The organism is Streptomyces sp. NPDC051105, from assembly GCF_040682795.1.
Classification (GTDB): Bacteria; Actinomycetota; Actinomycetes; order Streptomycetales; family Streptomycetaceae; genus Streptomyces.
On the sequence record NZ_JBFBBR010000002.1, the window covers coordinates 738,433 to 780,041 of the forward strand.

At 71.6% G+C, this 41,609-nt stretch carries 38 protein-coding genes and 3 pseudogenes (1 of these 41 running past the window's edge); 17 read left to right on the forward strand and 24 right to left on the reverse strand.

The annotated features are described in order from the left end of the window. The 4 genes from AB0N16_RS07250 to AB0N16_RS07265 form a co-directional block, all read left to right on the forward strand. Nucleotides 1-517 carry the final stretch of a lipase family protein gene (locus AB0N16_RS07250; protein WP_365793935.1) on the forward strand. It extends 800 nt beyond the left edge of the window, so the window shows 517 of its 1,317 coding nt (coding positions 801-1,317); its start codon lies beyond the left edge, outside the window; its stop codon occupies nt 515-517. A gap of 52 nt (nt 518-569) precedes the next feature. After that, on the forward strand, nt 570-1,028 hold the full coding sequence (locus AB0N16_RS07255) for an NAD(P)H-dependent oxidoreductase (RefSeq protein WP_365793937.1): 459 nt from the start codon (nt 570-572) through the stop codon (nt 1,026-1,028). A gap of 149 nt (nt 1,029-1,177) precedes the next feature. Next, complete coding sequence (locus AB0N16_RS07260; RefSeq protein WP_365793939.1) at nt 1,178-3,325, forward strand: hypothetical protein; 2,148 nt, start codon at nt 1,178-1,180, stop codon at nt 3,323-3,325. Between the two features lie 21 nt (nt 3,326-3,346). Next, a complete protein-coding gene (locus AB0N16_RS07265; RefSeq protein ID WP_365793941.1) occupies nt 3,347-3,598 on the forward strand; it encodes a hypothetical protein in 252 nt (83 codons plus the stop codon). Nucleotides 3,599-3,641: 43 nt separating this feature from the next. On the opposite strand, the gene AB0N16_RS07270 is transcribed toward AB0N16_RS07265, so the two are convergent. Further along, the gene (locus AB0N16_RS07270) at nt 3,642-4,373 is read right to left on the reverse strand and encodes a DUF6454 family protein (RefSeq protein ID WP_365793943.1); all 732 of its coding nucleotides are present in this window, start codon (nt 4,371-4,373) and stop codon (nt 3,642-3,644) included. A 294-nt stretch (nt 4,374-4,667) separates the two neighbouring features. Then, the gene (locus AB0N16_RS07275; protein ID WP_365793945.1) at nt 4,668-5,276 is read right to left on the reverse strand and encodes an ATP-binding protein; all 609 of its coding nucleotides are present in this window, start codon (nt 5,274-5,276) and stop codon (nt 4,668-4,670) included. 330 nt (nt 5,277-5,606) lie between these two features. On the opposite strand from AB0N16_RS07275, the gene AB0N16_RS07280 reads away from it, so the two are divergent. The 4 genes from AB0N16_RS07280 to AB0N16_RS07295 all read left to right on the forward strand — a co-directional run bounded on the left by AB0N16_RS07280 (nt 5,607) and on the right by AB0N16_RS07295 (nt 8,188). Continuing rightward, nucleotides 5,607-6,482 (forward strand): helix-turn-helix transcriptional regulator, encoded by an 876-nt coding sequence (locus tag AB0N16_RS07280; RefSeq protein WP_365793947.1) that lies wholly within the window; start codon nt 5,607-5,609, stop codon nt 6,480-6,482. Between the two features lies 1 nt (nt 6,483). Continuing rightward, on the forward strand, nt 6,484-6,720 hold the full coding sequence (locus AB0N16_RS07285) for a DUF397 domain-containing protein (protein WP_365793949.1): 237 nt from the start codon (nt 6,484-6,486) through the stop codon (nt 6,718-6,720). 117 nt (nt 6,721-6,837) lie between these two features. Next, nucleotides 6,838-7,653 carry an SAM-dependent methyltransferase gene (locus AB0N16_RS07290; protein ID WP_365793951.1) on the forward strand — a complete coding sequence of 272 codons (816 nt, stop codon included), beginning with the start codon at nt 6,838-6,840 and terminating at the stop codon, nt 7,651-7,653. Nucleotides 7,654-7,726: 73 nt separating this feature from the next. Beyond that, the gene (locus tag AB0N16_RS07295) at nt 7,727-8,188 is read left to right on the forward strand and encodes an SRPBCC domain-containing protein (protein ID WP_365793953.1); all 462 of its coding nucleotides are present in this window, start codon (nt 7,727-7,729) and stop codon (nt 8,186-8,188) included. Between the two features lies 1 nt (nt 8,189). On the opposite strand, the gene AB0N16_RS07300 is transcribed toward AB0N16_RS07295, so the two are convergent. Then, a complete protein-coding gene (locus AB0N16_RS07300; protein WP_365793955.1) occupies nt 8,190-8,975 on the reverse strand; it encodes an NPP1 family protein in 786 nt (261 codons plus the stop codon). A gap of 231 nt (nt 8,976-9,206) precedes the next feature. On the opposite strand from AB0N16_RS07300, the gene AB0N16_RS07305 reads away from it, so the two are divergent. Continuing rightward, entirely contained in the window at nt 9,207-10,862 is a 1,656-nt protein-coding gene (locus tag AB0N16_RS07305; protein ID WP_365793957.1) for a carboxylesterase family protein, read from the forward strand. Nucleotides 10,863-10,868: 6 nt separating this feature from the next. Here the strand turns inward: AB0N16_RS07305 and AB0N16_RS07310 are convergent, their stop codons facing one another. Together AB0N16_RS07310 and AB0N16_RS07315 are read right to left on the reverse strand one after the other, a co-directional pair. Continuing rightward, nucleotides 10,869-12,029 (reverse strand): PP2C family protein-serine/threonine phosphatase, encoded by a 1,161-nt coding sequence (locus tag AB0N16_RS07310; protein ID WP_365793959.1) that lies wholly within the window; start codon nt 12,027-12,029, stop codon nt 10,869-10,871. Between the two features lie 49 nt (nt 12,030-12,078). Continuing rightward, nucleotides 12,079-13,068, reverse strand: coding sequence for an aldo/keto reductase (locus AB0N16_RS07315; RefSeq protein WP_365793961.1), 990 nt, complete (start codon nt 13,066-13,068; stop codon nt 12,079-12,081). Between the two features lie 282 nt (nt 13,069-13,350). On the opposite strand from AB0N16_RS07315, the pseudogene AB0N16_RS07320 reads away from it, so the two are divergent. Together AB0N16_RS07320 and AB0N16_RS07325 are read left to right on the forward strand one after the other, a co-directional pair. Continuing rightward, nucleotides 13,351-13,428: pseudogene (locus AB0N16_RS07320) on the forward strand (hypothetical protein); the annotation flags it as partial. Between the two features lie 55 nt (nt 13,429-13,483). Continuing rightward, nucleotides 13,484-13,864: pseudogene (locus tag AB0N16_RS07325) on the forward strand (NAD(P)-dependent oxidoreductase); the annotation flags it as partial. On the opposite strand, the gene AB0N16_RS07330 reads toward AB0N16_RS07325, so the two are convergent. The 7 genes from AB0N16_RS07330 to bla all read right to left on the reverse strand — a co-directional run bounded on the left by AB0N16_RS07330 (nt 13,861) and on the right by bla (nt 20,342). Next, nucleotides 13,861-15,087, reverse strand: a complete 1,227-nt coding sequence (locus AB0N16_RS07330; RefSeq protein WP_365793963.1) for a cytochrome P450 — start codon at nt 15,085-15,087, stop codon at nt 13,861-13,863. The pseudogene AB0N16_RS07325 and the gene AB0N16_RS07330 overlap by 4 nt on opposite strands. A gap of 71 nt (nt 15,088-15,158) precedes the next feature. After that, nucleotides 15,159-16,367: a cytochrome P450 gene (locus AB0N16_RS07335; RefSeq protein WP_365793965.1), complete on the reverse strand. Its 1,209-nt coding sequence runs from the start codon at nt 16,365-16,367 to the stop codon at nt 15,159-15,161. Next, nucleotides 16,364-16,957 (reverse strand): ATP/GTP-binding protein, encoded by a 594-nt coding sequence (locus AB0N16_RS07340; RefSeq protein ID WP_365794071.1) that lies wholly within the window; start codon nt 16,955-16,957, stop codon nt 16,364-16,366. Before AB0N16_RS07340 ends, AB0N16_RS07335 begins: the two co-directional genes overlap by 4 nt. A 13-nt stretch (nt 16,958-16,970) precedes the next feature. Next, on the reverse strand, nt 16,971-17,318 hold the full coding sequence (locus tag AB0N16_RS07345) for a DUF742 domain-containing protein (protein WP_365793967.1): 348 nt from the start codon (nt 17,316-17,318) through the stop codon (nt 16,971-16,973). After that, on the reverse strand, nt 17,315-17,722 hold the full coding sequence (locus AB0N16_RS07350) for a roadblock/LC7 domain-containing protein (RefSeq protein ID WP_181807431.1): 408 nt from the start codon (nt 17,720-17,722) through the stop codon (nt 17,315-17,317). Before AB0N16_RS07350 ends, AB0N16_RS07345 begins: the two co-directional genes overlap by 4 nt. After that, nucleotides 17,719-19,287, reverse strand: a complete 1,569-nt coding sequence (locus AB0N16_RS07355; RefSeq protein ID WP_365793970.1) for an ATP-binding protein — start codon at nt 19,285-19,287, stop codon at nt 17,719-17,721. The genes AB0N16_RS07350 and AB0N16_RS07355 overlap by 4 nt, the downstream gene beginning before the upstream one ends. A gap of 179 nt (nt 19,288-19,466) precedes the next feature. Beyond that, a complete protein-coding gene (bla, locus tag AB0N16_RS07360) occupies nt 19,467-20,342 on the reverse strand; it encodes a class A beta-lactamase (RefSeq protein ID WP_365793972.1) in 876 nt (291 codons plus the stop codon). Between the two features lie 263 nt (nt 20,343-20,605). Here bla and AB0N16_RS07365 point away from each other — a divergent pair, with 263 nt between their 5' ends. Then, complete coding sequence (locus AB0N16_RS07365; protein ID WP_365793973.1) at nt 20,606-21,427, forward strand: hypothetical protein; 822 nt, start codon at nt 20,606-20,608, stop codon at nt 21,425-21,427. Between the two features lie 190 nt (nt 21,428-21,617). Beyond that, the gene (locus AB0N16_RS07370; protein ID WP_365793975.1) at nt 21,618-24,992 is read left to right on the forward strand and encodes a pyruvate carboxylase; all 3,375 of its coding nucleotides are present in this window, start codon (nt 21,618-21,620) and stop codon (nt 24,990-24,992) included. Between the two features lie 57 nt (nt 24,993-25,049). Here AB0N16_RS07370 and AB0N16_RS07375 read toward each other — a convergent pair whose 3' ends face one another. The 6 genes and pseudogenes from AB0N16_RS07375 to AB0N16_RS07400 form a co-directional block, all read right to left on the reverse strand. Continuing rightward, nucleotides 25,050-26,030: a hypothetical protein gene (locus AB0N16_RS07375; RefSeq protein ID WP_365793977.1), complete on the reverse strand. Its 981-nt coding sequence runs from the start codon at nt 26,028-26,030 to the stop codon at nt 25,050-25,052. A gap of 154 nt (nt 26,031-26,184) precedes the next feature. Further along, nucleotides 26,185-26,637, reverse strand: a complete 453-nt coding sequence (locus AB0N16_RS07380) for a hypothetical protein (protein ID WP_365793979.1) — start codon at nt 26,635-26,637, stop codon at nt 26,185-26,187. 87 nt (nt 26,638-26,724) lie between these two features. After that, nucleotides 26,725-27,020, reverse strand: a pseudogene (locus AB0N16_RS07385) (DUF4389 domain-containing protein); the annotation flags it as partial. 53 nt (nt 27,021-27,073) lie between these two features. Further along, nucleotides 27,074-27,850, reverse strand: coding sequence for a polysaccharide lyase family 7 protein (locus AB0N16_RS07390; protein ID WP_365793981.1), 777 nt, complete (start codon nt 27,848-27,850; stop codon nt 27,074-27,076). Between the two features lie 129 nt (nt 27,851-27,979). Further along, nucleotides 27,980-29,194: a carbohydrate-binding protein gene (locus AB0N16_RS07395; protein WP_365793983.1), complete on the reverse strand. Its 1,215-nt coding sequence runs from the start codon at nt 29,192-29,194 to the stop codon at nt 27,980-27,982. A 120-nt stretch (nt 29,195-29,314) separates the two neighbouring features. Further along, nucleotides 29,315-30,049: a DUF2071 domain-containing protein gene (locus tag AB0N16_RS07400; RefSeq protein ID WP_365793985.1), complete on the reverse strand. Its 735-nt coding sequence runs from the start codon at nt 30,047-30,049 to the stop codon at nt 29,315-29,317. 156 nt (nt 30,050-30,205) lie between these two features. On the opposite strand from AB0N16_RS07400, the gene AB0N16_RS07405 reads away from it, so the two are divergent. Next, a complete protein-coding gene (locus AB0N16_RS07405) occupies nt 30,206-30,976 on the forward strand; it encodes a GntR family transcriptional regulator (protein ID WP_365793987.1) in 771 nt (256 codons plus the stop codon). 18 nt (nt 30,977-30,994) lie between these two features. Here AB0N16_RS07405 and AB0N16_RS07410 read toward each other — a convergent pair whose 3' ends face one another. From AB0N16_RS07410 to AB0N16_RS07430, 5 genes are read right to left on the reverse strand one after another with little or no spacing between them, the layout of a single operon-like run. Next, nucleotides 30,995-32,542 (reverse strand): sugar ABC transporter ATP-binding protein, encoded by a 1,548-nt coding sequence (locus tag AB0N16_RS07410; protein ID WP_365793989.1) that lies wholly within the window; start codon nt 32,540-32,542, stop codon nt 30,995-30,997. Next, nucleotides 32,539-33,558, reverse strand: a complete 1,020-nt coding sequence (locus tag AB0N16_RS07415; RefSeq protein WP_365793991.1) for an ABC transporter permease — start codon at nt 33,556-33,558, stop codon at nt 32,539-32,541. The genes AB0N16_RS07410 and AB0N16_RS07415 overlap by 4 nt, the downstream gene beginning before the upstream one ends. Then, complete coding sequence (locus AB0N16_RS07420) at nt 33,555-34,619, reverse strand: ABC transporter permease (RefSeq protein ID WP_365793993.1); 1,065 nt, start codon at nt 34,617-34,619, stop codon at nt 33,555-33,557. The genes AB0N16_RS07415 and AB0N16_RS07420 overlap by 4 nt, the downstream gene beginning before the upstream one ends. Then, nucleotides 34,616-35,704 (reverse strand): mandelate racemase/muconate lactonizing enzyme family protein, encoded by a 1,089-nt coding sequence (locus tag AB0N16_RS07425; protein WP_365793995.1) that lies wholly within the window; start codon nt 35,702-35,704, stop codon nt 34,616-34,618. Before AB0N16_RS07425 ends, AB0N16_RS07420 begins: the two co-directional genes overlap by 4 nt. Nucleotides 35,705-35,729: 25 nt before the next feature. Continuing rightward, on the reverse strand, nt 35,730-36,821 hold the full coding sequence (locus AB0N16_RS07430; RefSeq protein WP_365793997.1) for a substrate-binding domain-containing protein: 1,092 nt from the start codon (nt 36,819-36,821) through the stop codon (nt 35,730-35,732). 695 nt (nt 36,822-37,516) lie between these two features. Here AB0N16_RS07430 and AB0N16_RS07435 point away from each other — a divergent pair. The 3 genes from AB0N16_RS07435 to AB0N16_RS07445 all read left to right on the forward strand — a co-directional run bounded on the left by AB0N16_RS07435 (nt 37,517) and on the right by AB0N16_RS07445 (nt 40,844). Next, nucleotides 37,517-38,620 (forward strand): GNAT family N-acetyltransferase, encoded by a 1,104-nt coding sequence (locus AB0N16_RS07435; RefSeq protein ID WP_365793999.1) that lies wholly within the window; start codon nt 37,517-37,519, stop codon nt 38,618-38,620. Nucleotides 38,621-38,800: 180 nt separating this feature from the next. Next, nucleotides 38,801-39,628 carry a PP2C family protein-serine/threonine phosphatase gene (locus tag AB0N16_RS07440; RefSeq protein ID WP_365794001.1) on the forward strand — a complete coding sequence of 276 codons (828 nt, stop codon included), beginning with the start codon at nt 38,801-38,803 and terminating at the stop codon, nt 39,626-39,628. 202 nt (nt 39,629-39,830) lie between these two features. Further along, entirely contained in the window at nt 39,831-40,844 is a 1,014-nt protein-coding gene (locus AB0N16_RS07445) for an MASE1 domain-containing protein (protein ID WP_365794003.1), read from the forward strand. A 43-nt stretch (nt 40,845-40,887) separates the two neighbouring features. On the opposite strand, the gene AB0N16_RS07450 is transcribed toward AB0N16_RS07445, so the two are convergent. Further along, nucleotides 40,888-41,379 carry a peptidylprolyl isomerase gene (locus AB0N16_RS07450; RefSeq protein WP_365794005.1) on the reverse strand — a complete coding sequence of 164 codons (492 nt, stop codon included), beginning with the start codon at nt 41,377-41,379 and terminating at the stop codon, nt 40,888-40,890. Nucleotides 41,380-41,609: the final 230 nt, after the last annotated feature.

Here is a 41,609-nt window from a genome sequence, read left to right on the forward strand (position 1 = left end):
CCTCGGCTGGGCGGTGAACGGTTTCGTCCAGTCCGACCCGGCGCTGAAGCCGATCGTCGACGCCCACCTCGGCGCCGCGGGCCGGGCCGCCCTCGCCGACCTGTCGACGATGTGCGTCGGCGACGCGCTCCTCGCCTACGGCTCCCAGCAGAGCACGGCCTGGACCACCGACGGCAGCTCCATCTCCGACATCATCGGCGAGGAGGCCGTCCTCCAGGCCTTCCTGGACGACCAGCGCATCGGCAGGACGGCACCGGCGAGCCCGGTCCGGCTGGCGACCGGCGTCAGCGACGACCTCGTCCCGCACGCCCAGGCCCGGCGGCTCGCCGTCGACTGGTGCGACGAAGGCGCGGACGTCACCTATGTGCCGGTCATGCTGCCGGACGCGGGCCGCGCCCTGCTGAACCACTTCGGGCCCCTGCTGACCGACCAGGGCGACGCCATCGCCTGGCTCACGGCCCGGCTGTCCGGCCTGCCGGCCGTCTCCAACTGCTGGACCATGCCCGTACAGCCCTGACCGGCGGCCCCGCCGTTTGCCGTCGGCGGGCCGCGCACGGCAGGGTGCCGGTGTGCCTACCTTGCTGATCGTCCACCACACCCCCTCGCCGCACTGCCAGGCCATGTTCGAGGCCGTGGTCTCCGGGGCGACAACCCCGGAGATCGAGGGCGTCCGGGTCGTGCGGCGGGCGGCGCTGTCCGCCACGGCCTCCGACGTGCTGGCGGCCGACGGCTACCTCCTCGGGACCCCGGCCAACCTCGGTTATGTCTCCGGCGCCCTCAAACACTTCTTCGACCAGATCTACTACCCGTGCCTGGACGAGACACAGGGCCGCCCCTTCGGCGCCTACGTGCACGGCGGCAACGACGTCACCGGGGCCCTGCGCGCCCTCGACTCCATCACCACCGGCCTCGGCTGGCGCCGGGCGGCCCAGCCGGTCACCGTGACGGGCGAGCCCGGCAAGGCCGACATCGAGGCGTGCTGGGAACTCGGCGCGACCGTCGCCGCCGGCCTCGCCGACGACGCCTGACGTGCCGCAGGGACGAAGGTGCGCGCGGTCCAGGGCACCTGACGTGCTCTGCGCGGCGCCCTCCGTCACCCGCACGGACGAAGGTGCGCGCGCCGGGTCCAGGGCACACGATGGGACCAGGCCATGTCGTCGATCCGAGGGAGCGTCGGATGGCAGCGCATCGGCATGCCTCCGGGCCGCCCACGGAGGAACTGCTGCGGGAGTGCGCCCGTGACGTCGTGGACGTCGCCGAGGGCATCCGCGAGGTGTGCGCACGGACCAGCTCCGTCCTGTTCGCCCCCGCGCTGACGGCGTCCGCGCGCCGCCGCCCGCGCACCGGCTGCGCCGCCCGCTGGGCGCTGCTGCGGGCGCTCACCAACAGGCAGGGGCTCGGCGGTTCGGCGATCGTGGCACCGGACGGCATGGGCCGGCTGCTCGGCGCGGCGGGGGAGGCGCTGGGCCGGGAGAGCCTGGCCGCGCTGGTGGCGGTCACCTCCCTGCGGCTGAGGATCGCCGCCGTCCTGCTCGACCACCCCGAGTTCGGGCGCGACCCGGGCATGCGCCGGCTGACGGCCGCGGTCACCGCCGACCGGGACCTGGAGGCCGTCCGCGCGCTGCGGTCCCTCTTCAAGGACCGGGACGCCCAGCGGGCGCTGTCCGGCCTGGCCCCTATCCTTGCCGAACTGCTTGCCATCCGCGGCCTGTTGGGCGAAGACCCGGTCAACGACGAGACGGCCTGGGCGCTCGCCGCCGGCCGTGAGCTGACCGCCGACCCGGTGCGGGGTATCAGCGCCGCCCACCCCTCCGCCGCGGACCGGGACGAAGGCACCGTCCAGGCCGTCGAACCGTCCGCCCGGGAGACCCAGGGCATCGCCACCGAGGGCTCCCTCCTCGCCTTCCTGCGCAACCTGGATGTTCTCGACGTCGGGGGCCGCGTCCTCGTCCAGGAGGTGCGCGGCCCCGACGGTGTGCTCCGGTACGTCGTCCAGGCACCCGGCACGGCCACCGGCCGCCCCCGCGACGACTCCCCGCAGGACTTCGCCGACGCCTGGCGCAACCTGTTCATGACCGACTCGCCCTACACCCGCTCGATCCTGCTGGCGATCCGGGACCACGGCGTCCCGCGCGGCGCCGACCTCGCGCTCGTCGGGCACGGCGAGGGCGGGATCGCGCTGCTGAACCTCGCCCAGGACGAGGAGTTCTGCCGTGCCTACCGGGTCACCCACGTGGTCACCGTCGGCTCCCCGATCGGCGGCAGGAGGCCCGCCGACCCGCGCACCTGGGTCGCCGGCATCACCAACCACCACGACATCGTCCCTGCCCTCGACGGCCGCGACGCGGACTCCTCCTTCGACCCGCACCCCCACGGGTACCGGGCGGACTACACCGGCCCCGACCACGAGTTCCCGCACTGCCACCTGCTCCGCGTCTACATGGACCACCTGGAGACGGTGATCCCTCAGGTCACCCAGGACGTCGACCAGGCCCTCACCCCCTACCGGGGCCCGGTGGAACGCACCCGCGTCTACCGGTTCGAGGACCGCGCCCGCCCGCCCGAGGGCTACCCCCTGCTGACCGTCCCCACCACCAGCGTCCCCACCTCGGCGGGCCTGGTCGACGTGCCGGTCCGCTACTACGACTCCTCCGTCGCCCACCTGTGCTACCCCGTCGACACCGGCGTCGCCCGCAGCCTGCTGCCGGACGTCACCTCGATGGTCCCCGCCCGCTTCGGCCGCCGCGCCCTGGCCGTGCTCTCCCTCTACGAGCACCGCTGCACCACCATCGGCCCCTACACCGAACTCGGCCTGTCCGTCCTGGTCGACGACCTGTGGCGGCCGAACGCGTACGGCCTCGCCAGGGACCTGCTGCGCCGCGTCGACCTGCGCCGCACCGGGCGGTACGTCGTCTCGCTCGCCGTCGGCACCGAGGAGGCGCGGACGGTGGCCGAGGAGGTCTGGGCCCAGCCGGCCGTGCAGGGAGCCGCCGAGGTCGCCCTGCAAGGACGCGCGCTCCGGGTCGAGGCAGCGGAGCTGGGCCTGAGCGTCGAGGTCGGTCCCGGCCCCGGTGTGCGCTGTCCGGAGGCGGACTGGGTGCTCTACGGCCGCCGGGGCGACAGCACCGTACGCACCCTGGTCCGGGCCGACGGCCGACCGCGCGTCCACGCCCGTCCCCGGGTACGGCTGCGGCTCGACGGCGGGCACGGGCCGCTCGCCCGCCACCTCCAGATCCTCGAACTCGACACCGTCCGGCCCGGGTTCGTGCTGACCAGCCCACGATTCGTGGCCCACAGAAGCGCCGGCGCGCCGCTGCCGCGCTGAGCCCGAGAACAGGTGCGCCCCATGGTGACCGAACCCCGTCCCGCCACCGCCGCCCCCGAACTCCTCGCGTACGTCGACGACCTGAGAGTCGACGCCGACCGGATGGACGGCTACGCGCAACGGCTGCGCGGCGTCGCCGTCACCCTGGCCGGCCGCGCCGAGGCACCGGAGTGGAGCGGGACCACCCTGGAGCGGCAGGCGACGGCCTGCGCGGCCGCGGCAGCCCAACTGCGCTTCGCGGCCACGGCCTTGCTGACCCACGCGACGAACTGACCGGCGGCCGGCCGGACGCGGGCGTGCCGCGGGCCACCGGTCGTCAGCCGCGCAGCGCCGCCTCCAGGACCAGCAGGCACGTCTCGCCCGGTGCCGAGGAGTCGTCGGGCAGCGCGTACAGCCGGAGCCGGTCGGTGTCGGCGATCTCGAAGTCCACGGCTCTGACGGTGACCGCGCGCCCGGCGGGGGAGTGGGCGGTCACCGCCGCGCAGTCCTGGACGTCGACATGGCGGCTCGGCACGGGGGCTCCGCCGACGGGTTCGCCGTCCGTGGACAGCACCAGGACCCGCCGGCCGCCCCAGGTCGCCGCGTGCAGCAGACCGGTCTCGGGGTCACGGGCGATGTCGCGGAGGTGGTCCGGGTAGCGGAACATCTCCTCCACCTCGCCGGTGGCCGGGTCCAGGCGGTACACGATGGACCGCGAGTCGGGCCGGTCCTCGGCCACCGTGACCCACACGAACTGCCCGTCGTGGGTGAGACCGCCCGCGTGGTAGACCGTGTCCTCGCCGAGCTCCCAGTGCCGCAGCAGCCGCCCCCGCCGGCTCATCTCGAAGAGGTGCCCACGGCCCGTGCCCGGAGTGTACGACGTCCCGTGCGGGCCCGTGGTGGCCTCGGCCGGCCGCAGGATCTCGGCGCTGCTCACGAAGAAGCTGCCGTCGGCCCGGTCCATGCCCTGCGGCTGGTGGCAGGCGAAGTCCAGCGGAACCATGTCCACGAGGACCCACTCGGCTGCCCTGGCCACGCGGGCTATGGCCTCGTCGACCGTCGGTTTCATCGAGGTGCCGCCTTCCGCCGCGGGCCCCTTCCCCCGATCATGCGGCGCGACGGCGACGGCCGCATCCCGTGCCGGGCACCCGCCGTGGACACACGACGGCCCGGGCCTCGCAGGAGGCCCGGGCCGCGGGGCGGGACAGGGGGCGGGGTCAGCCGGCGGGGACGGTGTGGGGTTGTTCCGGACCGGGCTTGGGACGGGTGCGGGTCCAGGACGGGTCGCCGGCGAGGACGGGCGTGGGGGGATGGTTCATGAGAGGACGTGCTTCCTGAGATGGGGGGAGAGAAAGAGAGGAGGTCAGTCGGGTGCCGTCGACAGCTCGGCCCAGACGACGCGGGCGGAGGATCCCTCCGGCGCGACCGTGACGCCCCAGTCGAGGCTGAGCGCGTCGACCAGGAACAGTCCGCGCCCGTTCTGCTCGTCGGGTCTGGCCTGCCGGGGTGCCGGGAGCACGAAGCTCCCGCTCTGGTCCTCGACCTCGATACGGATCCGGTCGGGGACGGCGTGCACCCGGCATATGATCCGCCGGCCGGCCGAGTGGACGATGGAGTTGGTGACCAGTTCGGAGGTCACCAGGACCGCGTTGTCGCAGGCCTCCTCGCACACGCCCCACGAGGCCAGCAACTCGCCCACGCTGCGGCGGGCGTTGCCCACCGCCCGGGGCGTCGGAGCCAGGTCGAACGCCAGGCTGTGCGGGACGGGTCGGTCCCCGGAGGCGAACCGGTCGAGGCCTTGCGGCCCAGGGAGTCGACCGAGGCGTTCGCCTCCGGGTGGTCGGGGGATGCCCGTCGCGTCCGACGGGCGGTGCGGGCCCTCGGCGCCGGCCGCGAGGGCCGGTCGGGGCAGGCCGGGTATCCGGTCCTCGGGCAGTCGGTCGAGCGGCTGGGGGAGAGAGGGCGGGGCCATCGCCGTGCGCCTTTCGTCCGGCTTCGCAGCGTGGGGGGCTGAGCGGTCGCGTCCGCCCCGGGCCGCGCGGGGGGCAGACGACGACCCGTGCCTGGACGACACCGGATCGCAGCTCAGTCTCCCCCAACTGGACTGCTTCGCCTGCTCCTTGGTCAGCCGGAGCAGTAGGTCCACTCTGGCATCTGCCAACATCGCCTCGCAACCGGCAAGTTGAAAATTGCAAGAAGTGAAGTGCATGCTGCTCCCGGCAAGAAGTGATCGAATGAGTCCGTGAGCCGATCACGAGCGCGTGAGACGGTGACCCTGACACCTGGTGCGAGGGGGTAGGGCGTGACCTCGGAGACCGACTGGGGCGGTGCCCCTTCCGTCCTGCGCATGATCCTCGGCCGGCAGCTGGAGGAGATGCGGACCCGGGCGGGCCTGACCTACGAGCAGGCCGGCACCGCGATCGGCGTCAGCCACTCCACGATCCGCCGGATGGAGGCCGCCAAGGTGGCCCGGCTCCGGCTGGCCGACGCCGAGAAGCTGCTGCAGATCTACGGCGTGACGGACCGCCAGGAGGTCGACACCTTCCTGCAGTCGGTGCGCGAGGCCAACAAGCGCGGCTGGTGGCACACCTACCGCGATGTGATGCCGGACTGGTTCGCCGCGTATCTGAGCCTGGAGCAGGCCGCGTTGCAGATCCGAGCCTACGAGAACGAGTTCGTGCACGGCCTGTTGCAGACCCGGGAGTACGCCGCCGCCCTGCTGGGCGCCGGAAATCCGCACGCGCCGGCCGAGGCCACCGAGCGCCGGGTGGCGCTGCGTATGCGCCGCCAGGAACTGCTCACCCGCCGGGCGCCGCCCAGGCTCTGGGTCGTGATGGACGAGACGGTGCTGCGCTGGCCGGTCGGTGGCGCCGGGGTGATGCGCGCGCAGATCGACCATCTCATCGAGATCAACCGGCTGCCCAACGTCACCTTGCAGATCATGCCGTTCGCCAACGGCCCGCACCCGGCGATGCGCGCGGGTGCGTACCACCTCTTCCGGTTCCGGGCTCCCGAACTGCCCGACATCGTCTATCTCAACGGCCTGGTGGGCGCCGTCTACCTGGACAAGGGCGAGGATGTCGTGGTTTATCGCGAGGCCCTGGACCGGTTGGGCGCCCAGGCGGCGCCCGCCAGAAAGACCGAGGTGTTCCTCGGTGCGATTCGCAAGGAGCTGTGACGTGCACCACCAGATACACAACGGCATTCCGTCCCGGCAACTCGGCGCGCGCGGCTGGTCCAAGCCGTGGAGCGACGATGCCGGCGGCGCCTGCGTGGAAGTGAAGAAGCTCGCCGACGGGCGGGTGGCGGTACGCCAGTCGACCGACCCGGACGGCCCGGCGCTGGTCTTCACCCCACGCGAGATGACCACTTTCCTGTCCGGTGTGAAGGCGGGTGACGCCGACTTCCTGATGTGAGCCGTCTTCCCGGAACTTCCTTGCTATAGCTGATCGTTCACTCACCCCCCACTTGTATCCCCCTGAGCACAGACCCCCGCATCCCCCTCACCCCTCACCCGAATGGGAGACACGGCGTTGCCCGACAACGGATGGCCGGCCGACCGTATCGACACCGAGAACGCGCACTCCGCGCGGATCTACGACTACATCCTGGGCGGCAAGGACTACTACCCCGCCGACCAGGAGGCGGGTGACGCCATGGCCCGGGAGTGGCCCGCGCTCCCGATCCACATGCGCGCCAACCGCGACTGGATGAACCGTGCCGTGCGCTGGCTTGCCGAGGAGGCGGGGATGCGCCAGTTCCTGGACGTGGGCACCGGCATCCCCACCTCCCCGAACCTCCACGAGATAGCCCAGGCCGTCTCGCCCGACTCCCGGGTCGTCTACGTGGACAACGACCCCATCGTCCTCACCCTGTCCCAGGGCCTGCTCTCCAGCACGCCCGAGGGCAGGACGGCGTACATCGAGGCCGACTTCCGCGATCTGACGGACATCTTCGACGCCCCCGAGCTGCGCGAGACCCTCGATCTCGACCAGCCGGTGGCGCTCACGGTGATCGCGATCGTGCACTTCATGCTGGACGCGGACGACGCGGTCGGTGTCGTACGACGGCTGCTGGAACCGCTGCCCTCCGGCAGCTATCTGGCGATGTCCATCGGCACCGCCGAGTTCGCGCCCGACGAGGTGGGCCGGGTCGCCCGCGAGTACGCGGCCCGCAACATGCCGATGCGGCTGCGCACCATCGACGAGGCCCACGCGTTCTTCGAGGGCCTGGAGCTGGTCGAGCCGGGCATCGTCCAGGTGCACAAGTGGCACCCGGACGGCAGCGGCGAGGAAGGCATCCGCGACGAGGACATCGCGATGTACGGAGCGGTCGCCCGCAAGCCGTGACCCAGGGCTCCGTGCCGGGGCCCGGCTCACCTTCCCGGCCCCGGCACGGTCGTCTCGCGGGTACCGTGAGGTCATGACCAGTACGCGTGTCACCCGGCGGGTGCAGGCGCCCCCGGCCGCCGTCTACCGGGCGCTGCTCGACCCGGAGGCGGTCGCCGCCTGGCGGGCACCGGACGGCATGACCGCCCGGGTCCACGCCTTCGACGCCCGCGAGGGCGGCGAGTTCCGGGTGTCCCTCGACTACGACGACCCCGGCCGCGCCGGGAAGTCCGGCGGGCACACCGACACCTACCGGGGGCACTTCGCCCGGCTGGTCCCGGACCGCCTCGTCGTCGAGGTCATCGACTTCGAGACCGCCGACGAACGGGTGCACGGCACCATGACGATGACGACGGCCCTCACCGCGGTCGGCGGTGGCACGGACGTCGAGGTCCGGCACGAGGGCATCCCCGGAGGCGTCCGCCCCGAGGACAACGAACTGGGCACCCGGATGGCCCTCGACAACCTGGCCCGGCTCGTCGAGGGCCCCACCTGACTCAGGCGTTCGGGTCGAACGAGATCCCGGACGGCATGGAGTACGACAGGTTTGCGTTGAACGAGCCGTCCTTGATCTTGATGGTGGCGTCGCCGAAGTCCGCGTTCATCAGCTTGTCGCGGTAGCCCGCCGGGTAGCCGTCCCAGCCCACCAGACGCGGGTAGAACCAGCCGCCGGTCACGTTCTCCGGCGGGTCGTCGTTGGAGTTGGCGAACCGGAAGTCGTGGGTGGACGCGCCGTCCTTGTGGTAGACGATCTTCGGGTGGGTGCCGTCGAACCGGATCGTCGAGGCGGCCGCCACCTGGTAGCTGCTGTGCTGCGACACCGAGACGTACTGCACCTGGTTGTTCTGGATCCACACGATGACGTGTTCCCAGTCGTGCCGGTGCCCGATGGCCAGCGGCCCGAGCGTCGCCTGGTCCTTCTCGAAGTAGCTGGCGTACATCACCGCGCACCAGCCGTTGTTGCACTTCTCGCGGGAGTAGGTGTTGGCGTTGGCGAGCTGCGCGTAGTCGTGGCAGTGGCCGTTGACGTCACCGCCGAGCGCGAGACCGGGGTTGATGGTGCCATCGGCGCCGATGGCCGCCGTGGCGTAGCAGCCGTCGCCGTCGTAGTCGTAGGCCGGGGAAAAGGTCTGCTCCAGTCCGTCGGCGTTCTGCGGCAGCAGCGTCAGGACGTCGGCGTGCGCGGTGGCGGGCACGGCGACGACCAGTGCAAGGGCACCGACCGCGGCGGCGAGGGCCTTGCGGAGTGGCCGTCTGCGAGGGGGGGATTGCAGGTCTGGCATGTCGACTCCCTGTCTCTGAAAGGCGAAGCGGAGTCTGACAGTCAGCCAATGGTCGAGACCACCCTTACGACTTAATTTTGACCCAAAGACAATTGAACAGCTCGGTCAACTCGGTTGCTGTCAGAGCCTGTTGACCTGCTGTGAGTAGTCCGGTTGCGCTTGCCGCGCTGCCCGGCCCGACGCCAGGCTTCTCGTCGGCTCGCCCCCCCCACGACCCGAAAGAGAGCCCGTGTGAACGACAGAGACATGACTTCGGCCGCGCTGAACCGGCGCGGCTTCCTCGGCGCCGCCGCCGCGGCCGGACTGCTCGGCACGCTGCCCACGCCGGCCGAGGCGGCCCGCAGCGCGGCCGACGCCGACCCGGTCACCACCGAGTCCGGCCAGGTCACCGGAGTCCAGGGCGGCCTGCGCGGCGTCACCGTCTACAAGGGCATCCCGTACGCCGCCTCCACCGCCGGAGCCAACCGCTGGTGTCCGCCGCAGCCGGCCCCCTCCTGGGACGGGGTGCGCGCCGCCGACTCGTGGGGCCCGGCCTGCCCGCAGCCGGTCACGGGCATCCCCGACGACCAGGTGCCCGAACTGGGCGAGGACTGCCTGAACCTCAACATCTGGACGGCGGCGACCGGTTCGGGCAGCGGCCGCCCCGTCCTCGTCTGGCTCTACGGCGGCGACCGGGCCCTGTGGTCCGGCCAGGAGATGTACGACGGCTCCCTGCTCGCGTCCAAGGGCGTGGTCGTCGTGAATCCCGACTACCGTGTCGGCCCGCTCGGTGGGCTCGCCCACCCCGGACTGACCGCCGAGTCCGCGTACGGCGGCTCGGGCAACTGGGGGATCCTGGACGTCGTCGCCGCGCTGGAGTGGGTCCAGCGGAACATCGCCGCGTTCGGCGGTGACCCGGACCGGGTGACGCTGGCCGGCTGGGCGCAGGGCGCGTCCATCGTCAACATCCTCCTCGCCTCCCGGCGCGCCAAGGGCCTCTACCACCGCGCCCTGCTCTCCTCCGGCGTCCGGTACACCAAGGACCCGGGACTGGCCAAGGGAACCGGCCGCTACCGGACCCTCGCCGACGCCGAGGCCAACGGCAGCGCCTTCGCCGCCCAGGCGGGCGCCGCCGATCTCGCGGCCCTGCGCGCGCTGGCCGCCGACGACATCGTCACCCTGGCCGCCGCCGACACCAGCGCCGACTTCGGCCACGTCCTCGACGGATACGTGCTGCCCGACACCTACACCGCCGTGCTGAAGGCCTGCGCCGAGACCGACGTGCCCGTCCTGACCGGCGTCTGCAAGGACGCGAACGGCGCCTCGCCCGACCTGAAGCTGACGCTCGACGCGTTCAAGGCGTACGCCCGCTCCGAGTTCGGTCCGCTGGGGCTGGCGGACACCTTCCTGAGCCTGTACCCGGCGGACAGTGACACGGCGGCCGCCCAGCAGTACAACGCCTACGTCCGGGACGAGGAACGCGTCTCCGCCTTCCTGTGGGCGACCCAGTTCAAGAACACGGCTGCCAACTCCAGCGCCGTGCACACCTACTTCTGGACCCGGGTCCCGCCCGGGTACGACGACACCAACCCGGTCATCGGCACCGCCGCGACCGGCGCCTTCCAGGGCTCCGACGTCTACTACCTGCTCGGTTACCTCTACAACACCGACCGCCCCTGGACCTCCAAGGACTACGACATCGCCGACATCACCGCCTCCTACGTCGCCCGGTTCGCCGCCACCGGCGACCCGAACGGCAGCTCCCTGACCAACTGGCCCGCCCTCGCCACCGACACCCCACAGACCATGGAACTCGGCGCGAACTTCGGCACGCTCGCGGTAGCCGACAGCGACGCCAAGCTCACTTTCCTGAAGACGTACCTGGAATCGCAGACCACGGAACTCTGAGGTCCGCTACGCCCGGGCGGAGTCGTGGCCGAGGATGCCGTGATGGTGACGGCGGTGCACGGTCGGGGTGCGGTGCAGGGCGATCAGGGCCGCGTCGTCGCCGAGGTGGCCGCCCGCGTGGGCCAGAAGGTCGCGCCGGACGTGGTGCATCAGCGCCTCGGGAGCGGCGTCGGTCCACTGCGCTACCCGCTCCACGAGCGGGTAGAAGCGGCCCTGCGCGTCCCGTGCCTCGACGACACCGTCGGTGTAGAGCAGGAGGGTGTCGCCCGGCTCGAAGGAGAACACGTCCAGGGTGTGCTCGGTGCCGCCCGCACCGGGCACACCCAGCGGCGGCGACGGATGCAGGCTCGGAACGGTCACCGCGTGCCCCGGGCTCAGCAGCAGGGGCGGCGGATGACCGCAGCTGGTCATCCTGGTGACCGGGTCCTCGTCGGGGATCTCGACCAGCAGGGCGGTGGCGAACCGCTCGCCCGCCTCCTCCCGGGGCTCCAGGTCCACCGCGTAGCGCTGCACGCTCTGCTCCAGGGCGGCCGCCAGGTCCGCCAGGGTGATGTGCCGGTGGGCGGACTCCCGGAAGGCGCCCAGCAGCAGCGCCGCCTCCCCGATCGCGGACAGTCCCTTGCCCCGGACGTCGCCGATCAGGACCCTGACCTCGCCGTCGCGGCGGGTGGCCGCGTACAGGTCACCGCCGATCTGCGCCTCGTCCTCGGCGGCCAGGTACAGCGAGGCGATCCGCAGCGGGCCGATGTGCTCGGGCAGCGGCCACATCAGCACGTGCTGCGCGGCCTCGGCGACGGTGCGCACCTGGGCCAGCTGGGCACGACGCCGCTCGCGAACCGCGCTGTAGACCACCACGAGCACCGAGAGCAGCGTCAGGGTGACGATCTGCACGATGTGGTTCGCGGTGGTCAGACCGCCGTGGAACACGGCGATCACCACTTGGGCGGCTACCGCGAGCGCCCCGACCAGCGCGGCCGCCCGGGGGCCGGCGAAGGACGGGGTGAGCGCCGGGGCGATGACCAGAGCGGGGCCCAGATGGATGTCCGCCGGCGCGCGCAGGTCCGCCACCGCGATCACCACGATGAGTGCGATCGGGAGCAGCAGCAGCGCGTCGGACGACTGCCACGACCGCCGCACGCCCGCCGCACAGCTCCGCCAGGTCACCATGCCACCAGCGTGCGCCACCCCCGATCGAGCGGCCACCGCGAGCGGGATCCTAGAGGTTCACGCTGTTCATCCCGGCCTCGTCGTAACGCTCGCCCGCGGCCTTGGGCACCTCGGCGTCGATGCGGGCCAGATCCTCCTTGGTCAGTTCGACGTCGACGGCGCCGGCGTTCTGCTCCAGGTAGGTACGGCGCTTGGTGCCCGGGATCGGCACGATACCGTCGCCCTGGGCCAGCACCCAGGCGAGGGCCAGCTGGGCCGGGGTCACGTCCTTCTCCGCGGCGATCTCCTTCACCTTGCCGGCGAGCCGCAGGTTCGCCTCCAGGTTGTCGCCGGTGAACCGGGGGCCGGTGCGGCGCCAGTCGTTCGCGTCGAGGTCGTCGGGGGAGGAGAACCGGCCGGCCAGGAAGCCACGGCCGAGCGGCGAGTACGGCACGAACCCGATGCCCAGCTCACGGCAGGTCGGGATCACCCCGTCCTCCGGATCGCGGGTCCACAACGAGTACTCGGTCTGCACGGCCGAGATCGGGTGCACCGCGTGGGCCCGCCGGATCGTCTCCGGGCTCGCCTCGCTCAGCCCGATGTGCCGCACCTTGCCCTCGGCGACCAGCTCGGCCATGGCGCCCACGGTCTCCTCGATCGGCACGTTCGGGTCGACGCGGTGCTGGTAGTAGAGGTCGATGTAGTCGGTGCCCAGACGCCGGAGCGAGCCGTGCACCGAGCTGCGCACGTGCTCGGCGGAGCCGTCCTGGGGGCCGATGCTGCTCATGTCGCCGGGGACGGCGTGGTCCATCCGGTAGTTGAACTTCGTGGCGATCACGTACTCGTCACGGTGCCCCCGGACCGCCTCGCCCACCAGCGTCTCGTTGGTGAGCGGCCCGTAGAGCTGCGCGGTGTCGAGGAAGGTGACGCCGAGTTCCCGCGCGCGGTGGATGGTCTGCACGCCCTCGTCCTGGTCGGCGGTGCCGTAGAAGGCGGACATTCCCATGCAGCCGAGGCCGATGCTGCTCACCTGAAGGTCTCGCAGACTGCGCTGTCGCATGTCACTCCCAGCCTTTCGTTCCTGCTCGGGTTCGGCTCCCGTTCCGGAGGGCCCACGGGCCTTGTTCCATTCAGCTGCGGAATCCGCGTATCGGCATCCCGGCGCGGGGGCCTTGTCCGGAGGAGCGCTCTGGACGCTACGGCTTCGAGCGCACTCGATGTCAAACGGCCGCCACCGTGCGCTGCCGGTCCGTGCTCCCCGGTCGTGCTCCCCGTCCGGTAGACGTGGACCCGGATACGGTGGCCGCCGTCGATCCGCCGTCGATCCTCCGGGGGTGCCCGCATGCTGCTGCGCCAGCTCGAATACCTCGTCGCGCTCGCCCGAGAGCGGCACTTCGCCCGCGCGGCCGCCGCCTGTCATGTCTCGCAGCCCTCGCTGTCCGCCCCGATCCAGCGGCTCGAACACGAACTCGGTGTCCGAGGGCCTGTTCGGCGACGAGCTGCTGGGCACGATGAAGCGCGGCGCCTATCTCGTCAACACCGCCCGGGCCCTGATCGTCGACCGGGACGCCGTCGACCGGGCGCTGCGCAGCGGGCAGTTGGCCGGCTACGCGGGCGACGTCTGGTACCCGCAGCCCGCGCCCGCCGACCATCCCTGGCGCACCATGCCGCACCAGGGGATGACCCCACACATCTCCGGCTCCTCGCTCTCCGCGCAGGCCCGCTACGCCGCCGGCACCCGGGAGATCCTGGAGTCCTGGTTCGCCGGCCGGCCGATCCGCGACGAGTACCTGATCGTCGACGGCGGTGCGCTGACCGGCACGGGAGCCAAGTCGTACTCCGTCAAGGCCGGTTAGGAGTCGAGCCGGACCGGCAGCTCGAAGAGGTCGTTCTGGGTGACCACCGGCTTGTTGCGCAGCTCGGACGCCGGCACCGCGAGGTCCAGGCCGGGGAAGCGGTCGTACAGGGCGGGCAGCGCGACGCCCGCTTCCAACCGGGACAGCGCGGCGCCGGGGCAGACGTGCGGGCCGTGGCCGAAGGAGATGTGCCGGTTCTTCGACTCCCGGGTGACGTCGAACTCCCCGGCACTGGGCCCGTGCGCCTGCTCGTCGCGGCCGATCGCGGCGTACGACACGATCAGCGCGTCGCCCGCCGGGAGCACCTTGTCGCCGACCGGCACGTCCTCGGTGGCGAAGCGGATCAGCACGTGCGAGGTCGGGGTGGACCAGCGCAGGGTCTCCTCGACCACCGCCGACCAGTCCACCTCGCCGGAGAGCACCTTGGCCCGCTGGCCGGGGTGGGTGGAGAGGTTGACCACGGCGTTGACGATCAGGGAGATCGTCGTCTCGTGACCGGCCGCCACCATCAGCTGGAGGGTGGAGACGATCTCCTCGTCCGTGAGGTGGTCGCCGTCCTCGGAGGCCAGGATCAGCGCGCTGGTGAGGTCGTCGCCGGGCTCGGCCCGCTTGGCGGCGACCGTATTCGCCATGATGCCGGCCAGCTCGGTGAGGGTCGCGATGACCTCCGCGGGCGGGGTCTGGGTCGAGAAGAACTTCTCGAACAGCACCTTCAGGCGCGGCAGTTCGGCCTCGTCGATGCCCATCAGGTCGGCGACCACGAACATGGGCAGCGGATAGGCGAAAGCCGCCTTGAGGTCCAGGGTCTCCTGGTCCGCCGGCAGGGCGTCCAGCAGGTCCTGGGTGAGCTTCTCGATCCGCTCCCGCATCTGCTCCACCCGGCGCGGGGTGAGCGCCTGCGCGACCAGCGCGCGCATCCGGCGGTGGTCGGCGCCGTCCACGGTCAGCATGGAACGGCCGGGGTTGGCCAGGCCGATCAGCGGCCAGTCCGGCGGTATCTCCCCCCGCTGCCAGGCCCCCCACACATTGATGTCCTTGACCAGACGCGGGTCGGTGAGCAGGGCCTTGGCCTCGGCATGACGAGTGACCGCCCAGACGGGCACCCCGCCGGGCAGCTCCACGGCGGCGAGTGGACCGGCGGCGCGCAGCCGCGCGCTCTCGCCGTCCAGGTCGGTGACGAAGGGGTCGAGGGCGATCCGGGCTTGTTCGGTACCGGTCGTCATCGTGACGTGCCTCCCAGGGCAGAGTCGGAGTACTGCGCCAATCGGTGCTGCGCCTGACCGTCGGTGTCGGACTACAGGGTGGGTACGGGCGTGAACCGGACGGGAAGCTCGGTCAGCCCCCGCAGCCAGGGCGAGGGCCGGCGGGTGAGGGAGTCGGCGGGCACCGCCAGGTCGATGTCCGGCAGCCGGTCGAGGACGACCTCGATGCCGGTCCGGGCGATCACCTCGGCGACCTCCTGCGCCGGGAACGGGCAACGGTGCTCGCCGTGCCCGAAGGAGAAGTGCGCGCTGTTGCCGCCGGTCAGCGCGGAGGCGTCGGTGCGGACCTGCGGATCGGAGTTGGCGCCCTGGAGGCCCAGGATCAGCAGGTCACCGGCGCGGATCCGGCGGCCGCCCAGCTGGGTGTCGCGGGAGGCCCAGCGGCCCGCTATGTTCTGGCTGGGGGTGTCCTCCCAGAGCACCTCGTTCATCGCCTCGGCGACACTGTTGCGGCCGCCGAACAGGGAGGCCGCGAAGCGGTCGTCGGTGAGCATCAGGCGCAGCGAGTTGCCGATCCAGTCGGCGGTCGGCTGGTGCCCGGCCGCCATCATGACCATCAGGTCCTGGGCGATCTCCTCGTCGGTGAACCCGCTCTTGTCCTGGAGCATCCGCGACACCACGTCGTCGGCCGGCTCCGCCTTCCGGTCGGCCAGCAACTGCGCCATGGACGTGGCCAGGTGCGTCTGCCCGGCGATCGCCCGTTCGCGCCCGTCGATCATGTCGTTGAGCGCGGTGACCAGGCCGGGGCCCTCCTCGTCGGAGAAGCCGTACAACCGGGCCAGCACCCGCACCGGCAGCAGCATCGCGTACTGGCCGACCAGGTCCGCCTCGCCGCCGGTGCACAGCCCGTCGATCAGCTCGTCCGCGAACCGCTCGGCGTGGCCCCGCAGTTCGAAGGGGTCGACGGCCTCCAGCGCGTCGCTGATCATCCCGGCGCGCTCGCGGTGCCGTTCGCCGACGGTGTACAGGATCGACGGCTGCTTGCGGCCGATCATCGGCAGCAGCGGCCAGTCGTCGGGGATCACGTCCCACTGGTTCCACAGGTCGGAGTCCCGGCTGAACAGCACCGGGTCCCCGGTCACCTGGTGCAGTTCGCGGTAGCCGACGACCAGCCAGGCGGGCACGTCCCCGTCGAGCACGACGGGGGTGACGGCGCCGTGGTCGCGCCGCATCTCGCGGTACAGACGCGCCGGTTCGGTCTGGAACCGGGGGCCGCCGAGTGGCACGGCTTCGGGAATCACACGAACTCCTGTCGGGGCAGGTCCGCCGGTGCCGAGGGGCCGGCGTACCGGTTCTTGACATGCTGGACCAGCTGGATGAGCACCTGCTTGCCGGACTCCCGGGACCGTGCGTCACAGGTGACCAGGGGGATGTGCGGGTCCAGGTCGAGCGCGTGCCGGACGTCCTCGGGGGCGTGCGTGGGGCCGCCGAAGTCGTTGCAGGCCACGATGAACGGGGTGCCGTGTTTCTCCAGCCGGTCGATGGCGTACCAGGAGTCGTCGATCCGCCGGGTGTCGACGAGCACCACCGCGCCCAGAGTGCCGGAGAACAGCCGGTCCCACAGGAACCAGAACCGCTCCTGGCCCGGCGCCCCGAACAGGTACAGCACGTTGCGGGCGTCCAGTGTGATGCGGCCGAAGTCGAAGGCGACGGTGGTGGCGGACTTGCCGCGCACCTCGCGGACGTCGTCGACCTCCTCGCCGGCCTGGGTCATCGTCTCCTCGGTGTTGAGGGGACGTATCTCGCTGACGGAACGGACCAGGGTGGTCTTGCCGACGCCGAAGCCGCCCACGACCACGATCTTGAAACCGTGGTCGGCGGAGGCACCCAACGGGGTGCGCGCGTCAGAGGTTGCGGAGTCCAACGAGCACCTGCTCCAGGATGTCGGGGTCGGTGATGGCCGGCCGGTACGGATGGCGGGCGCTGACCCGGCCGGCCGCCTGCAGGTCGCACAGCAGGACCTTGGTGATGCTCACCGGCAGCTTCAGCTCCGCGGCGATCTCCACCACCGAGGTCGGGAACTCGGCCAGCCGCAGGATCGCCGCGTGTTCCGACTGCATGCCGGGGGCCGGCTCCGACTCGGCGACGACCAGCGTGACCAGGTCGAAGGGACTGTCCGGCCCGGTGCTGCTGCGGCCGCCGGTGATGGTGTACAGGCGGTCGGGCGCGTCGTCCCTGCCGGGCCGGCTCATGACGTACGGGGCTGCGCGGTCAGGTGTTCGCCGAGTTGCTCGACCAGTTCGCTCATGTTGTGCCCGATCAGCCCCGGGTCCGCGTCCTCGCTGGTCACCACGGCCAGGTGGGCGCCCTCGCCGGCCTCCACGATGAACAGCACGCCCCCGTAGAACTCGGTCATCGCCGACCGCACGCCACCGCTGCCGTCTCCGAACTCGACGGACGCCCCGTGCGACAGCGACTGGATGCCGGCGGCGATCGCCGCGAGCTGGTCGGCCTGGTCGACGGAGAGCTCCGGAGTACGGCAGAGCTTCAGGCCGTCGCGGGAGAGCACCAGGGCGTGCCGGGCGCCGGGGGTGCGCTCCAGGAGGCCCTCGATGAGCCAGGTGAGCTTGTCGTCGGCGGTGGTCCTGCCGGTCATGGAGTGGTGTCGCCTTCCGGGTGCGCGTGCGGGTGGGACGTGGGCTCGGGACCGGACTCCGCGTGGGGTGCGGAGACCGGATCGTGCGCCGGGGCGGGGGTGTAAGGGGAGGCCTCGGCGGCGCCGGGCGCGTCGGAGGGCTCGGCGGCGTCGGACGCGGCCGGGCGGACGGCCTGCCGGAAGCTGTTGAAGCGGGCGGCGCGGACCTGGGCGTCCTCGGCGGTGGGCGCCGGGCGCGGCTCCGCCGGCTGGGACGCCGCCCGGCGCTCGGCCTCGGCGAGGGTCCGGCCGCGGCGCCGCCTGGGCAGCCCGGTGGGCCCTTCCTCGTCCTCGTCGGGCTCCGCGGACTCGTGCACGGGTATCGGGTCCGCCGGGGCCGGCACCGGTTCGGCCGACTCCGGCTGCTTGGGCAGCACGGGTTCGTCGGCGACCGGGCGGGTCAGCAGGTCCTGCGGGACCAGCATCAGCACCCCGGTGCCGCCACGCGCCGACGGCCGGAACGAGACCTTCAGACCGTGCTTGACGGCCAGTCGGCCGACCACCGCCAGCCCGAGCCGGGTACCGGTGAGGCCGCCGAGCTCGGTGGTGTCACCGGCGACCGCCCGCTCGGCGCGGCGCAGCTGCACATCGCCCATCACCAGCCCGCTGTCCTCCACGGACACTATGACCCCGGCCGGCACCTCCTCCACATAGACGTGGACCTCGGCCGTCGGGGGCGAGAAGTTGGCCGCGTTGTCGAGGAGCTCGGCGAGCGCGTGCATGACACCCTCGGCCGCGTGGCCGGTGACGGCCGTCTCGCTGACCGAGTGCACCCGTACCCGGCGGTAGCCGCTGATACGTCCCATCGCACCGCGCAGGATGGACTCCATGCTGATCGGACGGGCCCAGCGGCGGCCGGAGCGCGCCCCGGTCAGGACGGCGATGGAGTCGGCGATCCGGCCCGCCTGGGCGGTGCGGTGGTCGAGGTGCAGCAGGTCGGCGAGCACCTCCTCGTCGGTGTGCCGCTCCTCCATGGCCCGCAGGTCGGCGAGGGTGGCGGTGGCCAGGGCCTGCATCCGCCCGGCCGCGTTGCCCGCCGCGGCGATCGCGGCGGCCCGCTCCCGGGAAGCCTGCTCCAGGTCGGCGGCGAGCCGGCTGTTCTCCTGCCGGTACCAGTCCAGCTCCTGGCTGCCGCCCTCCCGGAGCCGCACCCGCTCCTGCTCCAAGGATTCGGCGAACTCGCTGCGCTGCTGGGCCAGTTCGTCGATCAGCCGCTGCTGCTCCTGGCGCGCCTCCTCGGTCGTGCGGGCCTGTTGCTGGAGCAGCCGTCCGATGTCCTGGCTCACCGTCTCCAGTCGGCGCCGGGCGCGCCGGGCAGCCCGTGCCGCGTGCACGGCCCAGGTCACCGCGGCGCACAGCACCAGCGCGGCCGCACCGCCCCCCAGGGCGAGGGGGGTGCGGACCGAGGCCGGCGCGGCGGTCACCGCGGCGACGACCGCGAGGGCCGACACCACCGCGGTCAGCGCGAGGGTCGGAACGAGCGTACGGAAGGCAGGTCGATCGCCGGGATGCGTGGGCGCGGTCATCGGTCCGGTCTGGTCCTCGGAGCGGGTAGGGATGTGGTTCCGGTGAGGGAGATGTGACGCTCGGTACTGAACTGGCCGTCACTATACGAGAGTTCGTGATCGAAACAGAACAGTTCCGGTCTCCTTGCAGGAAACCGCTGTCAGCGACGGCGACTTGCCGTGTCCCGAACTGCCCGATCTTACGAAGCGCCTCGCGTGAGCGCGTCCGTCACCACGGCGGCCGCCTCCTTCACCAGCGCCGAGTCGGCCTGGGCGGCCGGGTCGGTGCGCGTGGACAGAACGGCGACGACGACCGGGGCGCGGCCCGGGGGCCACGCGATCGCGACGTCGTTGGCGGTGCCGTAGGAGCCCGTTCCGGTTTTGTCGCCGACGGTCCAGTCCGCGGGGAGTCCCGCGCGAATCCGCTCCCCTCCGGTGGTGTTGGCGAGTAGCCAGCCGGTGAGCCGCCGCCGGTCCGTGCCGTCCAGGGCGCTCCCGACGACCAGTCGCGCGTAGCTGGTGCCGATGGCCAGGGGGGTGGTGGTGTCCGTGATCCGTCCGGGCTCCGCCGAGTTCAGCTCCGGCTCCCACCGGTCGAGCCGGGTCACCCGGTCCCCGATCGAACGGCACAGCCGCGTCACGGCCACCGGCCCGCCCAGTTGCTCCAGCAACAGGTTCGCCGCGGTGTTGTCGCTGTACGAGATCGCCGCTCCGCACAACTCCGCGATCGTCATTCCCGCGGCGAGATTCTCGGGCTTGCCCGTGATGGGCGCGCCGCCCGACTTCTCGACGTCGCCCGCGTCGTAGTGGACGACCTCGCCGAGCACGTCCTCGTCCAGGTCCCGCAGCACCGCGGAGACCGCGAGCGTCTTGAACACCGAGCACATCGGGAAGAGTTCGCCGCAACGGTGCCGTACCCGGGCGCCCGAGCCGGTGTCCCAGGCGAACACCCCCAGCCGGGCCCCGTGTTCGCGCTCCAGCGCCCGGAATCTGCTCGTGGCGTCCGGCGCCGTGCCGGCGGGCAGTGCGGTTCCCAGGGCCGCCGTGAGCACAACACGGCGCGACGGCTGCTGCATTACCACTCCTTTGCCGAGGTTTCGATGAGGGGGACGTGATCACGCCCTGGGAGGTTGCGCCGTGGACGGGTGATAAACCCGACGCCGGTATTCGACCATCAGTAGCTCCCGCATCGCCGCAAATGATCCAAACGTCTCTACGATGACGCGTGGAACGGCCGGGGTACGGAGAGCCTCTTCAGGGGCTCAGGGGCTCAGGGGCTCAGGGGCTCAGGGGCTCAGGGCCGAGGGCCGGGAGCCGGTGTCGAGGGGACGATGCCTTCATGACGGGGAACGCAAGCTGGGGGACGGCGGCCGCGCGTACCGTCCGGTTCGTGGGACGCGCACTGCGCGACGAATGGCACAGCATCCTGGTGGAGCCGCTACGGCAACTCGTACGGCGTGGTCTCTCCGGGATCGTGCTGGCGTTCGTGGCCGCGTTCGGCGTCATCCTCTTCCACGACGTGGCCCAGCACCCCGTCGGCAGAAGGCTGGTATGGCATCTCGGCGGTGTCACCGCCGACCTCCCCCTGTGGCTGTCCCTGCTGCGCACCCCGGTCTCGCTCTACGTCCCCGCGCTCGACCTCCCGGTGTGGGCCGGCATCACGCAGCTCTTCCTCGCCTTCGCCCTCGCCGAACTCGCCCTCGGCCGCGCCCGGACGCTCGCCGTCGCCTACCTCACCACCCTGGCCGGCACCATGACGGCCCGTGTGATGGTGGCGCTGGGCCCCGGCTGGTGGGGATTCGGCCTGCCCCCGGAGGCCGGCCGGATCCTCGACACGGGGCCGTCCGCCGCCGTCGTGGGCCTGTTCACCTATCTGGCCGTGGTCCGCCGGGCGCCCGTCGTCTTCGCGCTGACCGGCGGTTCGATGGTGTGGGAGTCCGTCGCCGTACCCAACCTCGCCGGCCGGGAGCACCTGATCGCGGTGACCGCGGCGATCGTCCTCGGCCTGCTGCACGGCCACCGGCCGCCGATCCCCGCCCGGCTCGCCGCACGCCCCGCCGCACGCCTCGGCACCCCGCCGTCCCCGCCCCGGTCCGACCCGCCCGTGCCTCGGCCCGACCCACCGCAGCACCACCCCGTAGCGTCGCTCCGGGTCCGCTGAGACTCCCCAATCCCTCCGGGTTCCCCGAAACCCATAAGTCACGCGGGCGACCCGTCGAAGTGCTCAACGACGTCAATGTGATGGTTTTCGCACTTCAGCCGGTCCGGGCAACCCCTAATGTTGCGCGGGCTACGGCAGGGCGCGGCTGACACCATGGTGTTTGTCGCCGGCAGGCTGAAGGGATCCAGGGATGTTCCGCAAGGTGCTGGTCGCCAACCGTGGAGAGATCGCCATCCGCGCTTTCCGCGCGGGCTACGAACTGGGCGCGCGCACGGTCGCCGTGTTCCCCCACGAAGACCGTAACTCGCTGCACAGGCTGAAGGCCGACGAGGCCTACGAGATCGGGGAACCCGGCCATCCGGTACGGGCCTACCTCTCCGTCGAGGAGATCGTGGGCGCCGCCCGCCGGGCCGGGGCCGACGCCGTCTATCCGGGCTACGGGTTCCTCTCCGAGAACCCGGAACTCGCCCGCGCCTGCGAGGAGGCGGGCATCACGTTCGTCGGGCCGAGCGCCCAGACGCTGGAGCTGACCGGAAACAAGGCCCGCGCGGTCGCCGCCGCCCGCGCCGCCGGCGTACCGGTGCTCGGCTCCTCGCAGCCCTCCAACGACATCGACGAACTGGTCCGCGCCGCCGACGAGATCGGCTTCCCCGTGTTCGTGAAGGCCGTGGCCGGCGGTGGTGGCCGCGGGATGCGCAGGGTCGAGGACCCGGCCGCGCTGCGCGAGTCCATCGAGCAGGCCTCCCGGGAGGCGGCCTCCGCGTTCGGCGACCCGACCGTCTTCCTGGAGAAGGCCGTCGTCGACCCGCGCCACATCGAGGTGCAGATCCTCGCCGACGGCGAGGGGAACGTCATTCACCTCTTCGAGCGGGACTGCTCGCTCCAGCGCCGCCACCAGAAGGTCATCGAGCTGGCCCCCGCGCCCAACCTCGACCCGGAGCTGCGCGACCGCATCTGCGCCGACGCCGTCCGCTTCGCCCGCGAGATCGGCTACCGCAACGCCGGCACCGTCGAGTTCCTCCTCGACCCGCACGGCAACCACGTCTTCATCGAGATGAACCCGCGCATCCAGGTCGAGCACACGGTCACCGAGGAGGTCACCGACGTCGACCTGGTCCAGGCCCAGATGCGCATCGCCTCCGGCGAGACCCTGGCCGACCTCGGGCTGTCGCAGGACACGGTGAAGCTGCGCGGCGCCGCCCTCCAGTGCCGTATCACCACCGAGGACCCCGCCAACGGCTTCCGCCCCGACACCGGCCGCATCAGCGCCTACCGCTCCCCGGGCGGCTCCGGCATCCGGCTCGACGGCGGTACCACCCACGCCGGTACGGAGATCAGCGCCCACTTCGACTCCATGCTGGTCAAGCTCACCTGCCGGGGCCGGGACTTCAAGGCCGCCATCGGCCGCGCCCGGCGAGCCGTCGCCGAGTTCCGCATCCGCGGTGTCGCCACCAACATCCCCTTCCTCCAGGCCGTCCTGGACGACCCGGACTTCCAGGCGGGCCGGATCACCACCTCGTTCATCGAGCAGCGTCCGCACCTGCTCACCGCCCGCTCCTCCGCCGACCGCGGCACCAAGCTGCTCACCTACCTGGCCGACGTCACCGTCAACAAGCCGCACGGCGAGCGCCCCCATCTGATCGAGTCGACCTCCAAGCTGCCCCCGCTGCCGGCCGGGGAGCCGCCCGCGGGCTCCCGCCAGCGTCTGGTCGAGCTCGGCCCGGAGGGCTTCGCCCACTGGCTGCGCGAGTCACCGACCATCGGCATCACCGACACCACCTTCCGTGACGCCCACCAGTCCCTGCTCGCCACCCGCGTGCGCACCCGCGACCTCCTCGCCGTCGCCCCGGTGGTCGCCCGCACCCTGCCCGAACTGCTGTCCCTGGAGTGCTGGGGCGGCGCCACCTACGACGTGGCGCTGCGCTTCCTCGCCGAGGACCCCTGGGAGCGGCTGGCCGCCCTGCGCGAGGCCGTCCCCAACATCTGCCTCCAGATGCTGCTGCGCGGCCGCAACACCGTCGGCTACACCCCGTACCCCACCGAGGTGACCGACGCCTTCGTCCAGGAGGCCGCCGCCACCGGCATCGACATCTTCCGCATCTTCGACGCCCTCAACGACGTCGGCCAGATGCGCCCCGCCATCGAGGCGGTACGGGAGACGGGCACCGCGATCGCCGAGGTCGCCCTCTGCTACACCGCCGACCTCTCCAACCCGGACGAGCGGCTCTACACCCTCGACTACTACCTGCGGCTCGCCGAGCAGATCGTCGAGGCCGGCGCGCACATCCTGGCCGTCAAGGACATGGCGGGGCTGCTGCGCGCCCCGGCCGCCGCGAAGCTGGTCTCGGCGTTGCGCCGGGAGTTCGACCTGCCCGTCCACCTGCACACCCACGACACGGCGGGTGGCCAGCTGGCCACCTACCTGGCCGCCATCCAGGCCGGTGCGGACGCGGTGGACGGCGCGGTGGCCTCCATGGCCGGTACGACCTCGCAGCCCTCCCTGTCGGCGATCGTGGCCGCGACCGACTACTCGGAGCGTCCCACGGGGCTCGACCTGCGGGCGGTCGAGGACCTGGAGCCGTACTGGGAGAGCGTCCGCAAGGTCTACGCGCCCTTCGAGGCGGGCCTCGCCTCTCCGACCGGCCGCGTCTACCACCACGAGATCCCGGGCGGTCAGCTCTCCAACCTGCGCACCCAGGCCGTGGCGCTCGGCCTCGGCGACCGCTTCGAGGACATCGAGGCGATGTACGAGGCCGCCGACCGGATCCTGGGCCGGCTGGTCAAGGTCACCCCCTCCTCCAAGGTGGTCGGCGACCTCGCCCTGCACCTGGTCGGCGCCGGGGTGAAGCCGGAGGACTTCGAGGCGACCCCTGACAAGTTCGACATCCCGGACTCGGTCATCGGCTTCCTGCGCGGCGAGCTGGGCACTCCGCCCGGCGGCTGGCCCGAGCCGTTCCGCACCAAGGCGCTCCAGGGCCGCGGCGCCGCCAAGCCGGCACCGGAGCTGGGCACCGAGGACCGCGAGGGCCTCGCCAAGGACCCCCGCACGACCCTGAACCGGTTGCTGTTCCCGGCCCCGACCCGGGAGTTCGAGACGCACCGCCAGACCTACGGCGACACCAGCGTCCTCGACAGCAAGGACTTCTTCTACGGCCTGCGCCCGGGCAAGGAGTACGCGGTCGACCTGGAGCCCGGCGTCCGGCTGCTCATCGAGCTCCAGGCGATCGGCGAGGCCGACGAGCGCGGTCTGCGCACGGTGATGTCCAGCCTCAACGGCCAGCTGCGGCCCATCCAGATCCGCGACCGGGCGGCCGCCTCGGACATCCCGGTCACCGAGAAGGCCGACCGCGCCAACCCCGGCCATGTAGCGGCCCCGTTCGCCGGCGTCGTCACCCTCGCCGTCGAGGAGGGCGCGGAGGTCGAGGCGGGCGCCACGGTGGCCACGATCGAGGCCATGAAGATGGAGGCCACCATCACCGCCCAGAAGACCGGCCGGATCTCCCGGCTCGCCATCAACCGCATCCAGCAGGTGGAGGGCGGCGACCTGCTGGTCGAGATCGCCTGAGTCGAGGTCCGCGCGAGGGGAGGGCCGGTCGGTCGCCGCCGGTCCTCCCCTCGACGGCTACGAGCGGGCGAAGTGGGCGCGCAGCCGCGCCTTCAGCAGGTTCGGGTCGCGCTGGGTGGAGTAGGCGCCGCCTGCCACGAACAGATCACGGCCGTTCACGGCCAGCGAGGTCGGGTTGGACAGGCCGTCCTGCACGGTGAGCACGGTGCTGCGGACGCCGTCCGGGCGGACCATGACGACCTCGTTGGACGGGTTCAGCGCGGCGAGCACGACGTCCGAGTGCCCGGGGAAGACGAAGTCGTCGACGCCGGTGAGGCCGGTCGCCCGCGTCTCGGTCGCCCCGGCCGAGCCGTCGGCGCCGACCGGGATGCGCAGCAGGGTCCCGCGGTCGCTGTTGGTCACCCAGACCGCGTCCTGGTGCACCTTGATCCCGTTGGCGCCGAAGCCGCTGGCCGGCGCCGGGAGCCCGGTGAGGGCGGTGCCCGTGGCCCAGGCCGTCGGCGTGCCGCCTGCCTGCGGGATGCGCCAGACCGTGCCCAGCGCCGAGTCGGCGGCGTAGAGCACCCCGTGCCGCTCGTCGAGGGCCAGGCCGTTGGGCAGGCCGTCCGAGGGCAACTGGGCGATCTGCTCGGGAGTGCCACCGCCCGCCGGGACGCGCCAGACGCCCGTCCTGCCGGTGCCGGTGGCGTAGTTGACGTACAGCGTGCCGTCGTGGGCGCGGGCCAGGCCGAGGGTGACGGCGCCGTCCATCAGGGATGTACGGGGGTGGTCCTCGGCGGGCAGGGTCGCCAGCACCCGGACCCGGCGTTCCCGGGTGACCTTGGCGACCTGCCGTGCGGACGCGAAGGTCACGTCGACCGAGCCGCCCCGCTCGGTGACGACGTTCTCGGGCGTCTGCCCGGCGGCCAGATCGAAGTGCGCGATGACGTGCGGACTGGAGACGACCGGCTCGTCGCCCGCGGCCGGAGCCGCCGCGAACAGGCCGATCGCGACCGCGGCTGCCGGGGCGACGGCGGCCGGACGGAGAAATCGGGGCATGTGACCTCTTTCGACGGGAGCGCGAAGCTCCGGCGTACCGGTCACACCAACATGACGGCTCGTCGGTCCCGGCCCGGGGCAGCCCCGGCCGGGACGTCGCCCGCCCGGCGCACGGCGTGGCCCCGCTTGCCGCGCAGCCGGGTGACGGTCCCGCTCAGTTCCACAGCGGGTAGTTCATGACCTGCGTGTATCCCTCCGGCTTGGCACCGGCGTAGCTCAGGCTCATCCGCGTGAACTGCTCCACGTTCGGATGCTTCGTCCAGGCCGTCGGCCGGTCGAGCCGTACCGTCACCGGGTACTTGTGGAAGGTGCCGGCCGCGCAGTACGGCTTGCAGTCGTTGACCACGTTCACGCCCTGGCCGACCGCGGTGTTGTCGTTCCACTGGGTCCACTTCATGCCGGTGAGCAGGCTGTTGCCGTCACCGCAGGCCAGCGTGAAGTCGGTCGGCCGGAACCGCTGGTGCCAGAGGCAGTCGACGAGCACGGGGTGCTGGACCGCGGGCGACGCGGCCGGTGTCGGCGGAGTCGCGGAGGCCGTCGTCATGCCCGCCGTGACCAGCAGGGCCGCCCCGAGTCCGATCGCCGTTCCCACCACTGGTCTGCGCATGGTCGCTCCCACCAGTTCCGCCGTTCTTCGTTCCCTTCGACGCTACGACCGTCCCGCCGGATGTACCACTTGCGCCGGGTTCGCGACGGGCGTCAGCATGCCGGCGTAGGCGCCGTACCGCATCCGGTAGCGGGCGACCGCCGCCGTCGCCCCGAAGAGCGGCTCCGCAGCCGCCCCAGCACGATCCCGATGATCCAGAAGATCCAGCCGATCGCGAACCAGCCGGCCGCCGCGAAGGTGGTGACGATCCACGCCGGGATCATCAGGATCAGCCGGAACAGCACCGCGAGCCGGTTCAGGGTGGTGGGCCGCAGCTCGATCTGCACCGGGTACTCCGGCGCGGTCAGGGCGAACGGCGGATAGCGGTCCACCAGGAGCATCGAGCCCCTCCATCGTGCGGCGGCACCACCGCCCCCGCCAGGCCCGGGCAGCCGAACTACCCGTGTTGGACGGTCAGTCCGTAGAACGCGACCCGGGCGCCGTTGGTCGTGCTGTCGGAGGATGACTGGTTGTACGAGCCCGCCTTGAAGTACTGCTTGTACGGGTTGAAGGAGGACGGAATGGCGTAGTGGGTCGTAGTGCCGTTGACGGTCAGGTCGATGGTGTTCCCGCCGGAGACGGCGATGGTGTAGGTCCAGGTCTTGCCGATCGACACATGGCCCACGCTGTGCGTGGTCTGGCCGCCGGACGGGGAGTTCTCGGTGCCGAGGACGATGTCGCCGTTGGAGTGGTAGTACAGCTCCAGCAGGGGCTTGGTGGAGGAGCCGCCGGTGCCGAGGTGGATCTGGCCCACGCACACGTTCTTGGTCACCGAGACCACCCGCAGGGTCGCGCTCATCCTGTGACTGCCGCTGAGCGACCAGTTGGCGGCGCTGCCGTCGCGGTTCATCTCGCGCAGCTCGGAGCGGGCGTAGTTGGAGTTCGGGGTCGTGACGCCCTTCTCGGGCGCCCAGAAGGTCATCGCGCCGTCGCGGGTGTCGGTGTAGAAGTACGCGTCCTGGTAGCCGCCCGCGCCCTGCAGCCGGGACGAGGGGATGGTGGTCGGCGAGCCGGGGGAGCCCACCGGCTCCTGGAGCTGCCATATGGACAGGTCGAAGTTGCCGCCGGGCGCCTTGCCCGGGTCCGCGGCGCCCGCGCTGCCGCCGGTGAGCAGCACGAGGGCGAGGGCGAGGCCCGCGGCGGCCGGAGCCGCGAGCAGTCGGGAACGGTTCACGTGGGGGGTCCTTTCGGGAGAGGGCTGCGTCCGGAACCCACCTGATGTTCATATCGATGAACGCCGGACGCATCCATAACCGTCGCTGACCCGTGAAGCTAAAGGTCCGGACCAATCCCGTCAAGAGGTTCAGCAGGCGCCCTCGTCCTGCCAGGGGCCCCACTCCGAGGCGCCGGGCACCTCGTTCTGGGTCCACCACTTGGCCTTCCAGTTGTGGCTGTTGTACGAGACCTCGTTGCCGGCCGTGTACACCGCCGTCGCACTCCACGCGGTCTTGCAGGAGGTCGGCGTCGGGGTCGGCGTGGGGGTGGGGGTGGGCGTGGTGGTCGGCGGGGTGACCCCGGCGAACTTCACCGAGTACTTGGCGAAGTCCCAGTCGCTCTGCGCCACGCTGGAACAGGTCCCGGAGGTGGTGCCGTTGTTGTCGACCGGGCTGCACTGGCGGTCGCGGTTCAGGGACCAGAACGTGAACCGGTCCATGTTGTGGCTCGTGGCGTAGTCGAGCACCGTCTGGAAGTCGGCCTGGGTGAAGTACTCGCCGGTGTCGCTGCGGCCGTTCATCCCGGAGAAGCCCTCGTGGGCGTAGGCGGTCGCCTGGTCCCATCCGAAGGTGGACCGCAGGATCGAGTTGAAGTTGGTGAGCGCGCTGGTCTGCGCCGCCGCACCGCTGAAGCCGCCGTCGAACGGCATGATGGAGAAGTTGTTCGGCGTGAACCCCTGTGACTTCGCCTCCAGCAGCATCTGCTTGCCGAACCAGCCGGTCCCGTCCGCCGTGCCGGCGGTGGTGACGGAGACGTACAGGCCCGGGTTGTTCTGCTGGAGGATCTTCGCGGCGCCGATCTCGTTCCTGATCGCCGCGGTGTTCTCGTACTCCGGTTCCTCCAGGTCGAAGTCGACGGCGTGCAGTCCGTACTTGGTGATGACCTGCTGGTAGGCCGCCGCGGTGGAGGCGGCGTCCGCGCAGGTCTGGCCGAGCTTGGTGCCGCCGTAGCCGCCGATCGACACGGAGACGTCGCCGCCCTTGGCCCGGATGGTGTTGATGACCGACTGGACGGCGGTGTCCGAGGAGACCGCCGCGGTGCCGCCCCAGGTGGGGGAGCAGCCGCCGCCGCTGGGGGCCAGGACGAACGCCAGCTGGAAGGCCTTCAGTCCGGTGGCGTCCATGATGGTGGCCGCGTTCGGCGGGTTGTTGTCCAGCGGCATCAGATAGGGGGCGGCCGCGTACCACCGGTTGCTCAGCGCGGTGGTTGCGCCCGAGGCGTCGCTCGCGACGAGCGCGGTCGTGCCGGCGGCGGCGAGGGTGACGGCGGCCGCCGCGCCCAGACATGCGCGAAGGGGTCTCACTGGTGCCTCCAGGGAGGGCGGGGGGAGGTGGGGTGGTGCCCCAGCTTCCGGAGATGTCGCGAGCACGTCAATAGATTGGACTGGACCAAAGTGCACTTTGGACTAGACCATACGAATTCTTTACCCGTGATGCCGGAGCAGCGTCGGCCGCCCGAACCGCACCTTCACACCGGGGGACCAGAGCACGCTGACCGGCGGCCCGGCAGGTGCGGGCAGGCCCGCCGCCACCACCAAGTCGTCGTCCAGATCCAGGAGTTCGGCCCGGTGCAGCGGCCAGGGCGGGTGCTCGGCCGGCTGATGCAGGGTGCGCCCGTGCCAGGTGGCGTGCAGCCCCCAGCGCGCGGTCAGGAAGTGCTCCAGCGGCGACGGCTCGGCGATCGGCGGCCCGGTCCGTATGACCGCCCGGCTGGTGGCGGCCGGACCCCTCCGCCGGCAGGTGTAGGTGATCACTTCGCCCTCACGGCGCAGCCGCATCGAGGACCAGAGGTACGGCAGCCGGAACCCGAGCCGGCCCGCCAGGGCGGGGAGCAGCCGGGCTGCGTCCAAGGACTTGAACACCACCCCGCGCCGGCCCTGCTCGTCCACCGAGTACAGCCGTACGTTCGTCTCGCAGAAGGTCCCCAGGTACGGCAGTCCGGGTCCCGGGCCCAGACCGACGTCCCGCATCAGGAAGGGGACCAGGCCGACGTAGCTGACCCCGTCCAGGGTGTCCGGCCGGGTGCCGGCGGGCAGCAGCCCGGCCACCCGATCCGGCTCCACCGGCCAGTGCAGAAAGGTGAGTTCGTGCCAGCCCTGTACCTGGGTCGCCCGTCGCACGGGCCGTGGGGCCGAGGCGGTGATCGGCTCGGGTTCCATAAATACGGTTTTAGCACACCAGTGCGAGCGACGGTGTGGAGGGTGCGCGGACCGGATGCCGTCCAAGCCCCGCGTGATCAGGACTTCCGGGCCTCTCACCGCGCCCACCTGGGTAAACTGTCGGCGACCCACAGGCCTGGAGAAGGAGGAGCCGGGATGCCGTCGCACAGCTCTTCCGCGGCCGGGGCCCCGGCCGAGGGCGAGGAGCACGACGAGCCGCCTCCCGTCCGGCAGGCGCTGTCGGACAGCGTGTACGAGAGCGTCAAGGCGATGGTCATGGACCACGAGATCGCCCCCGGCGCCCGCGTCGGCATCGACGCCCTCTCCCGCACCCTCAAGGTCTCGCCCACCCCGGTCCGGGAGGCCCTGGCCCGGCTGGAGTCGGACGGACTGGTCGTCAAACGCGCCCTGTCCGGATACCGGGCCACAGAGCTGCTCACCCGCCAGGGCCTCGCGGAACTCTTCGAGATGCGGCTGCTGTTGGAGCCCAGAGCCGCCGCCCTGGCCGCCGTCAACGCCACCGAGGACCAGCTCGACGGCCTCGAACGGATCGTTGAGGAGATGCAGGCCCAGCCCAGCCCGAACGGCCGGTACGCCTCCTACCGCGACTTCGCCGCGCTCGACCAGCGCTTCCACGAGGCGATCGGACAGGCCGCGCACCGCCCGCTCCTCGTGGACGCGGTGGAACGCCTCCACGCCCACCTGCACATCTTCCGGCTCAGCAACGTGGTCGGCGCCGGTGGCCCGACCGTCACCGAGCACGAGCGGATCGTCCGGGCCATACTGCGCCGCAACCCCGACCGGGCGGCCGAGGCGATGACCGACCACCTCACCCGCAGTATGGAACGCCAGCTCGTAGAGGGCGGCGGGGAGGGCCAGGGCCAGGGCCAGGGTCAGGACGACGGCCAGCCGCCGGCTGCCCCATGACCCCGGCCGCGCCGTGGCTCACGACCGGAGCCGCCCCCCGCCTGACGAGCGCACCGTGTCGTGGGCGTGGATCAGACGGATGATCCGGCCGCTCATCCGGTCGTAGTCACGGTCGTTGTCGACCTCGCCGCGGACGCGGTGGTCCGTCATGACCACGATCCGGTCGGCGAGGGTGACCATCTCCGCGAGGTCGCTGCTGATCAGCAGGATGGGCAGGCCGTCGTGGGCGAGATCCCAGATCAGTTCGTGGAAGGCCCGCTTGGTGCGGACGTCCACGCCGACCGTCGGCTCGTCCACGACGAGCAGCCGGGTGTCGGCGGCCAGCCACTTGGCGAGGCTGACCTTCTGCTGGTTGCCGCCGGAGAGCTCACCGGCGGTCTGCGCGAGCCCGGTGATCCGGATACCGAGCCGGTCGACGAGGTCCTGGGCGACCTCGCTTTCCTCGCGTGCCGAGACGAACCCGAGCGCCCTCGCGAGCCGTCGCCACACGGTCACGGTGATGTTCCGGACGATCGGCTGCTCCAGGAAGACGCCTTCCTCCTTGCGGTTCTCGGTCACATACCCGATGCCGAACTCGTGCAGCGCCTGCCGCGGCGAGGCGATCCGGGCCGGTCTGCCGTGCACCCGTACCTCGCCGCCGGTGATGCGGTCCAGGCCGAGCACCGCCTTGACCAGCTCGCTCCGCCCGGCGCCGACCAGCCCGTACAGACCGACGATCTCCCCGGGCCGCACCGCCAGGCTGATGTCCCGGTGCCCGCCGGCCGTGGCGACCGCCTCCAGCTCCAGGACCGGCGCGGCGGACAGGTCGACGGTACGCGGGCGCATCTCGGCCGCCGCGTGGGCGCGGCCCACCATGAGGCTCACGATGTCGTCGTGGGAGTGGTCGGCCAGCGGCGAGGACTCCAGCACCGATCTCCCGTCCCGCAGCACGGTGACGGTGTCGCAGACGGCGAAGACCTCCTCCAGCTTGTGACTGACGAACACGACACAGGCGCCGCGCTCGGCCAGCCGCCGGACCACCTCGAACAGGCGCTCCGTCTCCTCGGGGGACAGCGAAGCGGTGGGCTCGTCCAGGAGCAGCACCCGGCTCTCGGTGTACAGGGCCTTGGCGATCTCCACCAACTGCTGCTGTGCGACGGACAGTTCGCGGACCGGCCGGTCCGGATCGAGGTCGACGCCCAGCTCGGTGAGGCAGCCGACGGCCGGTTCGGTCATGGCCGCGTAGTCGACCAGTCCACGGTGCGAGGGCGGCTTCTGCAGGGTGATGTTCTCGGCCACCGAGAAGCGCGGGATCAGATTGCGTTCCTGGTGGACGACGCCGATGCCGGTGCGGGTCGCCTCCAGCGGCGAGCGCAGCCGCACCGGTTCGCCGCACCAGGTGAGGGTGCCGCCGTCGGGGGAGTGCACCCCGGTCAGGACCTTGATGAGGGTGGACTTGCCGGCGCCGTTCTCACCGAGGAGCGCGTGCACACTGCCGGCGGCGAGCCGCAGCCCCACGCCGTCCAGCGCGCGGACCCCGGGGAAGACCTTGACCAGGTCGCGGCATTCGAGGAGGACCGTGTTCACCGCGTACCTCCTGGCTGCGGGGACGGCGTGGTCTTCGCCAACCGGGTCTGGTTCAGGTGCCCGCCGGCGACCGTGCCGAGGACCACCAGACCGATCAGGAGGTTCACCCAGCTCGGGTCCAGCGAGAACTGGGCGCGTGCCGCGTCGATGAGCCGGGTCACGAAGGCCGCCAGTACGGTCCCGAACACGGCGATGGAGCCGCCGGTCAGCGCGACCCCGCCGATGATCGGCGCCGCGAAGCTCGGCAGCAGCCAGTCACCGCCGACGCTGCGGTTGACGCCCGGCAGCGAGGCGGTCGCCGTCACGGCTGCCACCCCGACCAGCAGCCCGGAGAGCGTGTGCGCGGCCACGATCTGCCGGTCCGTGGAGATACCCGACAGCCGGGCTGCCAGCGGATTGCCGCCGGCGGCCAGCAGCCGCCGTCCCGCGACCGTGCGGTACATGAACCCGCCCAGCAGGACCGCCGCGACGATCGCCGCGACGAAGACGAGCGGGATGTCCAGCGGCGCCGCCGTGCCCAGGTCACGCAACGCGGCGGAATAGCCGTCGACGGTCCGGGTGCCGACGAGCCGGTACTGCGCGCCCAGGAGGATCGTCATCGTGGCGAGTGTGACGATGAAGCCGTTGATCTGCGTGGCCACGATGACGACGCCGGTCATCAGTCCGACGGCCGTCGCCGTCAGCAGCCCCACGAGTACGGCGACCACGGCCGGCACCCCGTGATCGGCCATCAGGACCCCCGCCAGACAGGCGGTGAAACCGCCCAGGGCGCCCACGGCGAGATTGAGCTGGCCCACGCACAGCGCCACCATCTGCGCCAGGCCGATCAGGATGGGCGTGGCCAGGTACTGCAGGAAGACCCGCACCGAGGGGCCCTCGAAGAAGGAGCCCGACGACGCCACCTCCAGCGCCACCGAGCCGGCCACGACCACCAGCAGCAGCATGGCCGCCGTCGTACGGGAGAACCGGTGCAGCGCCGCCGCGGCCCGGCTGCGCTGATCGCGGATCGTGCTCATGTGGAGCGCACCACCTTGCGATAGGAGACCACGGTGCGGATCCGGTCGGCCGACAGGGCGAGGAGGAGGATGCAGCCAAGATAGATATTGAGGCTTTCCAGTCCGACGCCGAGCAGGTCGAGCCCCTTGCGGATCACGCCGACCAGCGCGGTGCCGAGCAGCGTGCCCAGGACGGACACCACCCCGCCGGTGAGCAGGGTGCCGCCGAGTACCGCGCCCAGGAAGGACGGCAGCATGAAGTCGTCGCCGATGGAGGCGCGGAACGTACCCGTCCCGGCGGCGGCCATGAAGCCGGCGAGCGCGGCCAGCAGCCCGGAGAGGGCGTGGGCCAGCAGGACCCGGCGTCCGGTGGGAATCCCGGACAGCTCGGCGGCGGCCGGGTTCGCCCCGGTGAGCAGCAGCTCCCTGCCGATGCGCGTACAGCCGTACAGAAAGCCGAGACCCAGCATGGCGACCACGGTGAACTGGGCCAGCTGGGGGATCGCCGGTGAGCCGCAGATCGGCCCGACGCAGATGTCGGCGAGGGAGTAGGACCTCAGTGCGGCGATTCCGGCCGGCCGGGTGGTGAAGGCGGCGTCCTCGGTGAGGGCCGAGTACATGAGGGAGACCAGGCCCAGCAGGGCGAAGTCCATCGCCAGCGTGACGACGAAGGAGCTCACCCCGGTCCGGGCGATCAGCCAGCCGGTGACCGCGCCGATCGCCGCGCCCGCGGCCAGGCACAGCACCAGCCCGGCTTGCATCGGCAGATGGAGCTTGTCATAGCCGAGGCCCGCGAACATGGCGCCGAAGGCCGCCATCCGCCCGACGGCGAGGTTCATGTGCCCCACGGACAGGGCGACCATCTGGGCGAGCGCCACCACGGTGAGCGTGGCCACGTCCCGCAGCAGCGGGAAGAGCACCAGCCGCTGGTCGAGGAAGGCGGGGCGCAGCACGCCGAACAGGATGCTCAGCGCGAGGACCAGCACCAGCAGACCGAGCCGCTGGTTGACCCAGAACGGCATCCGGTGGGCGGCGGCCTTCTCCTCCGGGACGGTCTCCGGCGGGCTGACGGACGTCGTCATGCCACCCTCCGGTCCTCGAGGGCGTCCAGGTCCCAGTCGATTCCGATCCCCGGCACGTCCGGGGCCACGGCCAGGCCGTCGCGGATGGCCAGCTCGGTCCGGGTCACGGCCCGCAACTGCGGGATGTACTCGACGAAGCTGCCGTTGGGCACCGCGGCGGCGAGGCTGACATGCAGTTCCATCAGGAAGTGCGGGCAGACCGCCACGTTGTGGCTCTCCGCCAGGTGTGCCACCTTCAGCCACGGGGTGATACCGCCGATCCGGGCCGCGTCGACCTGGACGATCGACGCGGCCCCGGACTCCAGGTAGCTGCGGAACTGCATGAGCGAGTACATCGACTCGCCGACGGCCACCGGGATCCGGGTCGCCCGCGCGAGCCGGGCATGGCCGCTGATGTCGTCCGCAGGCAGCGGCTCCTCCAGCCAGTACGGGTCGTACGGCTCCAGCGCGGCCGCGAGCCGGAGCACCGAGGACGCCGTCTGGGACTGGTTGGCGTCGGTCATGATGTGCAGCGCGGGGCCCACGGCCTCGCGCACGGCGCGCAGCCGCTCCGCGTCCTCGGCGGGATGCGGCTTGCCCACCTTGATCTTGACGCCCGCCCAGCCTGCCTCCTGGGCCCGCAGGGCGCTCTTCACCAGCTCCTCGGTGCTCAGATGGAGCCAGCCGCCCTCGGTGTCGTAGACCGGGACCTCCTGGCGGTGTCCGCCGGCCAGCCGCCACAGCGGCTCGCCCGCCCGCTTGCAGCGCACGTCCCACAGGGCGGTGTCCACGGCGGCGAGCGCGAGGGAGGTGATGGCTCCGGTGGTGGTGGCCCGGGTGAGCGCGAACAGTCGCTGCCACAGGGCCTCGACGTTGCGGGCGTCCTGCCCGACCAGGGCGGGGAGCAGATGGTCGCGCAGCAGGGCCAGTACGGAGGTGCCCCCGGTGCCGATCGTATAGGCGTAGCCGGTGCCCGCGAGGCCGTCCGCCGTCTCCAGGTCGACCAGGACGGTCTCCTGTGTGACGAAGGACTGCACCGCGTCGGTACGGTTTGTCTCGACGGCGATGTCGGCCAGCCTGGCGGTCGCGGTCGTGATGAGCGTCATCGATGTCCTTACTCTGTCGGGGCGGTCAGCCGCACGCGAGGATCTTGTCGGCGAACTCCTGCTTGAGCTGCGCGGTCTTCGCCTGCCGGGCCTTGTCGTAGTCGGCCACGTTCGCCTTGTCGACGACGAACGAGCCGGAGTCCACCTCCACCCCGGGGTCGCGCACGGTGCACTGCTTCGTCTGGAGCAGGGCCAGGGCCCAGACGCCGATCTCGGCCTGGCCGACCGGGTTCTGTACGACGGTGGCCGTGACCGTGCCCTGTCTGATGCCGCTGAGGATCTTGGCGTCGTCGTCGATGGCGATGACCTTCGCCTTCGACCCGGACGACTTGACGGTGTCGGCGGCGGCGACGGCCGGGTTGTAGGCGGTGGCGACGATGCCGGTGATCTGAGCGCCCTTCGCCGCCATCAGGTCGGACACCGCCTTCTGCGCGGTGCCCAGGTCGGTGTCGATGTCGGTGACGGTCTGCAGAAGCCGCACCTTGCCGCCGGACTCCTTGACCGCCCGGGCGACGCCCTTGATCCGCAACTGGGTGTTGGCGTCCACGTTGTTGCCGGTCAGATGGACCAGGGTGCCCTTGCCGCCCATGGCCTCGATGGCCGCCTTCGTGGCCTTGTAGGCGGCGAGTTCGACGTTCGTGGAGAGGCAGAAGTCGGCCTCGTCCGTGCCGCCCGCCGGGCAGGAGCCGAGGGAGGCCACCGGGAAGCCCTGCGACTTGAGGTCCGCGAAGGTCGTGTTGATGTCGGTGGGGGAGACCCCGAACACCCCGAAGGCGTTGTAGCCGCGCGCGGCGAGTGTGGACAGCAGGTTGTTCTGCTTCTGCTGGTCCCACTCGGCCGTCTCGTCGAAGGTGACGGCCCCGAGGCCGTACGTCTTCTTCGCCCCGGCGCCCGCCGCCTTCCAGGGCTGGAAGTAGGGATGGGCGCCCCCCGGCACGAGGGCGACCTCGGTCCGCGAGCCGTCCGTCAACTCGGCACCGCCGCCGGTTCGTTGGGCCGCCGTGGCCTGACCGGCGGCGGTGCCGGGGGCGTTGCGGTAGGTGCAGGCCGCTGTCCCCGCGACGAGCAAGGCCGCTGTGAGAAGCCCGGGCAGGACGGATCTGGTCGGGAAGCGCATCGCCCACCCCTGCGTAATCAGATAGGAAATCGATGCGGAGATCGTGTGTCAGGGAGGCGCATGCGTCAAGGTTTGTGACAAGAACGGTTTTGATCAGCGGAGATCGGAACCGGCCTTGGTCCGGATTCGCCCACGGCGAGCGCAATCCTATAGGAAATCCCTTGCTCGTCGGGGTGCCTGTCGCGGCCTTGGGGGATCTGGCAATCCCTCTGCGCAGAACTCTGGCCGCCGCCCGCCACCTCGGGCTACCGCCGGTAACATCCTGGTGGCCGGCTGCGGCGGCGGGATGCACGGATACCGCTCGCTGGAGGGCACCTTCCTCGGCGGTTGCCTCTTCTCGGGCAGGCAGGCGGGCCGGGCCGCGACCGCGGCGACGGCGACCTGACGGAAAGGACCGGGAAAGTCCGAGTCACCCCACCCTCATCCCGCCGTGACAGTGGCACCCTTGACAGCGTGCGTACTGTTTCGCGACGTTTGAGCGACACCTCCGGAACGGCGACCCGGTCGCCGGCCGCGGACGGAAGGCGTACGGCGGGGAACAGGAGCTGTTCGTAGCAACGGCAGAACGCGGAATCCGCGTTATGGGGGGGGAGCGGTCGCCATGCGATCCAGAGGCCAGTGCAGAGGCCCGTCCGGGACTCGGTCCCGGAGTCATGCGCCACACACCTCGTCGACCGAAGGGCGGTTGATCTGAGGTGGACATCACGATCCACAGACCCGGCGAACTGACCCAGTCACTCCGCCGGGCCTGGCATCACGCGATGGACGAGTCACCGGAGTACGCCAACCCCTTTCTGGCCCCGGAGTTCACGATCGGTGTCGGCAGACACCGCGGGGGCGTACGGGTGGCCGTCCTGCGCGACGCCGGCGAACCCGTCGGCTTCTTCCCGTACGAGCGCAACGCCTTCGGCGTGGGCCGGGCCATCGGCCTCGGCCTCTCCGACTGCCAGGCGCTGGTGCACCGCCCCGGAGTCACCTGGGACGCCCAGGAGTTGCTGAGCGCGTGCGGCATGTCCATCTTCGAGTTCGACCATCTGGTCGCCGAGCAGAGACCGTTCGCCGGCCATGTCACCGGGACCTTCGCCTCGCCGGTGATCGACGTCAAACCCGGCGACGGCGGTTACCCCGAGTGGCTGCGCGCCACCTACCCCGGCCTGGCCAAGACCACGCTGAAGAAGGAACGGCGCCTCGGCCGCGACATCGGCGACCTGCGCTTCGAGTTCGACGAGCGCGACCCGGCGGCCCTGCGCACCCTGATGCGCTGGAAGTCCGCCCAGTACCGGCGGACCGGACGCATGGACCGCTTCGCCCGCCCCTGGATCGTCGACCTCGTGGACCATCTCTTCCACGTCCGCGAGGATCACTTCACCGGCGTGCTCTCCGTGCTCTACGCGGGCGACCGCCCGGTGGCCGCGCACTTCGGGCCGCGCTCGGGCACCGTACTGGCCGCCTGGTTCACCGCCTACGACCCCGAACTGCACTACTACTCGCCCGGGTTGATGATGCATCTGCGCACCGCCGAGGGCGCGGCGCGCGGCGGTGTGACCCTCGTCGACCTCGGGCGCGGGGACAAGGAGTACAAGGACTGGCTCAAGACCCGCGAACTGTGGGTCGGCGAGGGATTCGTCACCCGAACCCACCCGGTGGCCGCGGCACACCGCCTGTGGCGCCGCCCGGTCCGCGGCCTGCGCAACACCGTCCTCGCCCATCCCCGGCTGCGCGACCCGGCGGACCGGCTGCTCAAGACGGTCGGCACCCTGCGCGCCTCGCGCCGCCCCGACGGGCTTCGCAAGGGATGAACCCACCGTCCTGACCACGAGCGCCCCGCCCGCCGGGCCGTCCCGAGGTCAGGACGGTGCAGGCCGGCCGGCCCGGCCTTCACCGGTGCGGCCTCTTGCCCGCCATGCGCACTATGATCCTGTAAAGGTGAAATCCAGGGTTTCGCCCTGGAAGGGCTGCCGCCTCGGCCGGAGTGATCCATGCCCCGCAAGCGCTCAATGGACGACGACGAGCTGCTGGTCAGACTCCGGTCGCTCACCGCCCAGGCACGCGAGCGGGCCGAGTACCAGCGCTCCCAGGTCGAGCTGGCCATCGCACTCCAGCGCGGCATGCTGCCCCGCGACCTGCCCGAGACCCCCCGCTTCCACCTGGCCGTCCGGTACGCGCCCGCCACCTACGGGCTGAACGTGGGCGGTGACTGGTACGACGCCTTCACCCTGCCCGACGGCCGCATAGGCCTGTCCATAGGTGACGTCCAGGGCCACAACATCGAGGCGGCCGCCTTCATGGGCCAGGTCAGGGCGGGACTGCGGGCGCTCGCCTCGGTGACCAGCGAGCCGGGCGAACTGCTCGCCCGGACGAACGACCTGCTGGTCTCCCTGGGCAACGAACTCTTCGCCACCTGCACGTTCATGCGGCTCGACCCGGAGACCGGGGTCCTGGAGAGCGCCCGGGCCGGCCACATCCCGTTCGTCTGGGCCACCGCCGACGGAAAGTCCGGGGTCGGCGAGGACGAGGGCGGGCCGCCGCTGGGCATCGAACCGGGCATCGAGTACCCGGTGTCCCGGTTCCGGCTCACCACCGGGGGCATGTTCGTGCTGCTCACGGACGGGGTGGTGGAAGGGCCGTCGATGAGCATCGAGGAGGGACTCGACCAGGTGGTACGGCTCGCCGGTATCGCTGCCATCGCCGGTCTCGAGGCGCACTCCCTGGCCGCCGCCGTGATCAAGGGCGCGGAACAGGTGGGCCACGAGGACGACGCGGCGGTCCTGGTCGTGGGCCACGACGGCCTCGGCCGCACGCCGTAGCGACCCGCGCCCACGCCGTAGCGACCCGCGACCCACGCGCCGGGGACACGGCCGCCGGCCGGGTACAGCGGCTGTCGGGGCGTGGGCGGCGGACGGCCGGTACTTCTCCCCGTCGGACGTGGGGGACGTCGGCGGCCGACGTACCCGGCACGTCGGCCGTAGGTGGTTCCCCGCCTCGCCGACCTGGGCGGATCGGTGTCTGATGGCTGCTGTGGTGGGTATCCAGGAACTGCGCCGGCCGGCCGTCTTCGCCCTCCGGACGCTGGCTGTCGCCACCTGCTACTTCGCGGCAGGGCGGCTGGGCCTGCTGTGCCGGCTCACCGTCGAGGGCGCCGTCTTCACCCCCATCTATCCGCCGACCGGAGTCGCGCTGGCCTGTCTGCTGGTCTTCGGCCTGGGCTGCTGGCCGGGCGTCACGCTCGGCGGCCTCTTCCTCGTGCTGTCGCTCGGCACGCCCGGACCCGACGTCCTGGGCATCCTCCTCGGCAACACGGCCGGGCCGGTGTGCGCCTACGTGATGCTGCGCCGGGTCGGCTTCCGCACCGACCTGGGACGGCTCCGGGACGGCCTCGCCCTGGTGTTCCTCGGGGCGCTCGCCGCCATGGTGATCAGCTCCACCGCCGACGTGGTCACGCTGGTCCTCGTCGGCAAGCTCGCCGCGACCCACTTCTGGCCCATCTGGCTGGCGTGGTGGGTCGGCGACGCGATGGGAGTCCTGATCGTCACCCCGGTCCTGCTGGTGCTGTTCGAAGCCCGCGGTTTGCCGTCCCTGACCCGCTGGAAGGAGGCGCTGGCTCTCGCGGTCGTCGCAGCCGTCATGGTCCCGGTGGCCACGCGCAGCTCCATGAACGCGCTCTTCCTCGTCTACCCGCTGCTGATCTGGGCCGCGCTGCGGTTCCGGCTGGCGGGAAGCATGCTGTGCGCCCTGTTCGCATCGGTGATGGCCGCGGTCGCCGCGACGCAGGGCGTCGGAGCGTTCGCCCGGCTGTCCCCCGTCGAGGTGATGCTGAAGCTCCAGCTGTTCAACGGTGCGCTGGCCCTGACCGCGCTGCTGCTGTCGGCCGTGATCACCGAGCAGCGCAACACCCGGCTGTCCGTCGAGGAGGCCTGCCAGGACCTGGCCGAGGCCCTGGAACACCTCAGCGCGCACGATCACCCGGCCGGCCGGGCCCCGCCGGAGGTCGAGGAACTCCGGCGCGCACGAGACGAACGGTGACCGGGCGGTCGCCCGGTCACCGTTCACGTGTGGGGGGCCGTTGTCAGACGGTGCCGCTGGCCGTGATCTCGATCTTGGCCTTCGGCGCACCGCTGGAGGTGCCGTAGCCCTCGATCTTGTCGACGATGTCCGAGCCCTCGACGACCTCGCCGAAGACCACGTGCTTGCCGTCCAGCCAGGGCGTCAGCACGGTGGTGACGAAGAACTGCGAGCCGTTGGAGTGCGGGCCCGCGTTGGCCATGCTCAGCAGGTACTTGCGGTCGTGCTTGAGCTGGAAGTTCTCGTCCGGGAACTTCTCGCCGTAGATGCTCTTGCCGCCGGTGCCGTCACCGCGGGTGAAGTCACCGCCCTGGAGCATGAACTGGGGGATGACCCGGTGGAACCCCGAACCGGCGTAGCCGAAGCCGTTCTGCCCGGTGGCGAGCTCACGGAAGTTGCGGGCCGTCTTCGGGACCACGTCGTCGAACAGGTTGAACACGATCCGGCCGACCGGCTCGTTGTTGATCGAGATGTCGAAGTAAACGTTGTCGCTCATGCAGGTCAACCTATCGCGAACCGTCCCCCGGTCCCTCCCATGGGTGCGGACGGAGCGGGGTGTCGGGCCGTCCGAGCCGCTCGGGCGCCCGCATCCCTGGGGGACACGGCGCCCCGAGCCGCTGCCCGGCGACTCCTAGTAGGGCTTGGTCAGGTCCGTATTGGTGTTGGTATGTCGCGGTGGCAGGTGGGGCAGGCGCCGGTCCAGAGGGCGAGGAGTGTCTGCAGCTC

Bases quoted from the DNA above. Each gene is read 5' to 3' on its own strand.
- AB0N16_RS07330 (WP_365793963.1), bottom strand. From the start codon at position 15,087: ATGACGACCGGTACCGAACAAGCCCGGATCGCCCTCGACCCCTTCGTC.
- AB0N16_RS07315 (WP_365793961.1), bottom strand. From the start codon at position 13,068: ATGCGACAGCGCAGTCTGCGAGACCTTCAGGTGAGCAGCATCGGCCTC.
- AB0N16_RS07430 (WP_365793997.1), bottom strand. From the start codon at position 36,821: ATGCGCTTCCCGACCAGATCCGTCCTGCCCGGGCTTCTCACAGCGGCC.
- AB0N16_RS07270 (WP_365793943.1), bottom strand. From the start codon at position 4,373: ATGAAACCGACGGTCGACGAGGCCATAGCCCGCGTGGCCAGGGCAGCC.
- AB0N16_RS07420 (WP_365793993.1), bottom strand. From the start codon at position 34,619: ATGACGACGTCCGTCAGCCCGCCGGAGACCGTCCCGGAGGAGAAGGCC.
- AB0N16_RS07275 (WP_365793945.1), bottom strand. From the start codon at position 5,276: ATGGCCCCGCCCTCTCTCCCCCAGCCGCTCGACCGACTGCCCGAGGAC.
- AB0N16_RS07425 (WP_365793995.1), bottom strand. From the start codon at position 35,704: ATGACGCTCATCACGACCGCGACCGCCAGGCTGGCCGACATCGCCGTC.
- AB0N16_RS07345 (WP_365793967.1), bottom strand. From the start codon at position 17,318: ATGAGCCGGCCCGGCAGGGACGACGCGCCCGACCGCCTGTACACCATC.
- AB0N16_RS07380 (WP_365793979.1), bottom strand. From the start codon at position 26,637: ATGCGCAGACCAGTGGTGGGAACGGCGATCGGACTCGGGGCGGCCCTG.
- AB0N16_RS07310 (WP_365793959.1), bottom strand. From the start codon at position 12,029: ATGGTGACCTGGCGGAGCTGTGCGGCGGGCGTGCGGCGGTCGTGGCAG.
- AB0N16_RS07400 (WP_365793985.1), bottom strand. From the start codon at position 30,049: ATGGAACCCGAGCCGATCACCGCCTCGGCCCCACGGCCCGTGCGACGG.
- AB0N16_RS07365 (WP_365793973.1), top strand. From the start codon at position 20,606: ATGACGGGGAACGCAAGCTGGGGGACGGCGGCCGCGCGTACCGTCCGG.
- AB0N16_RS07445 (WP_365794003.1), top strand. From the start codon at position 39,831: ATGGCTGCTGTGGTGGGTATCCAGGAACTGCGCCGGCCGGCCGTCTTC.
- AB0N16_RS07440 (WP_365794001.1), top strand. From the start codon at position 38,801: ATGCCCCGCAAGCGCTCAATGGACGACGACGAGCTGCTGGTCAGACTC.
- AB0N16_RS07415 (WP_365793991.1), bottom strand. From the start codon at position 33,558: ATGAGCACGATCCGCGATCAGCGCAGCCGGGCCGCGGCGGCGCTGCAC.
- AB0N16_RS07260 (WP_365793939.1), top strand. From the start codon at position 1,178: ATGGCAGCGCATCGGCATGCCTCCGGGCCGCCCACGGAGGAACTGCTG.
- AB0N16_RS07300 (WP_365793955.1), bottom strand. From the start codon at position 8,975: ATGCCAGACCTGCAATCCCCCCCTCGCAGACGGCCACTCCGCAAGGCC.
- AB0N16_RS07405 (WP_365793987.1), top strand. From the start codon at position 30,206: ATGCCGTCGCACAGCTCTTCCGCGGCCGGGGCCCCGGCCGAGGGCGAG.
- AB0N16_RS07295 (WP_365793953.1), top strand. From the start codon at position 7,727: ATGACCAGTACGCGTGTCACCCGGCGGGTGCAGGCGCCCCCGGCCGCC.
- AB0N16_RS07350 (WP_181807431.1), bottom strand. From the start codon at position 17,722: ATGACCGGCAGGACCACCGCCGACGACAAGCTCACCTGGCTCATCGAG.
- AB0N16_RS07450 (WP_365794005.1), bottom strand. From the start codon at position 41,379: ATGAGCGACAACGTTTACTTCGACATCTCGATCAACAACGAGCCGGTC.
- AB0N16_RS07355 (WP_365793970.1), bottom strand. From the start codon at position 19,287: ATGACCGCGCCCACGCATCCCGGCGATCGACCTGCCTTCCGTACGCTC.
- bla (WP_365793972.1), bottom strand. From the start codon at position 20,342: ATGCAGCAGCCGTCGCGCCGTGTTGTGCTCACGGCGGCCCTGGGAACC.
- AB0N16_RS07375 (WP_365793977.1), bottom strand. From the start codon at position 26,030: ATGCCCCGATTTCTCCGTCCGGCCGCCGTCGCCCCGGCAGCCGCGGTC.
- AB0N16_RS07265 (WP_365793941.1), top strand. From the start codon at position 3,347: ATGGTGACCGAACCCCGTCCCGCCACCGCCGCCCCCGAACTCCTCGCG.
- AB0N16_RS07370 (WP_365793975.1), top strand. From the start codon at position 21,618: ATGTTCCGCAAGGTGCTGGTCGCCAACCGTGGAGAGATCGCCATCCGC.